Annotated in this window: 58 protein-coding genes, 1 pseudogene and 1 riboswitch (2 of these 60 running past the window's edge); of the genes and pseudogenes, 39 read left to right on the plus strand and 20 right to left on the minus strand. The window is 71.3% G+C overall.

Annotated elements, in window-relative coordinates:
* Nucleotides 1-356, plus strand: partial view of a GAF and ANTAR domain-containing protein gene (locus tag ACT26F_RS14640; protein WP_471671279.1) — the 3' end only. It extends 421 nt beyond the left edge of the window; the window shows 356 of its 777 coding nt (coding positions 422-777); its start codon lies off the left edge, out of view; it ends in the stop codon at nt 354-356.
* A complete protein-coding gene (locus ACT26F_RS14645; RefSeq protein WP_471671280.1) occupies nt 353-1,105 on the plus strand; it encodes a GAF and ANTAR domain-containing protein in 753 nt (250 codons plus the stop codon). Before ACT26F_RS14640 ends, ACT26F_RS14645 begins: the two co-directional genes overlap by 4 nt.
* Here the strand turns inward: ACT26F_RS14645 and ACT26F_RS14650 are convergent, their stop codons facing one another.
* The gene (locus ACT26F_RS14650) at nt 1,106-1,780 is read right to left on the minus strand and encodes a winged helix-turn-helix transcriptional regulator (protein WP_471671281.1); all 675 of its coding nucleotides are present in this window, start codon (nt 1,778-1,780) and stop codon (nt 1,106-1,108) included. It lies immediately after the preceding gene.
* A gap of 131 nt (nt 1,781-1,911) precedes the next feature.
* Between ACT26F_RS14650 and ACT26F_RS14655 the strand changes: the two genes are divergently transcribed.
* On the plus strand, nt 1,912-2,730 hold the full coding sequence (locus ACT26F_RS14655; RefSeq protein ID WP_471671282.1) for a class I SAM-dependent methyltransferase: 819 nt from the start codon (nt 1,912-1,914) through the stop codon (nt 2,728-2,730).
* Between the two features lie 2 nt (nt 2,731-2,732).
* On the opposite strand, the gene ACT26F_RS14660 is transcribed toward ACT26F_RS14655, so the two are convergent.
* The 8 genes from ACT26F_RS14660 to ssd form a co-directional block, all read right to left on the minus strand.
* Nucleotides 2,733-3,086, minus strand: a complete 354-nt coding sequence (locus tag ACT26F_RS14660; protein WP_471671283.1) for an Rv3654c family TadE-like protein — start codon at nt 3,084-3,086, stop codon at nt 2,733-2,735.
* On the minus strand, nt 3,083-3,418 hold the full coding sequence (locus tag ACT26F_RS14665; protein WP_471671284.1) for a TadE family type IV pilus minor pilin: 336 nt from the start codon (nt 3,416-3,418) through the stop codon (nt 3,083-3,085). Before ACT26F_RS14665 ends, ACT26F_RS14660 begins: the two co-directional genes overlap by 4 nt.
* Nucleotides 3,415-3,633, minus strand: a complete 219-nt coding sequence (locus ACT26F_RS14670; protein ID WP_471671285.1) for a DUF4244 domain-containing protein — start codon at nt 3,631-3,633, stop codon at nt 3,415-3,417. Before ACT26F_RS14670 ends, ACT26F_RS14665 begins: the two co-directional genes overlap by 4 nt.
* 66 nt (nt 3,634-3,699) lie before the next feature.
* Nucleotides 3,700-3,894: a DUF4244 domain-containing protein gene (locus tag ACT26F_RS14675; RefSeq protein WP_471671286.1), complete on the minus strand. Its 195-nt coding sequence runs from the start codon at nt 3,892-3,894 to the stop codon at nt 3,700-3,702.
* Nucleotides 3,895-4,015: 121 nt separating this feature from the next.
* Nucleotides 4,016-4,705: a type II secretion system F family protein gene (locus ACT26F_RS14680; protein WP_471671287.1), complete on the minus strand. Its 690-nt coding sequence runs from the start codon at nt 4,703-4,705 to the stop codon at nt 4,016-4,018.
* Nucleotides 4,702-5,490: a type II secretion system F family protein gene (locus ACT26F_RS14685; protein WP_471671288.1), complete on the minus strand. Its 789-nt coding sequence runs from the start codon at nt 5,488-5,490 to the stop codon at nt 4,702-4,704. The genes ACT26F_RS14680 and ACT26F_RS14685 overlap by 4 nt, the downstream gene beginning before the upstream one ends.
* Nucleotides 5,487-6,602 (minus strand): TadA family conjugal transfer-associated ATPase, encoded by a 1,116-nt coding sequence (locus ACT26F_RS14690; RefSeq protein ID WP_471671289.1) that lies wholly within the window; start codon nt 6,600-6,602, stop codon nt 5,487-5,489. The genes ACT26F_RS14685 and ACT26F_RS14690 overlap by 4 nt, the downstream gene beginning before the upstream one ends.
* A complete protein-coding gene (gene ssd, locus ACT26F_RS14695; protein WP_471671290.1) occupies nt 6,599-7,633 on the minus strand; it encodes a septum site-determining protein Ssd in 1,035 nt (344 codons plus the stop codon). The genes ACT26F_RS14690 and ssd overlap by 4 nt, the downstream gene beginning before the upstream one ends.
* 132 nt (nt 7,634-7,765) lie before the next feature.
* Here ssd and ACT26F_RS14700 point away from each other — a divergent pair, with 132 nt between their 5' ends.
* Complete coding sequence (locus tag ACT26F_RS14700; protein ID WP_471671291.1) at nt 7,766-8,575, plus strand: HAD family hydrolase; 810 nt, start codon at nt 7,766-7,768, stop codon at nt 8,573-8,575.
* A 221-nt stretch (nt 8,576-8,796) separates the two neighbouring features.
* Here ACT26F_RS14700 and ACT26F_RS14705 read toward each other — a convergent pair whose 3' ends face one another.
* Nucleotides 8,797-9,516, minus strand: a complete 720-nt coding sequence (locus ACT26F_RS14705; RefSeq protein WP_471671292.1) for an oxidoreductase — start codon at nt 9,514-9,516, stop codon at nt 8,797-8,799.
* Between the two features lie 60 nt (nt 9,517-9,576).
* Between ACT26F_RS14705 and ACT26F_RS14710 the strand changes: the two genes are divergently transcribed.
* The 9 genes from ACT26F_RS14710 (at nt 9,577) to ACT26F_RS14750 (ending at nt 18,654) form a co-directional block, all read left to right on the plus strand.
* Nucleotides 9,577-10,272, plus strand: coding sequence for a class I SAM-dependent methyltransferase (locus ACT26F_RS14710; RefSeq protein WP_471671293.1), 696 nt, complete (start codon nt 9,577-9,579; stop codon nt 10,270-10,272).
* A 5-nt stretch (nt 10,273-10,277) separates the two neighbouring features.
* A complete protein-coding gene (locus tag ACT26F_RS14715) occupies nt 10,278-11,408 on the plus strand; it encodes a sensor histidine kinase (protein ID WP_471671294.1) in 1,131 nt (376 codons plus the stop codon).
* 19 nt (nt 11,409-11,427) lie between these two features.
* On the plus strand, nt 11,428-12,900 hold the full coding sequence (locus ACT26F_RS14720; protein WP_471671295.1) for a GuaB1 family IMP dehydrogenase-related protein: 1,473 nt from the start codon (nt 11,428-11,430) through the stop codon (nt 12,898-12,900).
* Nucleotides 12,901-13,464: 564 nt separating this feature from the next.
* Entirely contained in the window at nt 13,465-14,034 is a 570-nt protein-coding gene (locus ACT26F_RS14725) for a C40 family peptidase (protein WP_471671296.1), read from the plus strand.
* A 31-nt stretch (nt 14,035-14,065) separates the two neighbouring features.
* On the plus strand, nt 14,066-14,971 hold the full coding sequence (locus ACT26F_RS14730; protein WP_471671297.1) for a pseudouridine-5'-phosphate glycosidase: 906 nt from the start codon (nt 14,066-14,068) through the stop codon (nt 14,969-14,971).
* On the plus strand, nt 14,968-15,837 hold the full coding sequence (locus tag ACT26F_RS14735; protein WP_471671298.1) for a carbohydrate kinase family protein: 870 nt from the start codon (nt 14,968-14,970) through the stop codon (nt 15,835-15,837). Before ACT26F_RS14730 ends, ACT26F_RS14735 begins: the two co-directional genes overlap by 4 nt.
* A gap of 82 nt (nt 15,838-15,919) precedes the next feature.
* Entirely contained in the window at nt 15,920-16,837 is a 918-nt protein-coding gene (locus tag ACT26F_RS14740; protein WP_471671299.1) for an ABC transporter ATP-binding protein, read from the plus strand.
* Nucleotides 16,834-17,625: an ABC transporter permease gene (locus ACT26F_RS14745; protein WP_471671300.1), complete on the plus strand. Its 792-nt coding sequence runs from the start codon at nt 16,834-16,836 to the stop codon at nt 17,623-17,625. Before ACT26F_RS14740 ends, ACT26F_RS14745 begins: the two co-directional genes overlap by 4 nt.
* 117 nt (nt 17,626-17,742) lie before the next feature.
* On the plus strand, nt 17,743-18,654 hold the full coding sequence (locus ACT26F_RS14750) for a hypothetical protein (protein WP_471671301.1): 912 nt from the start codon (nt 17,743-17,745) through the stop codon (nt 18,652-18,654).
* Nucleotides 18,655-18,712: 58 nt separating this feature from the next.
* On the opposite strand, the gene ACT26F_RS14755 is transcribed toward ACT26F_RS14750, so the two are convergent.
* The 3 genes from ACT26F_RS14755 to ACT26F_RS14765 form a co-directional block, all read right to left on the minus strand.
* Nucleotides 18,713-21,664, minus strand: coding sequence for a heterodisulfide reductase-related iron-sulfur binding cluster (locus ACT26F_RS14755; protein ID WP_471671302.1), 2,952 nt, complete (start codon nt 21,662-21,664; stop codon nt 18,713-18,715).
* An 89-nt stretch (nt 21,665-21,753) separates the two neighbouring features.
* Nucleotides 21,754-22,932 carry an MFS transporter gene (locus tag ACT26F_RS14760; protein WP_471671303.1) on the minus strand — a complete coding sequence of 393 codons (1,179 nt, stop codon included), beginning with the start codon at nt 22,930-22,932 and terminating at the stop codon, nt 21,754-21,756.
* A gap of 57 nt (nt 22,933-22,989) precedes the next feature.
* On the minus strand, nt 22,990-23,535 hold the full coding sequence (locus ACT26F_RS14765; protein ID WP_471671304.1) for a DUF4916 domain-containing protein: 546 nt from the start codon (nt 23,533-23,535) through the stop codon (nt 22,990-22,992).
* Nucleotides 23,536-23,726: 191 nt separating this feature from the next.
* On the opposite strand from ACT26F_RS14765, the pseudogene ACT26F_RS14770 reads away from it, so the two are divergent.
* Nucleotides 23,727-25,265, plus strand: a pseudogene (locus ACT26F_RS14770) (DUF6801 domain-containing protein); the annotation flags it as partial.
* On the opposite strand, the gene ACT26F_RS14775 reads toward ACT26F_RS14770, so the two are convergent.
* A complete protein-coding gene (locus ACT26F_RS14775) occupies nt 25,208-25,672 on the minus strand; it encodes a glycine zipper domain-containing protein (protein ID WP_471671695.1) in 465 nt (154 codons plus the stop codon). The pseudogene ACT26F_RS14770 and the gene ACT26F_RS14775 overlap by 58 nt on opposite strands.
* Nucleotides 25,673-25,978: 306 nt before the next feature.
* Nucleotides 25,979-26,088: riboswitch (TPP riboswitch) on the plus strand.
* Between ACT26F_RS14775 and ACT26F_RS14780 the strand changes: the two genes are divergently transcribed.
* From ACT26F_RS14780 to ACT26F_RS14850, 15 genes are all read left to right on the plus strand, one after another.
* Entirely contained in the window at nt 26,078-26,671 is a 594-nt protein-coding gene (locus ACT26F_RS14780) for an ECF transporter S component (RefSeq protein WP_471671305.1), read from the plus strand. Its footprint overlaps the riboswitch before it by 11 nt.
* A gap of 4 nt (nt 26,672-26,675) precedes the next feature.
* The gene (locus tag ACT26F_RS14785) at nt 26,676-28,025 is read left to right on the plus strand and encodes an ABC transporter ATP-binding protein (protein ID WP_471671306.1); all 1,350 of its coding nucleotides are present in this window, start codon (nt 26,676-26,678) and stop codon (nt 28,023-28,025) included.
* Nucleotides 28,022-28,696, plus strand: coding sequence for an energy-coupling factor transporter transmembrane component T family protein (locus ACT26F_RS14790; RefSeq protein ID WP_471671307.1), 675 nt, complete (start codon nt 28,022-28,024; stop codon nt 28,694-28,696). The genes ACT26F_RS14785 and ACT26F_RS14790 overlap by 4 nt, the downstream gene beginning before the upstream one ends.
* Nucleotides 28,697-28,864: 168 nt before the next feature.
* The gene (locus ACT26F_RS14795; RefSeq protein WP_471671308.1) at nt 28,865-29,824 is read left to right on the plus strand and encodes a DUF6801 domain-containing protein; all 960 of its coding nucleotides are present in this window, start codon (nt 28,865-28,867) and stop codon (nt 29,822-29,824) included.
* Between the two features lie 61 nt (nt 29,825-29,885).
* On the plus strand, nt 29,886-30,863 hold the full coding sequence (locus ACT26F_RS14800; protein WP_471671309.1) for an ABC transporter ATP-binding protein: 978 nt from the start codon (nt 29,886-29,888) through the stop codon (nt 30,861-30,863).
* Nucleotides 30,863-31,642, plus strand: coding sequence for an MlaE family ABC transporter permease (locus ACT26F_RS14805; protein WP_471671310.1), 780 nt, complete (start codon nt 30,863-30,865; stop codon nt 31,640-31,642). The genes ACT26F_RS14800 and ACT26F_RS14805 overlap by 1 nt, the downstream gene beginning before the upstream one ends.
* Before the next feature lies 1 nt (nt 31,643).
* Nucleotides 31,644-32,471 carry an MlaE family ABC transporter permease gene (locus ACT26F_RS14810; protein WP_471671311.1) on the plus strand — a complete coding sequence of 276 codons (828 nt, stop codon included), beginning with the start codon at nt 31,644-31,646 and terminating at the stop codon, nt 32,469-32,471.
* Entirely contained in the window at nt 32,471-33,781 is a 1,311-nt protein-coding gene (locus ACT26F_RS14815; protein ID WP_471671312.1) for an MCE family protein, read from the plus strand. Before ACT26F_RS14810 ends, ACT26F_RS14815 begins: the two co-directional genes overlap by 1 nt.
* On the plus strand, nt 33,778-34,863 hold the full coding sequence (locus ACT26F_RS14820) for an MCE family protein (RefSeq protein WP_471671313.1): 1,086 nt from the start codon (nt 33,778-33,780) through the stop codon (nt 34,861-34,863). Before ACT26F_RS14815 ends, ACT26F_RS14820 begins: the two co-directional genes overlap by 4 nt.
* On the plus strand, nt 34,860-35,843 hold the full coding sequence (locus ACT26F_RS14825; protein ID WP_471671314.1) for an MCE family protein: 984 nt from the start codon (nt 34,860-34,862) through the stop codon (nt 35,841-35,843). The genes ACT26F_RS14820 and ACT26F_RS14825 overlap by 4 nt, the downstream gene beginning before the upstream one ends.
* A 2-nt stretch (nt 35,844-35,845) precedes the next feature.
* Nucleotides 35,846-37,048, plus strand: a complete 1,203-nt coding sequence (locus tag ACT26F_RS14830; RefSeq protein WP_471671315.1) for an MCE family protein — start codon at nt 35,846-35,848, stop codon at nt 37,046-37,048.
* Nucleotides 37,048-38,154, plus strand: a complete 1,107-nt coding sequence (locus ACT26F_RS14835) for an MCE family protein (protein ID WP_471671316.1) — start codon at nt 37,048-37,050, stop codon at nt 38,152-38,154. The genes ACT26F_RS14830 and ACT26F_RS14835 overlap by 1 nt, the downstream gene beginning before the upstream one ends.
* On the plus strand, nt 38,151-39,428 hold the full coding sequence (locus ACT26F_RS14840; RefSeq protein WP_471671317.1) for an MCE family protein: 1,278 nt from the start codon (nt 38,151-38,153) through the stop codon (nt 39,426-39,428). Before ACT26F_RS14835 ends, ACT26F_RS14840 begins: the two co-directional genes overlap by 4 nt.
* Entirely contained in the window at nt 39,395-39,958 is a 564-nt protein-coding gene (locus tag ACT26F_RS14845) for a hypothetical protein (RefSeq protein ID WP_471671318.1), read from the plus strand. Before ACT26F_RS14840 ends, ACT26F_RS14845 begins: the two co-directional genes overlap by 34 nt.
* On the plus strand, nt 39,955-40,458 hold the full coding sequence (locus tag ACT26F_RS14850; RefSeq protein ID WP_471671319.1) for a hypothetical protein: 504 nt from the start codon (nt 39,955-39,957) through the stop codon (nt 40,456-40,458). Before ACT26F_RS14845 ends, ACT26F_RS14850 begins: the two co-directional genes overlap by 4 nt.
* A 252-nt stretch (nt 40,459-40,710) precedes the next feature.
* On the opposite strand, the gene ACT26F_RS14855 is transcribed toward ACT26F_RS14850, so the two are convergent.
* On the minus strand, nt 40,711-41,424 hold the full coding sequence (locus tag ACT26F_RS14855; protein ID WP_471671320.1) for a class E sortase: 714 nt from the start codon (nt 41,422-41,424) through the stop codon (nt 40,711-40,713).
* A gap of 109 nt (nt 41,425-41,533) precedes the next feature.
* Here ACT26F_RS14855 and ACT26F_RS14860 point away from each other — a divergent pair, with 109 nt between their 5' ends.
* The 5 genes from ACT26F_RS14860 to map all read left to right on the plus strand — a co-directional run bounded on the left by ACT26F_RS14860 (nt 41,534) and on the right by map (nt 46,747).
* On the plus strand, nt 41,534-41,995 hold the full coding sequence (locus tag ACT26F_RS14860) for a MaoC family dehydratase (protein WP_471671321.1): 462 nt from the start codon (nt 41,534-41,536) through the stop codon (nt 41,993-41,995).
* 1 nt (nt 41,996) lies between these two features.
* Nucleotides 41,997-43,217: an acyl-CoA dehydrogenase family protein gene (locus ACT26F_RS14865; RefSeq protein ID WP_471671322.1), complete on the plus strand. Its 1,221-nt coding sequence runs from the start codon at nt 41,997-41,999 to the stop codon at nt 43,215-43,217.
* Nucleotides 43,214-44,011 (plus strand): SDR family oxidoreductase, encoded by a 798-nt coding sequence (locus tag ACT26F_RS14870; RefSeq protein WP_471671323.1) that lies wholly within the window; start codon nt 43,214-43,216, stop codon nt 44,009-44,011. The genes ACT26F_RS14865 and ACT26F_RS14870 overlap by 4 nt, the downstream gene beginning before the upstream one ends.
* 79 nt (nt 44,012-44,090) lie before the next feature.
* Nucleotides 44,091-45,959 (plus strand): hypothetical protein, encoded by a 1,869-nt coding sequence (locus ACT26F_RS14875; protein WP_471671324.1) that lies wholly within the window; start codon nt 44,091-44,093, stop codon nt 45,957-45,959.
* Between the two features lie 17 nt (nt 45,960-45,976).
* Entirely contained in the window at nt 45,977-46,747 is a 771-nt protein-coding gene (gene map, locus ACT26F_RS14880; RefSeq protein ID WP_471671325.1) for a type I methionyl aminopeptidase, read from the plus strand.
* Between the two features lie 2 nt (nt 46,748-46,749).
* Here map and ACT26F_RS14885 read toward each other — a convergent pair whose 3' ends face one another.
* Complete coding sequence (locus tag ACT26F_RS14885; RefSeq protein ID WP_471671326.1) at nt 46,750-48,108, minus strand: amidase; 1,359 nt, start codon at nt 48,106-48,108, stop codon at nt 46,750-46,752.
* A gap of 57 nt (nt 48,109-48,165) precedes the next feature.
* On the opposite strand from ACT26F_RS14885, the gene ACT26F_RS14890 reads away from it, so the two are divergent.
* Genes ACT26F_RS14890 through ACT26F_RS14905 form a run of 4 tightly spaced genes read left to right on the plus strand, consistent with a single transcriptional unit; the run spans nt 48,166 to nt 51,911 of the window.
* On the plus strand, nt 48,166-49,071 hold the full coding sequence (locus ACT26F_RS14890; RefSeq protein WP_471671327.1) for an ABC transporter ATP-binding protein: 906 nt from the start codon (nt 48,166-48,168) through the stop codon (nt 49,069-49,071).
* The gene (locus ACT26F_RS14895) at nt 49,068-50,708 is read left to right on the plus strand and encodes an ABC transporter permease (protein ID WP_471671328.1); all 1,641 of its coding nucleotides are present in this window, start codon (nt 49,068-49,070) and stop codon (nt 50,706-50,708) included. The genes ACT26F_RS14890 and ACT26F_RS14895 overlap by 4 nt, the downstream gene beginning before the upstream one ends.
* A gap of 7 nt (nt 50,709-50,715) precedes the next feature.
* Nucleotides 50,716-51,285, plus strand: a complete 570-nt coding sequence (locus ACT26F_RS14900; protein ID WP_471671329.1) for a TIGR03086 family metal-binding protein — start codon at nt 50,716-50,718, stop codon at nt 51,283-51,285.
* Between the two features lie 20 nt (nt 51,286-51,305).
* Nucleotides 51,306-51,911, plus strand: a complete 606-nt coding sequence (locus ACT26F_RS14905) for a DinB family protein (RefSeq protein ID WP_471671330.1) — start codon at nt 51,306-51,308, stop codon at nt 51,909-51,911.
* Nucleotides 51,912-51,914: 3 nt separating this feature from the next.
* Here the strand turns inward: ACT26F_RS14905 and ACT26F_RS14910 are convergent, their stop codons facing one another.
* Nucleotides 51,915-52,871 (minus strand): FKBP-type peptidyl-prolyl cis-trans isomerase, encoded by a 957-nt coding sequence (locus tag ACT26F_RS14910; RefSeq protein WP_471671331.1) that lies wholly within the window; start codon nt 52,869-52,871, stop codon nt 51,915-51,917.
* Between the two features lie 131 nt (nt 52,872-53,002).
* Here ACT26F_RS14910 and ACT26F_RS14915 point away from each other — a divergent pair, with 131 nt between their 5' ends.
* Complete coding sequence (locus ACT26F_RS14915; RefSeq protein ID WP_471671332.1) at nt 53,003-54,439, plus strand: NCS2 family permease; 1,437 nt, start codon at nt 53,003-53,005, stop codon at nt 54,437-54,439.
* A gap of 16 nt (nt 54,440-54,455) precedes the next feature.
* On the opposite strand, the gene ACT26F_RS14920 is transcribed toward ACT26F_RS14915, so the two are convergent.
* The 3 genes in view from ACT26F_RS14920 to ACT26F_RS14930 are tightly spaced (each overlapping or abutting the next) and all read right to left on the minus strand, a layout consistent with a single transcriptional unit that may run on beyond the window.
* The gene (locus tag ACT26F_RS14920; RefSeq protein ID WP_471671333.1) at nt 54,456-54,899 is read right to left on the minus strand and encodes a DUF3817 domain-containing protein; all 444 of its coding nucleotides are present in this window, start codon (nt 54,897-54,899) and stop codon (nt 54,456-54,458) included.
* Nucleotides 54,896-55,513: an acetoacetate decarboxylase family protein gene (locus tag ACT26F_RS14925; protein WP_471671334.1), complete on the minus strand. Its 618-nt coding sequence runs from the start codon at nt 55,511-55,513 to the stop codon at nt 54,896-54,898. The genes ACT26F_RS14920 and ACT26F_RS14925 overlap by 4 nt, the downstream gene beginning before the upstream one ends.
* Nucleotides 55,504-55,911, minus strand: partial view of a flavin-containing monooxygenase gene (locus tag ACT26F_RS14930; RefSeq protein ID WP_471671335.1) — the final stretch only. 1,005 nt of this gene lie beyond the right edge of the window; the window shows 408 of its 1,413 coding nt (coding positions 1,006-1,413); its start codon lies off the right edge, out of view — the gene reads right to left on this strand; the stop codon is at nt 55,504-55,506. Before ACT26F_RS14930 ends, ACT26F_RS14925 begins: the two co-directional genes overlap by 10 nt.

Here is a 55,911-nt window from a genome sequence, read left to right on the forward strand (position 1 = left end):
CGCTCACCGGGGCGATGATCGCCGCCGAGCTGGCCTCGGCGCCACTGCTCGACCTGATGGCCGGGGCGCGCAGGGCCAACGAGCTCGACGACTCGGCCGGCACGGACGTCGGCACCGGCGAGGACCTCCTGATCGAGATGGACCGCATCGAGGTCTACCAGGCGACCGGGATGCTGATCGCCGCGCTGGACGTCGACGCGACCGAGGCGTTGGTGCGACTGCGGGCCCACGCGATGACCACCAACCAGACCGCCGGCCAGGTCGCCCGGGCCATCATCGAGCGCCGACTGACGCTCGAACGCGACCCGAAGGCCGGGCAGGACGGCACCGGCCGCACACCGGGGGGATCGCGATGATCGACGGCAGGGAGGTCGAGGTCGTCCGCGCGTTCGTGGACCTGTCCAACGAGCTCGTGGGGGACTACGACGTCGTGGAGATGCTGTCGCAGCTCACCACGAACTGCGCGAGTCTGCTCGACATCTCCTCCTCGGGTCTGCTGCTCGCGGATGCGCGTGGCGTGCTGCACCTCGTGGCCTCCTCCTCGGAGCGCACCCACCACCTCGAGATGTTCCAGCTCCAGCGCGACGAGGGCCCCTGCCTGGACTGCTACCGCCGGCAGGCCCCCGTCCTGGTCCCCGACCTCGCCGAGGCGACCGACCGCTGGCCCCAGTTCTGCGCGGCGGCCCGCGACGTGGGGATCAAGTCCGTCCACGCCCTGCCGATGCGACTCAAGGACACCGCGATCGGCGCGATCGGACTGTTCGGAGCCGAGACCGGCGCGCTGGGCCCCGACGACCTCGCCCTGGCCCAGGCCCTCGTGCACGTCGCGAGCGTGGCCATCGTCAACGAGCGGTCCGCCGCGGACCGCGCCACCGTCACCGCACAACTGCAGCACGCGCTGACGAGCCGCATCACGGTGGAGCAGGCCAAGGGCGTGATCGCCTGGGCGGGCGATCTCGAGATGGACTCCGCCTTCACGGTCCTGCGTCGCTACGCCCGCGACCACGGTCGCAAGCTCAGCGACGTCGCGCGCGACGTCGTCGGCAGGCGGTTGCGTCACGAGGCGGTCCTGCAGCACGCGCGCGCCGTGGCCATCCTGCCCTGATCAGGCGACGGCGGGACGTGGCACGCCGGCCAGCTCGGACTGCCCCATCCACTCGGGCAGCCGCCGGACGACGTCGGTCGGCGCCAGCGCCTCGGCGTGGGCGAGCACCTGTTGCCAGGTGACGTCACCGCGCCACACCGCGACCAGCTCGCGCAGCGTCGTGCGGATCGTCGCGACCGGCTCGTGACCGGGATCGAAGTCGCACACGTCGACGTCGTCGCCGTTCACCACGAACCACCAGCGTCCGACCTTCGGCGCCACGTCGGCCAGCTCGAAGGCCACGGTCGTCCGTTCGCGCGGCCAGTTCGCGACCGGGATCTTGCGTCGCATGTCCCAGAACAGCAGGTGCGGGTCGTAGTCCTCCTCGCCGAGGTCGCCGATCCACCTCATGCCCCACGTGCCGAGCGACTCGACGATGCCGTGCAGCTCACGACCGGACTCGGTGAGCGTGTACGCCGCCCGCCCGCCGACCTCCTCGCGTCGCACGACTCCCACGCGCTCGAGCGTCCGGAGTCTCTTCGACAGCAGCGCCGGCGACATCTTGGGCACGCCGCGGCGCAACTCGTTGAACCGGGTGCTGCCGTACAGCAGCTCGCGCACCACGAGCAGGGTCCACCGCTCGTCGAGCACCTCCATCGCCTTCGCCACCGGGCAGAACTGTCCGTATCCAGTCATCTGTCGACCTCCTCGGCCCCACCTCCCAGTAGAAACCCGAGACCGTGACGCTGACCAGTACAGATCGTGAACCGCCGTCGCTTCACATCCGGCACTGGAGGCACCGGCACGTCCGGGCGGATCGTCGAACCATGAACACGACCACCACTTCTGACATCAAGATCCGTCACCGTGCCCTGTGGGCCAGCGGTGACTACGACCGCGTCGCGACGCAGGTCATCCCCGACCTGGGCCAGGCCCTCGTGGACGCGGCCCGCATCCGCCCGGGCGATCGCGTCCTCGACGTCGCCGCCGGTTCGGGAAATGCGGCCATCCCCGCCGCCCTCGCCGGCGGCGAGGTCGTCGCGAGCGACCTGACCCCCGAGCTGCTCGACGTCGGCCGCGACCACGCCACGGCGGCGGGAGCGCGCATTCAGTGGGAGGTCGGCGACGCCGAGTCGCTGCCCTACCCGGACGCCTCGTTCGACGTCACGCTCTCGTGCGTCGGCGTGATGTTCGCCCCCGACCACGCCGCATCCGCGGCCGAGCTCGTGCGGGTGACCCGTCCGGGCGGGACCATCGCGCTGGCGAGCTGGACGCCCGAGGGCTTCATCGGCCGCATGTTCGCCACGATGAAGCCGTTCGCGCCCGCACCGCCTCCCGGTGCGCAGCCCCCGCCGCTGTGGGGCAACGAGGAGCACGTGCGGTCGCTCCTCGGCACGGGAGTCGACGGGTTCCACGCCGACCGACGCCGACTGCCGGTGGACCTCTTCGACGACGGCGCCGCGTTCCGCGACTTCTTCAAGGCCCACTACGGTCCGACGATCGCGGTCTATCGCGCCCTCGCGCAGGATCCCGATCGCGCTGCCGAGCTCGACCGGGCCCTGGCGGCCCTCGGGGACGAGGCGATCGACGGCGGGACGATGGACTGGGAGTACCTGCTCGTCACCGCGCGCCGAGCCGCGGCCTGACCTCATTCGAGGTACCACGCCGGCGCCGCCCGGGCCCGGCGCTCCGCAGCCCACCGACCGAGCCACCAGCGCGGACCGGTGACCCGGACCGTCACCGTGGCGACGTCGGCGTCCATCCGGCAGTCACGCAGCCGGCCGCCGTTGTCGGCGACGACGTCGTGGGCGACCCCGCAGGGATCACCGCCCTCGACGCTCGTCCGCGACGCGGCGAGGGCAGCCAGGTCGGCGGCCGAGGCGGCGCGCTGGCGCAGCCCGATGACGAGCGCGACCTGCAGACAGCCGACCGCGACGAGGACGAGTGCCGCGGTGACGGCGAGCGCCTGCACCGTCGCCGACCCTGCCTCACGGCGGCTCACTCGACCACCGCGACCGACGAGGCCGACAGGTCGAGATGAACTCGCGGCACGAGGGGCAGGGTCGCGCGGTGCCGGATCCGTACCGCTGCTCGGCCGTCAGCGATGCGGATCCTGACGGTCGCGCCCGGGACGAGGGCTCGCGCCGCCTCGCGAGCCTCGGCCCGGGTCTCGCCCCGCGCGACCGCGCGCGCGGCGTCGCGCGCGGCATCGACGAGCCGCACCTGGACGACCCCGAGCGAGACGACCCACACGAGCACGAGTGCGACCAGCACCACGAACGGCAGCACGACCGCGGTCTCGGCGGTCACCATCCCCGGATCGCGTCGCCTCACCAGGGCCACCGGAACAGGTCGGGCAGGTTGAGCTCGAACGAGCGGACGATGGTCCGGGAGACGAACCCGGCGAGCCATCGGGGCAGCAGCGCCTCGGGCCCCCACATCACTCCCGCGCCCAGGGTCACGGCGCCGAGCGCTCCGACGGCGTACTCCGCCGTGACCTGCCCGCGCTCGTCCCGGCCCCGCTCACGGACCGTTGCCTTCCGGATCATGGTTCTCCTCTCCACGTTGGGGTCCTCCGCGGCACCCGGGCGGACGGGTGCCGCGGAGGAGTCGGATCAGAACGGCAGCAGGTCCGGGATCTTGCCGAGCAGACCCTGCACGAGGTCGCCGAACCAGTCGGACTGGCCGATCTTGACGAGGACCCCGCCGACGGTGCACGCGCCGAGCGTGCCGACCGTGTACTCGGCGGTGGTCATGCCCCGCTCCGCGGCGCGGCGGACGCGGGAGGGAAGGAACTTCAGGACCGACATGGACTGTCCTTTCGAGAGGGAATCTGACGCCCGAACATGGCGGCGAGCGGCCCGGATCTGCGGAACTCGTCACGGCCTGGGGACAACCGGGCGGCCGCGCCACGGCTTGGGGACGGAGCCCTCAGCGGCCCAGCGAGGCCAGGACGGCCAGCACCGTCGGCGCGATGCCGACGAGGACGAACGCCGGCAGGAGGCACAGTCCCATCGGCAGCGTCGTCCGCACCCCCACGCGGGCGACCTCGGCCCTCCGCGCGGCCCGCGCCCGTCGTCGCAGGTCGTCGGCGGCGTCCACGACGAGCGGCACGACGGACGCCCCCGATCCCTCGGACCGGGCGAAGGCGCGGCCGACGGGTTCGAGCACCGTGCCGTCGAGGCTGCGCCACACGGGCACCGGATCGGTCGCCACGCGGAGCCGGCGGGCCACCGCCGTCAGTTCCGTGCCCAGCGGTGCGGGCGTGTGGGCCGCGACCACGCGCAGCGACTCCTCGGGCGATCGCCCCGCCGCGAGGACGGCGCCGACGAGGTCGAGGGCGAGCGGTGCCTGCCGCACCAGGGCCTCCTCGCGCCGACGCTCGGCGATGCTGCGCATCGCCGCCACCTGCCGCATGGCGAGGGGTGCGAGTGCCGCGCCGACGACGAGTCCGACCCGGTCCATGAGGAGGAACCCGAGGACGGGCACGAGAGCCGCCGCGGCGAGACCCGGGTCGAGCCGCAGCGTCGTCGGACGTCCCGCGAGGCGACGCCAGCGCCGTCGGGGCCGACCCGGGACGGCGACCAGGACCGCCGAGGCGGCGAGCAGGGCCGCGATCACGCGCGCTCCTCGACCTGGTCGGCCACGCGGTCGATCCACACCACGCCCACGATCGCGGAGGCCGTCCCGGCAGCCACGCATGCGGCGCCGACGACCGTGGACGTGACGACCGAGACGGGGTCGACGCCCAGGCCCGAGCCGAGGGCCAGGCCCAGGGGAGGCATCGCGATCAGCAGCGTGGCCGTGGCGCGAGCGGGCCCCACCCCGGCGACGACCTCGCGGTCGAGCTCGCGGTCCTCACGTGCGGCGTCCCGCACCCGTTCGAGCACCGCGGCGAGTGCGGCGCCGGTCGCCTCGGAGACCGCCCACGCGCGACCGACGGTCGTGAGCACCTCGTCGCCCGGGTGCCGACCCGCCGCGACGAGGGCCGCCGCGACGTCGCCACCGTGCGCGGCCACCGTCGCGACCGGGCCGAGCGCGGACTCCTCCACGGCGAGCCGCGCCACGGCCGTGGACGGCGGCGCCCCCGCGCGCAACTCGGTGACCAGCCCGTCGAGGACCGCGTGGCACCGCTCGCGTCGCCGCGCGACGTGCCGTCGTCGGTGCTCGCGACCCCGACGCCGCCATCCCGTCGCGACGACGGCGGCGGCGGTCCACGCCAGGATCGTCGGTGCGGGCGGCAGGCACACGAGGCTGGCGACGACCGCGAGGACGATCGCCACCCGCACCACCGCGCGCACTCCGGTGATCGGCGGCAGCCCGTCGACGCGCACGCGCCGCCAGCCCCACGGAGGTCGCAGCGCCAGCATCGCCGCGGCCGCGAGGACGGCACTGATGACAGTCACGGGTCGACGACCACGCCCGCGCGCACCGTCAGCCGGGGCCGGACCACGAGGTGCCCGTCCGCGTTCGTGCCGATCGCGGCGATCTCGCCGACCTCCCGTCGCCCGTCGGGCCCTCGGGTGACGTGGACGAGGGTGTCGAGGGCCGCCCCCGCCTGGGCGTGCACGGCGTCCCGCGTGAGCCCCGCGGCGATGCCGAGTGCCTCCAACCGCGCGGGGACGTCGGCCGGCGCGTTCGCGTGGACCGTGCCACAGCCGCCCTCGTGACCCGTGTTCAGCGCCGCCAGGAGGTCGACGACCTCCGCACCGCGGACCTCGCCCACGACGAGTCGGTCCGGCCGCATCCGCAGCGCCTGCCGCACGAGGTCGCGCATGCCGATCGCGCCGACCCCCTCGACGTTCGGCGGCCGCGCCACGAGACCGAGCACGTGCGGGTGCGCGGGACGCAGTTCGTCGGAGTCCTCGACCACCACGATCCGCTCTGAGGGCGGGACGAGCTGGAGCAACGCCGCCAGCACCGTGGTCTTGCCCGAGCCCGTGCCGCCCGTGACCAGGAAGCTGCGTCGCTCCGACACCAGGTCGCGCAATGCCTCACCCATCGGCGCGCACACCGAGCCGAGTCGCTCGAGCTCGGTCAACGGCAGCGCTCGGCGTGGCGGGACCCGCAGGGAGATCGCGGTCCCGGTGCGGGCGACGGGCGCGAGCACCGCGTGCAGACGGGTCCCGTCGGGGAGTCGGCCGTCCACGAACGGGGCGGCGTCGTCGAGGCGGCGTCCGGCGCTCGCCGCGAGTCGCTGGGCCAGCCGACGCACGCTCGACTCGTCGCGAAGCACGACCTCCGGCCGATGCTCCAGGCCCCGGCCGGCGTCGACGAAGACGCCCTCGGCGCCGTTGACCAGCACGTCGGTGACCCCGGGCAGGTCGAGCAGGGGCTGGAGCATCCCCGCGCCGATCGCCTCGCCCCGCAACTGGTCGACGATCGCCAGCACGGTCGTCGTGCCCCACAGCTGGTCCTCGGCGCGCAGGGCCTCCGCGACGCTGTGGGCCGTGGCCTCGGCACCCGTGCCGGCCAGCCGCCGCCGCACCCGGTCGACGACCTCCGCGGGCGCGCTCACCGCAGACCCACCGTGTCGAGGATCCGTCGAGCCGCCCGCACGACGGGTCGGGCCCGCAGGGGTCCGATGCCGTGCTCGAGATCGGCGGCCACGCGTCGGGACGTCCCGACGTCGGCGAGTACCGGGAGGCCGACCTCTCGTCCGACCGCGACCGACGGGACCCCGCCCCGGCACGCACGGGTGACGAGGGCGATGCTGCCCGCACCCTCCAGCCGGTCCGCGAGCGCGCGCGTCGCGACCACCCCACCGATCCGGCGCGGGACCACGATCACCGTGAGGAGGGAGCGGGTGACGAGCTCGAGGCCGAGATCGTCGAGGTGCCGGGGCACGTCCGCGACCACGAGGTCGAACCCCCGCACCGCCGCCGAGACCACCGGACCCGCCGACCGGACCGGGGCGCCGTCCCGACCGAAGGAGACGAGCGCCAGTCCCCGGTGGACCGGCAGCGTTGCCGCCAGCTCGTGCGCGGCGACCTGACCGACGGCGCCGTCGAGATCGCCCCAGCGCGGGCCGGTCGCGTCCTCCGCACCCGTGACGAGGTCGACCCCGCCACCGGCCGCGTCGCCGTCCACGAGGACCGCGCGCAGGCTCCGCTCGGCCGCGAGCTGCGCCGTCGCGACGGCGAGTGTCGACGCTCCGACACCGCCACACGCGCCGACGACCGAGACGACGCACGCCTCGCCCGTGCCATCGAGGGCACGTACGAGCGCCTCGACGATCGCGGCGTCGTCCCCGACCGCGAGGACGTCGCCGGCGCCCGCGTCGAGCGCCGCGCGCCACACCTCCTGCGGATCGGGCGCCACGACGACGATGCCGTCGCGGCGGGGCAGGTCTGCCAGCGCGACGAGGTCGAGCCGGCGGGAGTCGACGACGACGGCCGGCGCCGTACGCCAGGCCCGGCGCAGCCGTTCGGGCCGATCCAGCGGCTCGGCATCACCGCCGGCCGCGGCGCACCAGCGGCGCGCGCTCTCGGCGAAGTCCTCGTCGGAGGTGACCACCAGCGGCCGGCCCGGGGCGTCTGACGCACTCATGGTCACCACCGTCGCGGTGCGGACCGCCGTGACGCGAGGGGGCGGCGTGGGCCTGTGGACACGTGGGGTCCGCCTCGCGCGGGTGTGGAGGAACACCGGGTCCACGCGGGGCGACCGCCTACGCTGGAAGGCATGGCGACCGCTGCAGGACGTCCCGCCGCCTTCTTCGACCTGGACAAGACGATCATCGCCAAGTCGAGCACGCTGGCCTTCAGTCGGTCCCTCTTCGCCGAGGGACTGCTGAGTCGACGCGCCGTCCTGCGCAGCGCCTACGCGCAGATGGTGTTCAGCCTCGGCGGCGCCGACCACGACATGCTCGAGAAGATGCGCGACGAGATCGGCCGCATGATCGTGGGCTGGAACGTCGACACCGTGCGCCAGATCGTGGGCGAGGCGCTGCACGATGTGATCGATCCGCTCGTCTACTCCGAGGCGCTCGAGCTCATCGAGCAGCACCGCGCGGCCGGTCACGACATCGTCATCGTGTCCGCCTCGGGCGCGGAGATGGTCGAGCCGATCGCCGCCATGCTGGGCGCCACCCACGCGATCGCGACGCAGGTCGAGGTCGTCGACGGGCGCTACTCCGGCAAGATCCTGCACTACTCGTACGGGCCCAACAAGGTCGTCGCGATGGAGGAGCTCGCCGCGCGCGAGGGCTACGACTTGGCGGCCAGCTTCGGGTACTCCGACTCCGAGACCGACGTGCCGATGCTGCAGGCCGTCGGGCACCCGTTCGCCGTCAACCCGGACAAGGGGATGCGGCGACGCGCGACCGAGGAGGGCTGGCCGATCCTCACGTTCGAGCGGCCCACCGCACTGCGGCCGCGCCTCGTGCCCGAGACCACGAGCGGCAAGGCGATGGCGCTCGCCGGGCTGGCCGCGTCGGCCTCGATCCTGGCCTTCGGGATCGGGATGGCCCTGCGCCGCCGCGTGCGCACCTGAGCCGCGCCCGATTCGGTGAGCGGGTTGTGATCCGGGTCACAGTGAGGCAGGGTGGGGGCAGAATTCCAGAGCAGCCCGGACCTTGGTACCCACGCGGCGATCTCCCGTCCCACAGGGCAGTCGCACTCGGGACAACCGCATCGATTCGACACCCGCGGCCCCGGGGCGACGTTTGACGAAGGCACGCTTGGTAGCCGAGGTCCGGGCCACCATCTGATCGCTCAGCGAGCAGCGAGCGGGGACGCCTCCGCGCCCCGCGTGAACGCCTCCGCCGCGTACAGCAGCCACCGGTGCACGCCGTTGGACCCGTCGTCCGCGTACGCCTCGAGCGCCGCGAAGTAGTCCGGCGCCGCGGCGACGTGGCCCGCCTCGGGCACCGTCACCGACGCGGGATCGACGCCCCGCGCCACGAGCACGAGTCTCTCGGCCGCGCGGGCCACCACGGTGTTGTGCGAGGCGAAGGCGCCGGCCGCCGCGATCTCGGCATGCGTGAGCGCGGCGATCACGAGCGCCGGCGCCTCGGACTTCGCACCGAGCATCGTCGCGAGCCCCGTCAGTCGTCGGCCGCCCTCCGGGTTCACGGGCCGCCCGAGGGCGTCGTCCGGCACGGATCCGGCCGCGGCCAGCGCATGGATCCGCGCGAGGGCCTGGACGGGCGAGCGCTGCCACGTCGGCAGCAACCCGAGCAGCTCGGTCGAGAGCCGGACGGCCGCGCGGGCGGTGGCGTCGCCGCCGCCGGCGGCGAGCTCGTCGAGGTCGCACTCGCTGCCCTCGAGCGTCGCGGTGGCCCACGCGCCGATCAGCAGCGAGCGGGCCGTGTCGTCGGGGGTGCTGCGGCGCAGTCCACGGTCGCGCAGGACCGCGTCGATGCCGTCGCGTGCCGCCCGGTACGCCGACGGAACGCCCTCGAGCGAGGCAGCGGGCAGGAACGGATCGGACACGCACGCAGCGTACCCAGCGAGCGCCACGGCCCCGGCCGTGCCCGGCGGTAGCCTCGGGACGTGGACACCGACGCCGTCACCCGGAGCCCGGCCTCACGGGCCGCGAAGTGGCTCGTCGGCGACCGGTTGTCCACGGTCCTGCACCTGGGCGACGGCCCGCTGGCCTACGAGCTGGCCGAACAGGGTCACGAGGTCACGATCCTGGGCGACGACGTGACCGCCGTGCGTCGTCGCGAACTGATGTACATCCGCTCGCGCGGCGATCGGCTGCCGCTGCGCTCCGCCTCGTTCGACGTCGTCATCACGCCGTTCCTCGAGGAGTCGCCCGCGACGCTCTCGGAGTACGCGCGCGTCCTCGTTCCCGGCGGCCTCCTGTCGACCATGAGCCGCCGCTACGACGACTCGATCCCGTGGATGCGCCGTCTCCGCGCGATCACCGGCGATCGTGACTCGCCCGAGCCGGCCGTCGACACGTTCTCGGCGTCGGGCCTGTTCGGCAGCCCCGAGGTCGAGGTGTTCAACGCGTGGGAGGAGCTCGACCTGGCGCGCCTGCTGCGGTTCGCCGAGCAGACCCGACGCGCCTCGGTGCCCGACTCGGCACTCGGATCGGTCCACGAGCTGTGGCGTGAGTACTCGACCGGCTCGGGATCGTTGCGGCTGCGCCACGAGACGCGCTGCCTGCGCGCGAGGGTCGACAAGTCGGCGCTCGCCTCCGAACCCGATCCGCCGGACGCCGTCCTGCTGTCACTGGACTGAGTCACGTGGACGCGTGGCTGGGCCTCGGCGTCGCCGCGGTGCTCGTGGCGCTCGCGGCGCTGACCCGATGGGTGCTGCTCAGCCGGCGGCGCAGCCTGGGCACGGCCGAGGACCGGGCGACCTACGAGACCCTGCACACCGCAGCCCTCGCGGCGCCGGCGCTGCGGGCGGGCCTCGACGCCGAGAGCGTCTCCCGCGCCCTGCCCCACCTGCGCGAGCTGATCGGCGCGCGCACCGTGGGGATCACGGACACCCACGGGCCGCTGGGTTGGATCGGCGGCGACGAGACCGAGCAGACCGCCGACCTCGTCGCCTCGGCGCTCAAGCACGGCCGCTCGCAGGCGTCCCACCGCGTGATCGTCGCGCCGCTGTCGGTGGAGGACCGCGTCGTCGGCAGCATCGTGGTGGTCGACGACAGCGCCTCGGCCGGACTCGCCCGCACCACCACGGAGGTGGCCGACTGGGTGTCCAGCCAGCTCGAGCTCGCCGAACTGTCCGCGTCCCGTACGGCACTCATGGAGGCCGAGCTGCGCGCCCTGCGCGCCCAGATCTCACCGCACTTCATCTACAACTCGCTCGGCGCGATCGCCTCTTTCGTGCGCACCGACCCCGAGCGCGCCCGCGAGCTGCTGCTCGAGTTCGCCGACTTCACGCGCTACTCGTTCCGCCAGCACGGTGATTACACGACGCTCGCCGAGGAACTGCGGTCGATCGAGCGGTACCTCGTGCTGGAGAAGGCGCGGTTCGGCGATCGACTCAAGGTGACGACGCGGATCGCGCCCGAGGTGCTCAGCCTTACGGTGCCGTTCCTGACGGTGCAACCGCTCGTCGAGAACGCCGTGCGGCACGGTCTCGAGCGCAAGCCCGGGCCCGGGACGCTCACGGTGATCGCCGAGGACGCGGGCACCGAGTGCCGCATCACGATCGAGGACGACGGCGTCGGCTCCGACCCCGAGACCGTGCGCGCCGCGCTGGCCGGCCGCACGAGCTCTCCCTCGGTCGGCCTCGCGAACGTCGACGAGCGACTGCGGACGGTCTACGGGAACGATCACGGCCTCGTCGTCGAGACCGCGCCGGGCCTGGGCACGAAGGTGACGCTGCGGATCCCGAAGTTCACGCCCACCACCGTCGACTGACCCCACGTAGAATCGTGCGGTGAGGTTCCTCAACGATCTGCAGCCCAGTCACGACCTGACGTACAACGACGTCTTCATGGTGCCCGGACGCTCCGACGTCCTGTCCCGCTTCGACGTGGACCTGAGCACGACCGACGGCACCGGCGCGACGCTGCCGCTCGTCGTCGCGAACATGACGGCCGTGGCCGGGCGCCGGATGGCCGAGACGGTCGCGCGCCGCGGCGGCATCGTGATCCTGCCGCAGGACATCCCCGTCGACGTCGTCGCCGAGACCGTGGGGCGCGTCAAGGCGGCCCACACCGTCTACGACACCCCGGTCGTCCTGACCCCGACGATGACGGTCGGCGAGGCGCTGAGCCTCGTCCCGAAGCGCTCCCACGGCGGTGCCGTCGTCGTCGAGTCGCTGCACGGCCCGGAGCTGAAGGTCGTCGGCATCTTCACCCCGCGTGAGGCCACCGAGATCGACCGCTTCGCGCAGGTCCGCGAGGTCATGCTGACCGACCCGTTCGTCCTGCCGGCCGGCGGCGAACCCCGCGAGCTCTTCAACCTGTTGTCCGAGCAGCACGTCCCGTTCGCGCCCGTCGTCGACGGTGGCGCGCTCGCGGGCGTGCTGACCCGCAAGGGCGCGCTGCGCTCCTCGATCTACACCCCGGCCACCGACCCGGACGGCCGGCTCGTCGTCGGTGCCGCCGTCGGGATCAACGGTGACGTGCGCGGCAAGACGCAGGCCCTCGTCGAGCTGGGCATCGACGTCCTCGTCGTCGACACGGCCCACGGCCACCAGGACAAGATGCTCGACGCGCTGCCGATCGTGCGCGAGGTCCGCGATGCGCACGAGGCGGCCACGGGTCGCCGGCTGCCGATCGCTGCGGGCAACGTCGTCTCGGCCGCGGGCGTGCGCGACCTGGTCGCCGCCGGCGCGGACATCGCGAAGGTGGGCGTGGGCCCGGGTGCGATGTGCACGACGCGGATGATGACCGGCGTCGGCCGTCCGCAGTTCTCGGCGGTGCTCGAGTGCGCCGACGCGGCCCGTGAGTCCGGGGCGCAGGTGTGGGCCGACGGTGGCGTGCGCTGGCCGCGCGATGTCGCGCTCGCCCTCGCCGCGGGGGCCGGCAGCGTCATGATCGGCTCGTGGTTCGCCGGCACGCACGAGAGCCCCGGCGACCTCATGTCGTCCTCCGACGGCCGGTTCTACAAGGAGTCGTTCGGCATGGCGTCGTCGCGCGCGGTGGCCAATCGCACGCGCGACGCGGCGGGCTTCGAGAAGGCCCGCATGGCGTTGTTCGAGGAGGGCATCTCGACGTCGCGCATGTTCCTGGACCCCGACCGCCCGGGCGTCGAGGACCTCATCGACGAGATCACGGCGGGCGTCCGCTCGTCCTTCACGTACGCCGGCGCCCGCTCGCTCGCCGAGTTCGCCGACCGGGCCGTCGTCGGCCTGCAGTCCAGCGCCGGCTACGACGAGGGCCGGCCGCTGCACGCCTCCTGGTGAGTCCCGCGGGGCGCGCCGCGCGGTGACCGTCGGCGCGAACAGGGCACACCATCGCGGACAGCAGGGTTGACGTTCGAGGGCAGAAACTCCGTCGGAGGCCGACCTGGCCATCTCGGGAGGACGGTGCCAGAGATCTGCCGCGGGTTCAGAACGGAACGTGGTCATACACGTTTTCGCTGCCGGCCGGCCGATTGACGGGTGTGATTCCTGACACGTGCGCGACGGCGCCGGCGGTGCCGTCGAAACCCGCCGGGACGGCAGGACGAACTCCCAGTTGCTTCGGCGCTCCTGCCCGGCTCCAGACGTCGTGGATCCCGTCATTCCGGCCCTTTTCGGCCAGCGGGCTTAGGTTCGATGGCCCATAGTGGATGGTCGTGGCTCCTGCCGGAGCCGCTTGTGGATGCGTCGAGCCCGCTGACATCCGCAGGACTCGAACTCCAATCAGCGGGACGGGAAACCCAGGTTGTACGCCTCTCCTCGGGGGGGCTTGGGGCGAATCGCATGCCGAGGCACACCTTCAGTGCCAGCCCGACAGGTCATTTCTCGCAGACGCCGAGGGAAGACATGAAGTTCACACTGCTGCTCGCCGCCATGTTGACGGGCACGCTGCTCGTCGCGGCTCCCGCCGAGGCGACCACCACCGCCCCCGCACCGTCCGCCAGCACCACCGCGCCGACGACCGCCCCCGCCGCACCGACCGCGGCGCAGATCAAGGCCGCCAAGGCCAAGGCGAAGGCCAAGGCCAAGGCCGCCGCGAAGAAGAAGGCCAAGAAGAAGGCCAAGGCTCGGGCCGCCAAGATCGTTCGGACCGCCGCGAAGTACAAGGGCACCCCGTACCGCTGGGGCGGCACGAGCCCGAAGGGCTTCGACTGCTCGGGCTACACCCAGTACGTCTACCGCAAGGCCATCGGCAAGAAGCTGCCGCGGATCGCCGGCGACCAGATGCACAAGGGCCACTCGGTCAAGAAGTCCGCGAAGAAGAAGGGCGACCTGATCGGCTTCTACAGCGGCAACTACGTCTACCACGTCGCGATCTACGCCGGCGGCGGGAAGATCTGGCACTCCCCGCGCACGGGCGAGACCGTCAAGAAGGTCAAGATCTGGACGTCGGCCTACAAGGTCCGCCGCCTCTGATCGCCGGACTCCCGCCGGTTAGGGTCGAGGAGTGAAGGTCCAGCCGTCCCCCGAAGTCGCCGCAGCCCTCGATGAGGGGCGACCCGTCGTCGCTCTGGAGTCGACGATCATCAGCCACGGGCTGCCGCGACCGGACAACCTCGCCGCCGCGCAGGAGTTCGAGGAGATCCTGCGCTCGCAGGGCGTCACGCCGGCCACGGTCGCCGTTCTCGACGGCGAGCTCAAGGCCGGACTGACTGCCGACGAGCTCAGGCGGATCGCCGACGAGGACATCCCGAAGCTGACGGTCCGCGACCTGCCGGTGATCCTCGCGCAGGCTGGCAGCGGCGCCACGACCGTCGCCGCCACGTCGTGGATCGCCGACCGCGCGGGCATCCGCGTGTTCGCGACGGGCGGCCTCGGCGGCGTGCACCGCGGCGCCGCGCACTCGTTCGACGAGTCGGCCGACCTCACCGTCCTGGCCGAGGTCCCGATCGCCGTGGTCTCGGCGGGCGTGAAGTCGATCCTCGACATCCCCGCGACGCTCGAGCGGCTCGAGACCCTGGGCGTCATCGTGCTGGGATTCGGCACGACCGACTTCCCGAGCTTCTGGCTCACCTCGTCGGGCCATGAGCTCGACTGGCGGGCCGAGGACGCCTTCGCCGTCGCCGCCGTCATGAAGAGCCGGGACGACCTCGGCCTGCGGTCGGGCATCGTCGTGGCGAACCCCCTCCCGCCGGACAGGCAGCTGGACCCCGCGGTCCACGACGAGGCGCTCGGGCAGGCGCTCGCCGAGGCCGAGGAGCAGGGCCTCTCGGGCAAGGAGGTCACCCCGTTCCTGTTGCAGCGGATCGTCGAGCTGACCGGCGGCGAGAGCCTCGCGGTCAACCTCGACATCGCGCGCAACAACATCGAGGTCGCGGCCCGGATCGCCAAGGCGGCGGTGGAGCTCTCGTGATCCTCGTCGTCGGGGACGTCGTCGACGACATCGGCGTCCTGCCGCTCGAGCCGGTCACGCCGCGCAGCGACACCCGCGCGCAGATCCGGATGACCCCGGGCGGCTCGGCGGCCAACACCGCCGCGTGGCTCGGCCTGCTCGGCACCGAGACGCGTTTCTTCGGCAAGACCGGCGCGGACGGGACCGTGCGGCACGCCGCGGTGCTGCGCGACCACGGGGTCGACCCACGACTCGTCGCCGACCCGGTGCTGCCGACCGCGACGATCGTGCTGACCCTCGACGACGACGCCGACCGCACGATGTACGTCGACCGGGCGGCGAACGCCACTCTGACCTTGGACGACGTGCCCGACGACCTGTTCGACGGCGTCGACTGGCTGCACCTCACGGGCTACACGTTCTTCGACCCGGGCACGCGTGAGGTCGCCGTCGAGCTGATCGCCGAGGCCAAGCAGCGCGGCGCCGGCGTCAGTGTGGATCCCAGCACGGTCGCGTTCCTGCGCGAGGTCACGCCCGAGGCGTTCCTCGACTGGACCAGCGGTGCCGACGTGGTGTTCCCGAACCTCGACGAGGCCCGCGTGCTCGTCGGTGCGACGGGGCCCTTCGTCGACTTCGACGCGCTCACCCGGATGTACCCGCACGTCGTCGTGACGCTCGGCTCGATGGGCGCGGCGTACGTCTCGGGTGGTACCCGCGAGCAGGTCGCCGCGCCGCGCGTCCAGGTCGTCGACACGACCGGCGCGGGCGACGCCTTCGCCGCGGGCTTCCTCGCGGCCTGGGCCGAGCGCCACGATCCGCACGCCGCTCTCAACGGCGGAATCGGCGCCGCGAGCCGCTGCGTGCAGCAGCGCGGCGCCCGTCCCTGAGCCTGAGCCGGGGTCGCGTCAGGGTCGATCCGGGGGAGACGCCCGATGTGCGCGCAGGTCCGCGCGGGCGAGGCTGGGCCCCATGATCGAAGCACTCCACCTCACGAAGCACTACGGCGAGACGGTCGCCGTGGGCGGGATCGACTTTCGTGTCGAACCCGGCCGCGTCACCGGATTCCTCGGGCCGAACGGTGCAGGAAAGTCCACCACGATGCGGATGGTCCTGGGCCTTGACCGGCCGACCTCCGGCAGCGTCACCGTCAACGGCCACGCCTACGTCGACTCGCCCGCGCCCCTGCGCGAGGTCGGAGCGCTGCTCGAGGCCCACGCCATCCACCCCGGTCGCTCGGCCCGCCAGCACCTGCGGCAGTTGGCGGTCAGCAACCGGATCGACGGTGCGCGCGTCGACGAGGTGCTCGACCTCGTCGGCCTCACCGAGGTCGCCGACAAGCGCGCCGGCAAGTTCAGCCTCGGCATGGGGCAGCGGCTCGGCATCGCCGCGGCGCTGCTCGGCGATCCGGGCATCGTGATCCTCGACGAGCCGGTCAACGGCCTCGATCCCGAGGGGATCCGCTGGGTGCGCGCGCTCGCGCGTCGCCTCGCGGACGAGGGACGGACGGTGTTCGTCTCCAGCCACCTGATGAGCGAGATGGCCCTCATGGCCGACCACCTCATCGTGATCGGGCGCGGCACGATCCTCGCCGACTGCTCCGTGACCGACTTCATGGCCGAGCACGCCGCCTCGTCGGTGCTCGTCCGCACGCCGGACCTCGCGCGGGCCTCGGCCGTCCTCGACGGCCCCGACGTCACGACCGAGCGGGTCGACGATGCGTTGATCGTCCGCGGTCTCGACGCCGCCCAGGTGGGCGAGGCGCTGTTCGCGGCCGGGCTGCGCCTGCACGAGCTGAGCCCGCACCGGTCCTCGCTCGAGGACGCCTTCATGACCATCACCGCCGACGCGGTGCAGTTCCACGCCCAACTGGAAGGAGCGGCGCGATGAGCACCCTCACCGACGTGCCCGCGCAGGCCAATCTCACCCACACGATCGCCGCGGAGCGGATCAAGCTCGCGAGCGTCCGCTCGACCTGGTGGACGCTCGCCTCGATCGTCGCCCTCGGCGCGGGACTCACCGCCCTCATCTGCGGCCTGAACGCCGAGTGGCTGGCCAGCAGCGAGGCCGACGAGTCCGTCGGCTCCTTCATCACGTGGGGCATGATGATCGCCCAGGTCGGCGCGGTCGTGCTGGGCACCCTCGTCGCCACGAGCGAGTACGGCACCGGGCTGATCGCCTCGACCTTCGCCGCCACGCCGAGCCGGGGGCGCGTCATGGCCGCCAAGGCGATCCTCGTGACCGTCGTCCTGTTCGTCGTGGGCACGGGCACCGCCCTGCTCGGGTACGTCACGGGCAACTGGTTCCTCGACCGTGAGGGCATCGGCCTGGCACTCGAGGGTGATGTGCTCCGCGCGATGTACGGCAGTGGGCTCTACCTCGCCGGGCTGGGTCTGATGAGCCTCGGCGTCGGCTTCATCGTGCGGCACACCGCGGGAGCGATCTCGGGGATGCTGGCGTTCGTCTTCGTCGTCTCGAACATGGTGTTCCTCATCCCGGGCGAGACCGGCGAGTGGATCGGCAAGCTCATGCCGGGCAACGCCGGCTCCGCGATCGCGAGCCCGGTCCCGTTCAACCCGATCCTGCTCGACGCCTGGCCGGGCTTCGGTGTCTTCATGGTCGAGACGGCCGCGGTCCTGGCGTTCGCCTGGCTCCTCGTCCGCCGCCGCGACGCCTGACGAACGACGGAGGATTCTGCATTCGGCCCCGATGGGGTACCCGAATGCAGAATCCTCCGTTCATCCCGGATGCCGGAACCACATGTGTCACCGGCGCCCCACGGGCATCATGATCCGGTGCGCAGATGGTGGGACCGTGTTTCGGGGCGGGAGCGGCGCCGAGCCGACTGGAGTCGGCAGGCGTTCGAGCAGATCGAGGCCCTCGATCGCGCGTCGACCGGACCGCGCGACTGGCCCGCGGCGATCGAGCCGGAGCGGAGGCGCCCGCTCATGCTCGCCGCGATACTGGCACTGATTGTCACGATCGCCGCGTCGATGCTTCTACGCATGATTGCGCCCTCGCCTTCACCGGCGGGTGTGGAGGCGGAAGGTGGCGCGTGGCGCCCAGGCATCTCATCCGCCGCCGTGTCGCGCCCCGATGACGCCCGCGATGACCGTCTCCATCCGGCACCGGTCGTCGACCCGGACGGCTCGTACGCGTTCGTGCAAACCCAGCCCGGTGGCGACGCGCCGGTGACCTACGACCCGTGTGTGCCGATCCACGTGGTGATCAACCCCCGAACCGGCGGCGCCGATGCGGTCCCGCTCGTCGAGCGCGCGCTCGATCACGTCGAGGAGGCCACAGGTCTCGAGTTCGTCGTCGACCGAATCAGCGACCACGTACCGGACTTCGAGTCCGACATCGCCAGCGAGGACTTGCGACGACCCGTCCTCGTCGGTTGGTCGGACGAGGCCGAGGTACCCGGTCTCGCCGGGAACGTCGCCGGCCTAGGCGGAAGCGTCGCGACCTCCGACGGCGACACGCTCCGGTACTTCACCGGGCAGGTCGCGCTCGACGGCCCGAACATGGCCGGCCTCTCGACGGCCGACCGCGAGGCGATCATCCTTCACGAACTGGGTCACCTCGTCGGGCTCGATCACGTCGACGATGTCGATGAACTCATGCACGCCAGCAATCTGGGGCAGGTCGACCTGGGGCCCGGCGACCGATACGGCTTGTCGTTGCTCGGATCGAGCGACTGCGCGTGAAACGCGATGGGTCCCGAGTGCCTCAGCACTAGGGACCCATCGCGATCATTGCAAGCGGTCAGGCCTTCTCGTCGTCCTTGGCGGCCTCGGTGGCGGACTCGCTCAGCTCGGCACCCGAGGGGTTGGCGTCGCTGAGCGGCGCGGCGTCCTCGGAGACCGGGTCGGGCGCCGGGGCGTCCTCCACGGGGGTGATCGCGGCGAGCTCCTCCTGCTCCGAGCTGATCTCGGTGTGCTGCTCCGCGGGGAGGGCGGGCTCGGACTCGTCGTAGACCACCGAGTCGACCTCCGGATCGGTGGCGTCGCCCTCCTCGGGGTGCGGCTCGGGCTTCGGCTCGTCCTCGGCCGAGGTGTGACCCTTCGGCTCGTCGAGGGAGTCCAGCAGCGACGGCTGGTGCGGCTCCTCGGCGGCAGCCTCGGGCTCCTCGTCAGCAGCCTCGGGCTCCTCAGCGGCAGCCTCGGGCTCCTCGGCGGGCTCGGGGTCGGTCTGCGCCGGCTCGTCCTCGTCCTGCGTCGCGACGGCGACCGGCTTGGTCGGCTCGGGATCCGCGGCCGCCTCAGGTGTGGCGTCCTCGGCCTCGAGCGGACCGCCCGCAACGCCCTTGTCGTCCACGTGCACGTTGCTCTGCGCCGCGATCGCGGCGTCCTCGACGGGCCCCGAGCCGTCCGGCGCGTCGAGGTCGCCGGTGTCGGTGGGCGTGGCGTCCTCGTGGGCCTCGGCGGCGGCGCCGACCTCGGCCGTGTCCGTCAGGGTGCCCGGGTCGGCCTCCGCCTCGGGACCGGGCTCGGCATCGGTGGGCTCGTCACCGGCAGCAGCGGCCACGACGGCCTCCGCCTCGGCGACGACGTCCTCCTCGGACCGCTTGACCGCCTGCAGCAGCAGCTGCGCCACGTCGAGGACCTCGATGTTCACGAGCGACTCGTCCTCGGCCTGCTTCGCGGTCAGGCCGTCGGACAGCATGACGCGGCAGAAGGGGCAGCCCACGGCGATCTTCTCCGCGCCGGTGCCGATGGCCTCCTCGGTGCGGTTGATGTTGATCCGCGAGCCGATCTTCTCCTCCATCCACATGCGTGCGCCGCCGGCGCCGCAGCAGAAGGACCGCTCGTTGCTGCGCTCCATCTCGACGTAGTCCGCGCCGGTCGCGCCGATCAGCTCGCGCGGGGGCGAGTAGACCTGGTTGTGGCGGCCCAGGAAGCACGGGTCGTGGTACGTGACCTTGGCGGCCGGGGCGGCAGGCGCCACGGGACGCAGCTTCTTCTCCCGCACGAGCCGGTTGAGCAGCTGCGTGTGGTGCACGACCTCGAGCTCGACGCCGAGCTCCTTGTACTCGTTCTTGAGCGTGTTGAAGCAGTGCGCGCAGGTCGAGACGACCTTCTTGACCCGGGTCTCCTCGAAGACCGCGACGTTCTCCATCGCGAGCTGCTTGAAGACGATCTCGTTGCCCGCGCGGCGGGCCGAGTCACCCGTGCAGGTCTCACCGTCGCCCAGCACCGCAAACGTCACGCCCGCGATGTTGAGCAGCTCGGCGACCGCCTGCGTGGTCTTCTTCGCGCGGTCCTCGAACGCGCCGGCGCAACCGACCCAGAACAGCCACTCGACCTCGTCGAGGCTCTCGACGTCGACGCCGACCTGCTTGACCTCGAAGTCCAGGTCATCGGCCCACTTCATGCGGTCGCGCGGGTTCATGCCCCACGGGTTCCCCTTGCGCTCCAGGCCCTTGAAGATGTTGTTCAGCTCGGCCGGGAAGTTCGACTCGACGAGCACCTGGTAGCGGCGCATGTTGTCGATGTGGTCGACGTGCTCGATGTCGACGGGGCACTGCTGGACGCACGCGCCGCAGTTCGTGCAGGACCACAGGACGTCGGGGTCGATCACGCCGAACAGGTCCTCGGTGCCGATGAGGGGGCGCTCCAGCTCGCGCTGCTGCTCCTCGGAGAGGGTCTCCGGATCGGCGCCGAGCAGCGGGATCTTGGCGTATGCGTGCTCGCGCAGGCCCATCATCAGCAGCTTGGGCGACAGCGGCTTCTCGGTGTTCCACGCGGGGCACTGGCTCTGGCAGCGACCGCACTCGGTGCAGGTCGTGAAGTCGAGGATGCCCTTCCAACTGAAGTCCTCGACCTTGCCGACGCCGAGCTTCTCGAACTCCTCCTCCTCGAGGTCCTCCATCTTCTCGAGGTCGAGGGGCTCACCGGCGACGTAGAGCGGGACGAGCGCGCCGAGGGCGGTGCCGCCGTCGACCTCGCGCTTGAAGTAGATGTTGAACCACGCGGTGAAGCGGTGCCACGCGACGCCCATCGTCAGGTTCTTGCCGATGACCATCAGCCAGATCGTGGCCGACAGGACCTTGACCAGGGCGATCAGCGTGATCGCGACCTCGAGCCCGTGCTCGGACAGCCCCGACCACAGCGTCGAGCCGATCCACGCGGTCGTGGGGAAGTGGAACGTGGTGGCGTGCTCGTCACCCTGCAGGTGCAGGAGCTGGTACTCCGCGCCGCGGATCAGGATGCCGGCGCCGCACTCGAGCGCCACCATCGCCTCGACGAAGTAGGCCTGGCCGAAGCGGGAGCCGAAGAAGCGGCTCTGGCGGCCCTGCGCGCGCGGATGGTTGCGCTGGCGGACGACGATGAGGACGGCGATGCCGATCAGGCCGAGCCACGCGATCAGCTCGCTGACCCACTCGAAGAGGACGAAGTGGCCCAGGATCGGCAGCACGAGGTGCGGGTTCCACACCTGCAGGTAGGCCGTGGCGACGGCCGAGCTGAGGATGATGAAGCTGAAGAACACGGCCCAGTGCATGATGCCGATCCAGTGCCACTGGAGCATGCGGGTGTGACCGAGCGTCTCCTTGAGCATGTTCGCGGTGCGACGCTTGGGGTCGTCCGTACGGCCATAGGCTGGAGTGCCGGTGCGGACGACGCCGAGCATCCGCTTGATGCCGGGTGCCAGGTAGTACACCGCCATCGCCGTGGACACGAGCGTGATCACGCCGGCGATGATGTTGATCGGGTGCATGCTGATCCTCTCGCGGTCGAGCGATAGTGCTGACCCTAATGCGCTGCAATCACGGCTTCTCGGTAAGGCAAGCCAAAGATGCGGTCATGTTACCTGCCAGTAGCCACGCGCTGCGAGACGGGCACGATCATGACCGCGGCGATCGGGAAGACCGCGACGAGGGCGAAGGCCCAGCCGTAGCCCGCCTGCTCGACGGTCAGGCCGAGGAGCGGAGGCACGGCCGCCCCCGTCAGGTACTGGCCCGTGTTCTGGATCCCGAAGGAGCGGCCGGCCCAGTACGGCCCGGCGATCTCGGCCACCGCGGTGAAGGCCAGGCCGTTGTCGGCGACCGTGATCATCGTCGCCAGCACCATGACCACGACGGCGACGGGTGAGCCGTCGAGCACGGCGAGCGCGAGCATGACGACACTCGCCGCGATCGCGACCTGCCGCATGGGCCCGAGTCGGTCGCCGACCCGGTCGGACCACCAGCCGGCCCCGATCCGGCCGCCGGCGCCCAGCACCTGCGAGACGGCGTACAGGGCACCGGCCGCACCGGCCGACCAGCCGTGGACGTCGATGAGCCACAGCAGCATGAGGGTCCAGACGGCGTACTGCGGGATGACGAGCAGTGCCGACGCCGCGTGGATCCGCACGAGCCGCCGGTCGTCGAGATAGGGGTTCAGCTCCGCGCCGCCCGACGGGCCACCGTGACGGGGCGGGTCGACCACGACGAGTCCGACGAAGGCGACGGCGCACACCGCGACCGCCAGGCCCAGCGCGACGGTCGCCGCGACGCCGTGCGCCTCGACCCAGACCGGCACCACGAGTGCAGCCAGTCCGACGCCGAGCGGCAGTCCCGTCTGGCGGATGCCCATCGCGAGTCCGCGCCGATGGGCGGGGAACCAGCCGACGACGAGGCGTCCGCTCGCGGTGTTCGTGCTGGCGGCCGACGCGCCGCACAGGAAGAAGCCGAGTGCCAGCCAGCGGGTGTCCTCGCTGCGTGCCCCGGACAGTGCGACCGTCGTGCCTGCGACGAGGGTGAGCAGTCCGGCGGTCAACGAGACACGTTCCCCGACCCGGTCGACGATCGCGCCCCACGCGATGAGCGTCAGCAGGGTGCCGACCATCGGCGCTGCCGCGAGGGCGCCGCTCTCGACGAGCGAGTAGCCCTCCGAGAGGTGCAGGTGGGGGATGAGCAGGAGCGGTGTGCTGACGACGGCGGTGGCGGAGACCTGCGCGACCATGGCCGCGGTCAGCATGAGCCACGGGTTCGGTCGGCGGTTCACGTGCTCAGTCTCGTCCTCTGCCGCCCAAATGCCGAGACGCGGGTCCGTCTGATGAGATCAGGCGAGGGCGCCGAGATGTGCGAGCGCCTGCTGCAGCAGGACTCCGCGGCCGCCCTCCATCTCCTCGAGGATCGCCGGGCTCAGGGCCTCCTGCGGCGCCAGCCACGTCAGCTCGAGGGCGTCCTGCCGGGGCGCGCACTCGCCCGTGACCGCGACGACGTAGGCCAGGGCCACGGCGTGCTGGCGCGGGTCATAGAGAGGAGTGATGCCCGGGAGCGGGAAGTACTCGGCCACGGTGAACGGCACGATGTCGGCGGGCAGCTGGGGAAAGGCCGTCGGACCCAGGTCCTTCTCCAGATTGCGCATGAGCGCCGTGCGGATCGGCTCTCCGTGCAGGACCCGGCCGGACACGAACGAGCGTGCCAGGGTGCCGGTCGTCGGGGACCCGCGCAGCAGCAGGCCGACCTGCTCGACCTGGCCGAGACTGTCCAGTCGGACGGGGATCGCCTCGACGTAGAGGATCGGGACGCGCGAGCGCGTCTCCTCGAGCTGGAACTCCGAGAGCCAGCCGGGATTCGGGTCGGGGGTGCGCACGGAGGGCATGGGCCCATTGTGGTGGAACGGTGGTCGCCAGACCCACCATCGCTGCGACACGGCTCGCGCGCCGCGACGTGACCGTCGGTTGAACTTGGGGTTGTGACTCCCAGTTACAGCGCTTAGTGTGAAGTGGTTCACGTCGGCTGTGGCCCTGGGGATGGGGTGCGCAGCGAAGTAATCATCGAGGGGAATGACCTGTGAGCCAGTCTCGGATTCGTCCAATCCATCGCGCCGCCGCCGGAGTCGCCGCCACGTCCATCGCCGCGGCGGGAGCCGTCGGGATCATCGGCGCCACGAGTGCGAACGCCGCTGATGTCGAGATCACGAAGAGCTTCGACTACAGCTGCGCGACCGTGGCCAGCGGCCTCGATCTCGGCCCGCAGGACGTGGGGGTGACAGCCCGGACCACGATTCCGGAGTCGGTGACCCCCGGCGAGGTGCTGCCGGCGCGCACCGTCGACATCACCCTGGCGCTGCCCGAGGCGCTGCGCGCCTCCACCTACGGCCTGCTCCAGGGCCGGGAGGCCGAGGGTGCCTCGACCGACTCGGCGGTCACGTTGACCACCGGCGGCCAGACCACCTCCGTCGCGATCCCGAACCTGTCGGCGGCGCGTACCGCGATCCCGGCCACGTCCGCCAGCCCGTGGACCATCCCGGCCAGCGGCCAGGTTCCCGAGATCACCACCCCGGACTACGCCGTCGGCAGCGTCGTGATGGGCATGCCGGGCGAGTTCAACATCGTCGCCACGGTCTACAAGGCGAACGGCACCTCGTTCCAGGCCACGATGGACTGCACCGCGGTGAGCACCGACATCAGCCTCGGCTCCGTCCCGGTCAACGTCCCGACGACCGAGCCGACCACGGAGCCGACGACTGAGCCGACGACGGAGCCGACGACTGAGCCGACGACTGAGCCGACGACTGAGCCGACCACGGAGCCGACGACCGAGCCGACGACCGAGCCGACCACGGAGCCGACGACCGAGCCGACGACCGAGCCGACGACGGAGCCGACCACGGAGCCGACCACGGAGCCGACCACGGAGCCGACCACGGAGCCGACGACCGAGCCGACGAGTGAGCCGACCACGGAGCCGACGACTGAGCCGACGAGTGAGCCGACCACGGAGCCGACGACCGAGCCGACGACTGAGCCGACGACTGAGCCGACGACTGAGCCGACCACGGAGCCGACCACGGAGCCGACGACTGAGCCGACGGAGCCGACGCCCTCGGAGCCGGTGGACCTGTCGAAGAGCTTCGACTACGTGTGCTCCGTCGACGCCGGCGGACTGGATCTCGGCGAGCACACGATCGGCGTGAAGGCCGAGACGACCATTCCGGGCTCCGTCTCGCCCGGCAAGGTGATCGAGCCGACTCCGGTGAGCATCACGCTGACGATGCCCGAGATGCTCCGCCAGGCGACGGCCGCGGTGCTCGGCGGCACGTCCGCCGACGGATCGTCGAAGGACTCGGCGATCACGCTGACGACCGGCGGCCAGACGACGACGATCGCGATCCCGAACCTCGCCGCTCCGAAGACGGCGGTTCCGCAGGTCGCGAACGAGCCGTGGCTGATCCCGGCCGCCGGCACGGTGCCGGCGATCACGACTCCGGCCTACGCGGCCGGCACGGTCGACCTCGGAATGCCGGCCAAGTTCTCGATCACCGCGACGATCTACACGAAGAACAACACGACGGTGCCGTCGACCTTGAAGTGCACGGGCCCGTCGGACCTCTCGCTCGGCAGCATCCCCGTGACGGCCGGCTCGACCGAGCCGACCACGGCCCCGACGTCGGAGCCCACGTCGGAGCCGACTTCGGAGCCGACGACGGAACCCACGTCGGAGCCCACGAGTGAGCCGACCACGGAGCCCACCACCGAGCCGACGACGGAGCCCACCACTGAGCCGACCACGGAGCCGACCACGGAGCCGGGCCTCGCCGAGATCCGCATCCCGGACTCGGTCCAGGCCGGTGGCAGCTTCACGGTGCGCTTCCCGCACGGATGGGCCGGCCAGGAGGTCGACGTGATCCTGCACTCCGAACCCGTCTCCCTCGGCACGAAGACGATCTCCGCGAGCAACACGCTCACGGCGACCGTCCCCTCCGACACGGCGGCCGGGACGCACACGCTCGTCATCGAGCAGAACGGCGAGACGGTGGCCTCGGCGGAGTTCGAGGTCACGGCGGCCGACACGTCGGTCGACACGGACTCCGACACGACGACCGACGACTCGGACGAGGTGCTGGCCTCGACGGGTGGTCCGACGCTGCTCGTCGGCGGCCTCGGGCTGCTGGCCGTGCTCGCCGGCGGCGCGCTGCTGATCGCCCGGCGCCGCACGCAGCAGTGACGTGACACGGCGCTCCTGACGAGAGCGTCACGAGTGGGGACGGGCCGCGAGGTCCGTCCCCACGCACGTCCCGCGTCGGCGGTGGGTAGGGTGGAGTCACACGACAGGGGAGCGCCATGCAGAGGGCGCTGAGAGTGCGGAGAAGCCGCAGACCCTCGAACCTGCTCCGGTTAGCACCGGCGAAGGGAGTCACGATGACATCTGCCGTTCCGTCCATCACCACCCGCTACCGCACGATCGACCTCGTCACGATCGCGATGCTCGGCGTCGCCTTCGGCGTCGTCTTCTGGGGCTGGGGGAAGTTCTACGACGTCGTCGACCTCGGCGCGACCGTCGGCTTCAAGCCCGCTGCCGCCCTGCTCGGCGGCATGTGGCTCATCGCGGGCGTCGTCGGCGGGCTGATCGTCCGCCGGCCGGGCGCAGCGTTCGCCACCGAGTTCATCGCCGCGCTCGTGTCGATGCTCGTCCTCGGCGGCACGTCGTGGGGCAGCAGCGTGCTGATCTCCGGCGCGGTCCAGGGCCTCGGCGCCGAGTTGGTGTTCGCGCTGTTCCTGTACCGCCGCTTCGACCTGCTGACCGCCATCCTCGGCGGAGCGCTGTCGGGCGTGCTCGAGGCGTTCTACGAGTGGAAGTACTACTTCGCCGACTGGGACCTGACCTGGAAGCTCGTGCACCTGGTGTTCCTCACCACCTCCGGCGTCGTGATCGCGGGCATCGGTGGCTGGTTGCTCGTGCGCTCGCTCGCCCGGGCCGGAGCGCTCGACTCCTTCCCCGCCGGGCGTCCCTGACCGCGTGACGATCGCGTTCCGGGACTACTCCTGGACGCCGCTGCACGCGCGACGTCCCGCGCTCGATCGGCTCGACCTGCGGATCGACGCGGGCGAGCGGGTCCTGCTGGTCGGTCCGAGCGGGAGTGGCAAGTCGACGACCCTGCACGCGATCGCCGGTGCCCTCGGCGCCACGCTCGTGGGCGAAGCCTCGGGCCACGTCGAGGTCACGGGTCGCATCGGCATGGTCACGCAGAGCCCGTCGGCCTCGATCGTCGCCGACCGGGTCGGTCGCGACGTCGCGTTCGGGCCGGAGAACCTCGGTCTGCCCCGCGACGAGATCTGGCGCCGCGTCGACGCGGCACTCGAGGCGGTCGACCTGCGGCACGGTCGTGAGCGATTCACGAGCGCGCTCTCCGGCGGCGAGCGGCACCGCCTGGCGCTCGCGGGCGCGTTGGCGACCGACCCCGACGTGCTGCTGCTCGACGAGCCGACCTCGATGCTCGACGCGGCGCTGGCGTCCACGGTGCGCGACGCGGTGCTCCGGGTCGCCGGCGGGCGCACCCTCGTGGTGGTCGAGCACCGCTTCAAGGGCTGGCTCGAGCACGTCGACCGGGTGATCGTGCTCGACCGTGGCCGTCTCGTCTTCGACGGCTCGGTGGCGGACTTCTCCGATGCCGCGGTGCCCGACGCCCTGTGGATGCCCGGTCGGCCGGCGCCCGCTCCCGTCGCGGTGCCGGAGGAGCTCGTTCGACCGACCGAGGCCGCCCGGGTCTCGGCTCGCGACGTCGCGGTGGACCAGGTCACGCGGACGCTGCGGGGGACCGAGCGCACGCGGGCGCTGTCCGGGCTGGACGTCGACCTGGAGCCCGGGTCGACCACGGCCTTCGTCGGCCCGAGCGGGTCGGGCAAGTCCACGGCCCTGCTCGCCCTGTCGGGTCTGGTCGTCCCGGTCCGCGGGCAGGTCGTCGGGCCCTCCGAGATCGGCTGGTGCCCTCAGGATCCCGAGCTCGGCTTCGTCGCGACCTCGGCGCGGCGCGAGCTCGAGGCCACCCCGCATGCGCTCGGACGGGACGTGGACGTCGAGGCGCTGCTCGCGGCGGTCGGCCTGGCCGGCCGCGGCGACGACCACCCCTATCGACTGTCCGGTGGTGAGCAGCGCCGACTCGCGCTCGCGGCGGCCGTGGCCCATCGGCCCGGTCTGCTGCTCGCGGACGAGCCGTCGGTCGGCCAGGACCGGGACACGTGGGCGGTGGTGGCCGGCTGGATCGACTCGGCCGCCCGGGCCGGGGCCACCGTCGCGCTGGCGACGCACGACCCTGACCTGCCGCGTGACCGCGACGTCGTCCTGGACCGGGGGGAGGTCCGGTCGTGACGGGAGTCGTGCGACGGCTCAACCCTCTGGTCCTGCTCACCGTCGGGATCGCGGCGGCGCTCGGCTCGCCGGCCATCCGCTCGCTGCCGATCGCCTTGGCGTCGATCGCCGTGTACGTGGTCGCCGTCGTGCTGACGGTGCCCTCGTGGCGCTATCCGCTCGCGTGCCTCGCGCTCGTCGCGCTGCCCGTCGCGAGCGTCACGTGGTCGACGTGGCTGCTCGGCGGCCACGACGCGGAGGTCGCGGTGGTCGCGGGCCTGCGCACGTTCGTCCTCGCGTGGCCGGGAGCCGTCGCCGTCGGCTACGTCGACGTGGCGCGCCTGGGCGACTACCTCGGCCAGACCCTGCGGGTTCCCGCCCGGTTCGCGGCGGCGCTCTCCGCGGCCCTGCAGCGGGTCGGCGGTGCGTGGCGGACCTGGCTCGACCTCGAACGGACCCGACGGGCGCGCGCCCTGCCCCGCCGCCCGTGGTCGATGGCCTTCGCCCTGCTCGTCCATACGATCCGGGACGCGACTCGCACCTCGATCGCGATGGACGCCCGCGGATTCGCCACCGCCCGGCACCGCACGTGGGCCGAGGCCGCGACGTGGAGCAGGCTCGATCTGGCCGCGCTCGTCGCCGCCGTCGCGATGGGTCTGCTCCCGATCGTGCTGCGCTCCATCGGCTGGTAGGAGCCTGAAACTGGGGTTACAGTGGCTTGCATCACAATGCAACTACAGGTTACAGTCGTCGACATTGTCCACATGGGTGTTGGGGCACCCGGATGAGTCGCAAGCCTGCTTCGAGGGGAGAGCTGAATGCGCACGAGCGCTGTCGCAGTACGTCGGGGAGTTCGTCTGGTGGTCGCTGCCGGGGTGGTGGCCGCCGGGGCGGCACACGTCGGGCTGGCGCCTGCGGCGAGTGCGGCGGACGCCAGCATCACGCGCGTCGGCTACACGTGCAAGGCCACCAACGCCGTCATCAACCAGTCGCTGCAGGGCCCGCAGCAGTTCTACGTCACGGCGAGGACGACGCTCCCGGAGCAGCTGTCCGCCGGTGACACGGTGCCCTCGACGGCCGCGACGCTCACGCTGTTCCTGCCGCCCAAGCTCGTCAACCGGCTGATCGACCCGATGCTCGTGGAGCAGGTCAAGGGCTCGGCCACGTCCGACGTGCTCCTGCAGGCCGTCGACACGAACGGCGACCTGGTCAAGGAGCAGGGCGAGGCGGTCGAGAACCTCAAGGTCGACAACTGGGTCGACCTCCACAAGGACACCGAGGTCGCGATCGAGGCCAACGGCACGGTCGGCTCCGTCCCGGTCCCCGAGACGGCCAACGGCGACGGGCTCATCTACGTCCAGATGCCCAAGACGTTCGTCCTGCACTCGCAGATGAACCCGCCCGTGCTCGGCACGATCTCCGATGCCGACCTCAACTGCACGCGCGACGAGGACACGGCTGCCGCCCGCGTGATCGGCACGATCGCGATCGGCGCCGGCTGCTCGCAGGCGCAGTGCCCGCTGCCGGCCCAGGGCGGTTCGGACGACGACGATGACGACGATCCCTCGACGGGCGACGGCACCGATCCGGAGGTGATCGATCCCGTCACGCCGGTCGCGACGAGCACCGTCGACAACGACTACGACTACGGGGTCAGCGACACCTCGACCGACGGGGACGACACGACCGCCGCCGCCGAGACCACCGAGCTGCCGGCCACGGGATCGCCGCTCGGACCGGTGCTGCTCGGCGCCTTCGGCGTGGCCGTCGTGGCCCGGATCGCGCTCGCCGTGCGGACCCGGCGCAAAACCGCCGCCTGACCGCACGTGACCGCGACGACCCGGTGCTGCGCCGGGCCGGACCCCCTGTGAAGGAGATCTGATGGGAGTCGAAGTACGCGTCGAGGGACTGACGAAGGCTTTCGGCAGGCAGACGATCTGGAAGGACGTCTCGCTGACACTGCCCTCGGGGCAGATCAGCGTCATGCTCGGGCCCTCCGGCACCGGCAAGTCCGTCTTCCTCAAGGCGCTCATCGGTCTGATCAAGCCCGACGAGGGCCACATCATCATCGAGGACACCGACATCGCGACGTGCAGCGAGCGCGACCTCTACGAGATCCGCAAGCTGTTCGGCGTGCTGTTCCAGGACGGCGCGATGTTCGGCTCGATGTCGCTGTTCGACAACGTCGCGTTCCCGCTGCGCGAGCACACGCGCAAGACAGAGACGCAGATCCGCGAGATCGTCATGGAGAAGATGTCCATGGTCGGTCTCGTGGGCGCCGAGGAGAAGCTGCCCGGTGAGATCTCCGGCGGCATGCGCAAGCGAGCCGGTCTCGCCCGCGCGCTCGTGCTCGAACCGGAGATCATCCTGTTCGACGAGCCGGACTCCGGTCTCGACCCGGTCCGCACGGCCTTCATTAACCAGCTCATCGTCGACCTCAACCAGCAGACCGAGGCGACCTTCCTCATCGTCACGCACGACATCGGCACGGCGCGCACCGTGCCGGACAACATCGGACTGCTCTACCACCGGCACCTGTCGATGTTCGGCCCGCGCGAGATGCTGCTGTCCAGCGAGGAGCCCGCGGTCCGCCAGTTCCTCAACGCCCAGACGGTCGGCCCGATCGGGATGAGCGAGGAGAAGGACGCCGACGAGCTCGCCGCCGAGGACCACAGCACGCTGCCGCCGCTGCCGCCGATCGCCCTGCAGCTGCTGCCCTCCGACGGCCGGTCGCGCTCGACCCAGGCCGCCCCGGGTGAGTGGTGCGCGGCCAACGGCATCGTCCCGCCGCCGGGTTCCTTCCTCGGCGACGGCTCGGGCTTCCACACGCCGGCCCCCGTGTCGGGCGGGGCCCTCTGATGAGCGCCGTCAGCGCCGTCCTGGCTCCGGTCGCGACCGCCGGCAAGCTGTTCGCCTTCGCGCTCGACGTGTTCTTCGCGATGTTCCGTCGCCCGTTCCAGCTCCGCGAGTTCATCCAGCAGGCGTGGTTCATCGCCTCGGTGACGATCATCCCGATCGCGCTCGTCGCGATCCCGTTCGGTGCCGTCGTCGCGCTGCAGACCGGCAGCCTGATCCAGCAGTTCGGAGCCCAGTCGTTCGTCGGATCCGCGTCGGTGCTCGCGGTGCTGCGCGAGGCGGCGCCGATCGCCACGGCGCTGCTGGTCGCCGGCGCCGGCGGCTCGGCGATCGCGGCCGATCTCGGTGCCCGCAAGATCCGCGAGGAGCTCGACGCCATGATGGTGCTCGGCATCGACCCGATCCATCGGCTCGTGGTCCCGCGCGTCCTGGCCTGCATGCTCGTCGCGGTCGCCCTCAACGGTCTCGTCAGCGTCGTAGGCGTGCTCGGCGGCTACTTCTTCAACGTCGTCCTGCAGGGCGGCACGCCGGGCGCGTACCTCGCGTCGTTCACCGCCCTGGCCCAGACCCCCGACCTCTGGCAGGGGATGGCCAAGGCCCTCGTGTTCGGCGTGATCGCCGCGGTCGTGGCCACCTACAAGGGGATGAACGCCGACGGTGGCCCCCAGGGTGTCGGTCAGGCCGTCATGGAGTCGGTCGTCATCACGTTCCTGCTGCTGTTCATGGCGAACTTCGTGATGAGCGCGCTGTACTTCCAGTTGGTTCCGGCGAAGGCGTTGTGACGTGACGGATCTCAAGAGCGCCGTGGAGCGCCCGCTCGGTGCACTCGACAGCCTGGGCCTGCAGCTGGCCTTCTACATCCGCACGATCGCGTGGATCCCGCGTGTCATCACCCACTACCCGCGCGAGATCCTGCGCCTGCTGTCGGAGGTGACGTTCGGCCGCGGGGCCCTGGCCATGATCGGCGGCACCGTCGGGGTCATCACCGCGATGTCGTTCTTCACGGGCCTCGAAGTGGGCATGCAGGCCAACAGCGCGCTCGAGCAGCTCGGCACGAGCGCGTTCGCGGGCTTCTTCTCGGCCTACTTCAACACCCGTGAGATCGCGCCGCTCGTGGCCGGCATCGCGATGGCGGCGACCGTCGGCTGCGGGTTCACCGCCCAGCTCGGCGCGATGCGGATCTCCGAGGAGGTCGACGCGCTCGAGGTGATGGCGATCCCGTCGCTGCCGTACCTCGTCACGACGCGCGTCATCGCGGGCATGATCGCGATCATCCCGCTCTACATGATCGGCCTGCTCGCCTCGTACTTCGCGACGCGCTTCGCGATCACGTGGGTCTACGGACAGAGCGCGGGCACGTACGAGCACTACTTCAGCCTGTTCCTGCCACCCAACGACGTCCTGTGGTCCTTCTTCAAGGTCCTGGTGTTCGCGGTCCTGGTGATCCTGATCCACTGCTACTACGGGTACTACGCCAGCGGCGGACCCGTCGGCGTGGGCATCGCGGTCGGCCGTGCCGTGCGCACCTCGATCGTCGTCATCAACGTCGCCGACCTCATGATGTCGATGGCGATCTGGGGGACCACGACGACGGTGAGGCTGGCCGGCTGATGCCCCGTACCGCCGCACTGGACCGCCCCGGGACCGTCCGGGCCCTCGGCGTCGTGATGCTCGCGATGATCGTCGGCACGGTGTTCTTCACGTACGCCACGTTCACCAAGGCCTTCTCCGGCGACGTCCCCGTCACGATCCGCAGCAACGGCGTTGGCCTGCAGTTGAACCGCAACGCCGACGTCAAGCTGCGCGGCGTGATCGTCGGCCGCGTCGAGGACATCACCTCCCAGCAGGGCGAGGCCGTGATCCACCTCAGGATCGATCCCGACCAGGCGCCACTGATCCCGTCCGACGCCCAGGCGTTCATCGTCCCCAAGACGCTGTTCGGCGAGAAGTTCATCGACCTTCAGCCGATCTCGCAGTCGGCCGGCACGCCGCTCGAGGCCGGCGACGAGATCGTCCAGGCCGCCCTGCCGACCGACGTCGAGAACCTGCTCGTCGACCTCGATCCGCTGCTCAAGGCGCTCAACCCCGCCGACCTGTCCTACACCCTGACGGCGCTGTCCGACGCGTTGTCCGGCGAGGGCGAGACCGTCGGCGACAGCCTCACGACGCTGTCGGCGTACCTGCAGAAGGTCACGCCGCTCGCCGACGACATCGTCAAGGACGTCACGCTGCTCGGCGACACCGCCGAGACGTACGCCGACGTGATGCCCGAGCTCGGCGCCACGCTGCGCAACGCGGTCGTCACGGGCAACACCCTCACCGCGAAGCGGGCGCAACTGCAGGCGCTGTTCACCGAGACCGCGGCCTTCGCCACGACCGCCGAGCAGTTCGTCGATGCCACCGGCGAGGACTTCATCACGCTGTCCGCGCAGTCGCAGCCCACGCTCGAGCTGATCTCGGACTACTCGCCGACGATCGGCTGCGTCCTCAAGGGCATCGACGAGCTCGTCCCGGCCCTCGACAGCACGTTCCGCAACCATCGGGCGCACGTCTCGATCGAGTTCGCGGCCCGGTCGTCGCGCGACTACGACGGCGGCGACAGTCCCGAGCTGCCGTCGGGCTCCGGCGGCACGAACGCACCGTCGTGCGCGACGCTGCCGAACACCCCGTACACCGGCGCGCGCCCCTCCCCGGGCCTGAGCGACTCGCTGCTGCGCGAGCTCGGCATCAGCGGTGACCTCGGCAAGAAGGCGCCGCTGGCGTCGTCGGCGACGGTCAGCCGGGCCGGCAGCGATGCCGAGGCCCAGCAGATCGACGCGATCGTGGCCGCCGGACTCGGCGTGGAGCCCGAGGACGTCCCCGACATCGCCCAGCCGCTGTTCGCCCCCGTCCTGCGCGGAGCGGAGGTGAGCCTCGGATGAACGTGCCCCATCTGGACCGTCAGACCACCGTCTCGCTCGTGAAGCTGCTGACGTTCCTGCTCATCACGGGCCTGCTGACCGCCCTGCTCGCCGTGCTGATCGGCAACGTCTCGCTCAACCGCACGCAGGAGTACAAGGCCGTCTTCAGTGACGTGACGAGCCTCGTGAAGGGCGATGACGTCCGGATCGCCGGCGTGCGTGTGGGCAACGTCGCCGACGTGCAGGCGCACTCGGCGACGACCGCCCTCGTCACCTTCCAGGTCGACTCCGACATCACGCTCACCCACGCGACGATGGCGAACCTGCGCTATCGCAACATGATCGGCCAGCGCTACGTCGCGCTCAGCGAGGGCACGGACGGATCGTCGTCGCGGCTGGAGCCGGGCGAGACCATCGGCCTCGAGCACACCGCGCCCGCCCTCGACCTGACCGACCTGTTCGGCGGGTTCCAGCCGCTCTTCGAGGCGCTGTCGCCCGACGACACGAACCAGCTGGCGTACGAACTCATCCAGGTGTTCCAGGGCGAGAGCGGCACCGTCGAGTCGCTCGTGTCGCACACGGCCTCCCTGACGCAGACCCTTGCCGACCGCGACGAGCTGATCGGCTCGGTCATCACCAACCTCACGACGGTCCTCACGTCGTTCAATGAGCGTGACGACGAGCTGTCGTCGGCCATCTCGACGCTGCAGCAGCTCATCACCGGACTGAAGGACGACCGCGACGTGCTCACCGGATCACTCGACGACATCGCGACCCTGACCGGCGAGACCGCCGGACTCCTGCAGGACACCCGGCCAGCGTTGACCGCCGACATCAAGGAACTGCGCCGGTGGACGGCCAAGGTCGGCACGAAGCAGGCGCGCAAGCGGCTCGACACCACGCTGCAGATCCTGCCGGTCAAGATCGACAAGATCGGGCGCACGGGTCAGTACGGCTCCTTCTTCAGCTTCTTCATCTGCGACATCGGGGTCAACGGCAAGGTGCCGTCGCTCAGCGGGGTCGAGGGCTACGAGAAGGCCCAGCCGTTCAAGACGACCTCGCGGGTCACCGTCACGGGCTCGGGGGTGAGTCGATGCAAATGAAGAGCCTGAAGAACTTCACGCCGTTCCGCGACCGCAACCCGGTCATCGTCGGCGCCGTGAGCCTCGCGCTCATCGCCCTCATGCTGCTCGTGGCCAGTCAGGCCGCCAGCCTGCCGGTCATCGGCGGCGGCCCGAAGTACGCCGCGGAGTTCACCGAGGTCGGTGGTCTCAAGAAGGGCGACGACGTCCGGCTCGCGGGCGTGCTGGTGGGCGAGGTCGACGACCTCGAGCTGCACGGCGACACCGTGCGCGTCACGTTCCGGGTCAAGAAGAACCGCGACCTGCTTGGCAGCCAGACGGGCGCGTCGGTGCGCATCAAGTCGCTGCTCGGCACGATGTACGTGAGCCTCGAGCCCGAGGGCAGCGGCACGCTGGCCAAGGGTGCGGTCATCCCGTCGTCGCGCACGACCCCGCCGTACGACATCGTCCAGGCCTTCGGCGGCCTCACCGAGACGACGCAGCAGATCGACACCGATCAGCTGGCGCACTCGCTCGACACCATCAACGACATCGCCGAGAAGACGCCCAAGGACTTCCGCAAGGCCGTCACGAGCGTCACGGCGCTGTCGAACACGATCTCGTCGCGCGACGAGGAGATCAAGACGCTGCTCAAGAACGTCGACGACGTGTCCGGAGTGCTGGCCGACCGGAACACCGAGTTCGTCAAGCTGTTCCAGGACGGCGGTGTGCTCTTCCAGGCGCTGTCGGACCGCCGTGACGCGATCCACGACGTACTCGTCAACGTCACCGCGATGTCCGAGGAGATCGACGGCCTCATCACCGACACCGACGACGACCTCAAGCCGGCGCTGGACCACCTCGCCGGCGTGGTCGAAGTGCTCCGGAAGAACCAGTCGAACATCACCGCCGCGCTCGAGCAGCTGCCCGACTACTACGCGATGGTGTCCAACAACTCCGGAAGCGGTCCGTGGCTCGACGGCTACATGTCCAACCTGCTCGCGATCCTGGGATTGGAGTGACGATGACCGACACCACCCGGACCAGCCGAGTCCCCAGCCGTGCGCTCGCGATCGGCGCCGCCATCCTGGCCGCCGCCCTCGTCGCGGTGCTCGCGACGGTCGCGATCAACCGCTCCCACGAGAACACGCTGACCGTCGACTTCGACCGGACCGTCTCGCTCTACGAGGGCTCCAAGGTCCGCATCCTGGGCGTCAACGTCGGCACGGTCGAGAAGATCACGCCGCGCGGCACGAACGTCCGCGTCCAGTTGTCCTGGGACGCGAAGTACGACGTGCCCGAGGACGTCCGTGCGGTCGTCGTCTCGCCCTCCGTCGTCGGCGACCGCTTCGTGCAGCTGACCCCCGCCTACACCGGCGGTGCGACGCTCGACGACGGTGCGCACCTCGACCAGTCGCGCACGGCGACCCCGACCGAGCTCGACGAGACGTTCGCCGCGCTCGACAAGGTCGCCACGACGCTCGGCCCGGACGGCGTCAACAAGGACGGCACGCTCAACACCCTGCTGGAGAACTCGGCCGACAACCTCGACGGCAAGGGCGCCGAGATCCGCGCGAGCATCGCGGCGCTGGCGAAGCTGAGCACGACCGCCGACGGCTCGAAGGACGAGCTCTTCGCCTCGATGGAGAAGATCAACACCTTCGTGTCCGCGCTCGAGGCCAACGATGCGAGCGTCCGCTCCTTCAACTCGAGCCTGGCCGGCGTGTCCGACGTGCTCGCCGACGAGGGCGACGACCTGCAGGCGGCGGTCCGCGAGCTCGCCTCGGCGCTCAGCCAGATCCAGACGTACGTCTCGGAGAACCGCACGTCCCTGCGCAAGAACGTCGACGGGCTCACCGACGTCACCAGGACGCTCGCGAAGCAGCGCAAGAACCTCGACGCGATCCTGCGCAAGGGACCGACGGCGCTCGCGAACCTCGGCACCGCCTACAACCCCACGACGGGCACGCTGGACACCCGGGCGACCCTCAAGGGCAAGGACGGCAGGTTCTTCACGCTGACCGACGGCGCGTACGTCAGCGCCTACTGCGCGCTCACGACGGAGCAGAACCCCAAGTACGAGGACGCCTGCTCCGCGGTCGGCGACATCGTCGCGTTCCTGTCCGACACCGCGAAGTCCTCGACCTCGTCGTCGTCGGCCGCCCGGTCGGCTCCGCCCACGACGTCCGGCGGCGATTCGCTGGCCAGCCTGATGGGGGTGGCGTGATGCGCACCGGACGAACCAGGCTCGCCCTCGTGGCGATGCTCGGGGCCGTGACGCTCGCCTCGGGCTGTGTCTCCAGCATCGGCGACGTCCCGCTGCCCGGCGGCGCCGACCTCGGCGACGATCCCTACTCGGTCACGATCGAGTTCGCCGACGTGCTGGACCTCGTCCCGCAGAGCGCGGTCAAGGTCAACGACGTCTCCGTCGGCCGCGTCACCGACATCGCGCTCGACGGCTGGAAGGCGAAGGTCACCGTCGCGCTGAACCGCGACGTCGACCTGCCCGACACCGCCGTCGCGTCGATCCGGCAGACCTCGATCCTGGGCGAGAAGTTCGTCTCCCTCGCGCCTCCGCAGGAGGGCGGCGGCCAGGAGGGCCGGCTCGGCGACGGCGACCTGATCCCGCTCGAGCGGGCCGGCAACGCCCCCGAGATCGAGCAGGTGCTCGCCTCGCTGTCGCTCGTGCTCAACGGCGGCGCCCTCGCGAAGGCCCAGGTGATCAGCCGTGAGCTGAACACCGCGCTCTCGGGCAACGAGGCCGACATGCGCACGCTCGTGCGACGGCTCGACGAGTTCGTCGGCACGGCCGAGGACAGCAAGGACGACATCGTCGCGGCGATCGAGCAGATCGATCGGCTCGCGCAGAACACGAACGACCAGAAGGCCGCGATCGACGCAGCGCTCGACGACCTGCCGGGCGCGTTGACGACCGTCAACCAGCAGCGGGCCAACCTCGTCAAGATGCTCGACTCACTGTCCAAGCTCGGCACCGTCGGCACGGACGTGATCGTCAAGAGCAAGCAGGCCGTGCTGGCCGACCTCACGGCGCTCACCCCGGTGCTCGACAACCTCGCGTCGGCCGGCGATGCGCTGGTCACCTCGCTCGAGGTGCTGCCGACGTTCCCGTTCCCCGACTCGCTCCTGGGGGACTCCTTCCAGGAGGCCAACGCGTACCAGATGGGCAACTACACGAACGTCTCCGTCGACTTCAACACCGACTTCTCGACGACGATCGGGCTGATGACCACCGCCGAGCGCGCCGCCCTGAAGAAGGCGCTGCAGGGCGATGACGTCTCCTCGGTCCTGGCCCAGTCGGTGGTGGCGCCATGATCACGAGGCGAGTGCGCGTCCAGCTGGTGATCTTCCTCATCGGCACGCTGATCGCGACAACCTACATCGGCGCCAAGTACGCCCGCGTCGACCGGCTCTTCGGCAGCGGGTACGACGTCACGGTGCAGATGGCCGAGTCGGGCGGCATCTTCACGACCGCCGACGTCACCTACCGCGGCGTGAGCGTCGGACGGGTCACGGACATGTGGCTCGACGGAGACGGCGTCAAGGTCGAGGTCCACGTCGAGTCGAGCGCTCCGCAGATCCCCGCTGACACCGACGTCGTGGTGGCCAACCGCTCCGCCGTCGGCGAGCAGTTCCTGGACTTCCAGCCGAAGACCCCTGACGGCCCCTACCTCGAGGACGGTGCGGTGATCGCCCGCGAGCGGACGCAGGTGCCCGTCGACACGCGGGCGCTGCTCACGGACGTCAGCTCGTTCCTGGGTTCGATCAACCCCGACGACCTGAGCACCGTCGTCACCGAGCTGGGCGCCGCCTTCCAGGGCTCGTCCGACGACCTGCGCACGATCATCGACTCGTCGCACTCGCTCATCACGACGGCCGACGAGAAGTACGAGCTGACCGCCGACCTGATCCGCAACTCGTCCACCGTGCTGCAGACCCAGGTCGACTCGCAGGACGACATCCGCACGTTCGCGCGCAATCTGAAGGTGCTGTCGACGTCGGTGCGCGCCTCCGACTCGGACCTGCGCCAGGTCATCGACGTCGGCGCGCCCACCGCGAGGACGATGCGCTCGGTGCTCGCCGAGAACTCCGACGACATCGCCTCGCTGCTCGACGACGCGATCAAGCTCAACACGGTCGTGACCGCCAACCTCGACGGCGTGCGCGGCGTCCTCGTGATCGCTCCGTACGGCGTGGAGAGCGCCTTCTCGATCATCGCGAAGGACTCGCGGACGGGGCAGTACGCGGCGCGCATGAGCCTGTCACTGCAGCCGGCCAGCTCGCCGTGCCTGCAGGGATACCAGGCCAGCGCCAAGCAGCGGACGCCCTACGACCGGACGGTCGAGAAGTGGAACCGGGCGTTCTCGTGCTCGAAGGCCCTGCCGCGTGGCGGCGCATCGAGTGGCTCGTCGACCTCATCCTCGTCGTCCACGACGGACGGCGAGGGCGACGCGGTCGTGCTGGGCACGTACGATGTGGCGACGCAACACCTTGAGATGGACGACGAGCCCTCGACGATCTCTCAGGCACCCGATCTGGGGAAGGAGTCGTGGAAGTGGCTGATGCTCGGACCCGCGGTCGCGCGTTGAATCGCAGCCGCCTGTTCGTCGTCGCACTCGTCCTCGTCACCTTCGTCTCGCTGGCGATCGGTGTCACGGTGCTCGTGCGGGGACCCCAGGTCCAGCCGGCGGCCGACACCGCCGTCCGGCAGGACGTGCGTGCGGCGACGGAGCGCTTCGCCGCGGCCGTCAACACGTACGACGTGAAGGACCTCGACCCCTACGTCGAGAAGGTCACCCCGATGCTCACCGACGACCTCGCCGAGCAGTTCGAGGCCTCGACGCAGGACCTGCTGTCGAAGTTCGCCGACACCGGCATCGTCTCGAAGGGGACGGTCGACCAGGTCGCGATCGACAGCGTCGACGGCGACAGCGCCGAGGCCCTCGCCGCGATCACCGTCACGACCAAGCCCGACAACGTCCAGTACGGCCAGCCGCGGCTGCGCTGGAAGGTCTCGCTCGTGCGCCAGGGCGACACGTGGCTCGTCGACAACTTCGCGAACATCACGATCCAGGCCGAGACGACCGGCGACGGCCAGGACGAGGACGGTGGCCAGTGAAGCTCAGCCGGCCCACGGGGCGATCGCTGCTGATCGCCGTCGCCGTCGTCTCCGTGCTGTTCGCGACCGTCGCGTACCTCGGGGTCCTGCGCGCGGAGTCGTCCGCGCGGGCCCAGCTCGACGCGCAGGACGCGGCCACGGGCGCCGCGTCGGACGCGCTGCCGAAGATCCTGGGATACCGGTACGCGTCGATCGAGGACGACCTCGACGACGCGACGGACTTCATGACCAAGGACTTCGCGAAGCAGTACTCCGAGCTCATCCCGCAGCTGACCTCGACGGCGGAGCAGCGCAAGATCGACGTGAAGGCCCTCGTGCGCGAGATCGCGGCGCTCGAGTGCGGCCAGGAGTGCTCCACCTCGTCGGTCAGGCTGCTCGCCTTCGTCGACCAGCACCGCACGATCGCCGGCGAGACCGGATCGCCGGCCGCCCTGTCGGTCGTCGTGAAGATGAAGAAGGTCGACGGGCAGTGGCTCGTCGCCGACCTCACCACCAGCTGACCGCGGCGCGCGTCAGGTCCAGGCGAAGGGGTCGATGACGCTCGCGACGCCGGCCGCCTCGAAGGGTGTCGTGTCCCTGCTGGCGACGCCGAATCGGTGTGCCCTGGCGATGCTCGCCATCAGGGCGTCGAAGTCCCCGATCGCCTGGCCGGCAGCGCGGGCCCGGGCGCGAAGGCAGCCATGCCACCACTCGGGAGTTCGGGGTGGGACGCAGGGGCTCGGACAGCACGTTGGTGTCGAGGCCCTTGCGCGTCAGACGTGCTTCGCGTCGACCAGGGTGCCGAAGACGACGGACCGGTGGTCGGTGTGGAAGAGCTCGGAGCACGTCGTCAGGGTCAGCAGTGCCTTGGTCGGCGTGGCCGAGGTCTTCTGGTCCTTCGTGTGCTCGGCCTTCTCGGGGACGGGCTGGACGACCCAGATGTCGGTGAAGTCGACGATGGTGTCCGTCCCGGAGTTCTGCAGCTCGTACGTGTAGACGTGCGTGCGCGTCTCGACCTCGACCGTGTCGCCCGCGCGCAGCTCGGGGAAGTCCATGAACGGCTGGCCGTTCGTGATCCGGTGCCCGGCGACGGCGAAGTTGCCCTTCTGGCCCGGGCGCTGCGTGTCGGTGAACCAGCCGACGCCGGAGGTGAGCGCCGAGTCGTCGATCCCGGCGACGATCGGGACCTCGAAGTCCTTGCCGAAGCGCGGGACGCGCAGCACGGCGAACACCTCGCCCCGGCGGATCGCGTCCTTCGTGGCGTCGCCGGCGCGGTTGTTGCGCCACTCGTCGGCCAGGGCGGTCGCCATCTGACCCTGCCGGTGCTTGGCCACGATGTTCGTGCCGACGTAGTTCCAGCCGGCCCAGCCGAGCCCCGCCACGATCACGAGCGTCAGGAACGCCGCGACGAGCCGGCCCGGGCGCAACTGCGGGGTCGGCTTCAGCTCGGGACGCTCGCGGCGCGGCGGTCCGGCATTGACGGTCACGTCAACGAGTGTCACACCTGGTTGCGCCCGGGACAATCGGCGCATTGCCCGTGATGCGCCTCACGCGGTACGGTGCTGGCTAAGCAAGCGCTTAGTCACAGGAGCAGACATGACTCGAGAGTTCGAGACCCTCGCCGACTTCAAGGCCAACGTCGGCCAGGAGATCGGTGCCAGCGACTGGATCACCGTCACGCAGGAGCAGATCAATCTGTTCGCCGACGCGACCGGTGACCACCAGTGGATCCACGTCGATCCCGAGCTCGCGGCGAAGGGACCGTTCGGCAAGCCGATCGCCCACGGCTACCTCACGCTGAGCCTGCTGCCCGTCCTCGTCGGCCAGGTCTACTCGATCAAGAGCGTCGTGATGGGTGTCAACTATGGCGCCAACAAGGTGCGCTTCCCGCACCCGGTGCCCGTCGACTCGCGTCTGCGCGCCACCGTCACGCTCAAGGAGACCGTCGACATCGCGATCGGCACGCAGATCATCAACACGGTCGTCGTCGAGATCGAGGGCGTCGAGAAGCCGGCGTGCATCGCCGAGGTCGTCTACGTCATGGCCGAGGCGTCCTGACGTGGACTTCGCATTCGACGACACGACCCGGGGACTCATCGACCGGATGCAGGCCTTCATGGACGAGGTCGTCCATCCGGCCGAGCCGCTCGCCCACGAGCAGATCGAGGCCAACTACGCGCAGGACTCCTGGACGCCCCCGGCGGTCATCGAGGACCTCAAGGTCGAGGCGAAGCAGCGCGGCCTGTGGAACCTCTTCCTGCCCGGCGAGCAGGGCGCCGGCCTGACCAACCTGCAGTACGCGCCGCTCGCCGAGATCCAGGGCCGGAGCATCCAGCTGGCCCCGCCGGCCACGAACTGCGCGGCCCCGGACACCGGCAACATGGAGGTGCTCAGCCAGTTCGGCACCGACGCGCAGAAGAAGCAGTGGCTCGAGCCGCTGCTGGCCGGCGAGATCCGGTCCGCGTTCGCGATGACCGAGCCCGACGTGGCATCGAGCGACGCGACGAACATCGAGACCTCGATCGTCCGCGACGGCGACGACTACGTGATCAACGGCCGCAAGTGGTGGATCACGGGAGCGATGAACCCGAACTGCCGGGTCTTCATCGTCATGGGCAAGACGGATCCGTCCGCCGCGCGCCACCGCCAGCAGTCGCAGATCCTCGTGCCCCGGGACACCCCGGGCCTGGAGATCGTGCGTGGCATGCACGTGTTCGGCTACCACGACCGCGACCACGGCGGCCATGCCGAGCTGCGGTTCACGGACGTCCGCGTCCCGGCGAGCAACCTCATCGCCGGTGAGGGCGAGGGCTTCGCGATCGCGCAGGCGCGACTCGGGCCGGGCCGCATCCACCACTGCATGCGCTCGATCGGCATCGCGGAGCGGGCGATCGAGCTGATGTGCCAGCGCGCGTCGAGCCGGGTCGCGTTCGGCCGGCCGCTGGCCGACCAGGGTGTCGTCCGCGACTGGATCGCCGAGTCGCGGGTGCGGCTCGAGCAGCTGCGGCTGCTCGTCCTGAAGACCGCGTGGCTCATGGACACGGTCGGCAACAAGGGCGCGCACAGCGAGATCCAGGCCATCAAGATCGCGACGCCGCGCACCGTCCAGTGGATTCTCGACAAGGCCATCCAGGTGCACGGCGGTGGCGGCCTGAGCCAGGACTTCCCGCTCGCCGAGATGTACGCCGGGATCCGCACGCTGCGGTTCGCCGACGGCCCGGACGAGGTCCACAAGAACTCGCTCGCGAAGGCCGAGCTCAAGCGCCAGGCGGCGCGATGACCACCGCACGTCGGGCGGTCGTCACCGGCGCCGCCGGTGGCATCGGTCTGGCCGTCGCCGAGGCGCTCGTCGCCCGGGGCGACCGGGTCCTGCTCGCCGACCTCGACGAGCAGCGGCTCACCGAGGCGGGCGAGCGACTCGGGGTGCCGTGGTTCGCCGGCGACGTCGCCTCCGAGCCCGGTCTGGCCGACCTGATCGCCCGGGCCGACGACGAGCTCGGTGGCATCGACCTCTACGTCGCCAATGCCGGCGTCTTCCGCGGCTTCGGCCTCGACGCGGACGAGTTCGACTGGGCCCTGTCCTGGGACGTCAACGTCATGGCGCACGTCCGCGCGGCGCGCGCCCTCGTGCCCCGGTGGAGCCCGGAGAGCCCGGGCGTCTTCGCGGTCACCGCATCGGCGGCCGGCCTGCTGACGCAGCTCGGCTCGCCGACCTACTCGGTGTCGAAGCGCGCCGCGGTCGGCTTCGCCGAATGGCTCGCCGCGACGTACGGCGACCGCGGCGTCCAGGTGTGCGCGCTGTGCCCGATGGGCGTCGCGACGCCGATGATCGAGGCGGGCGGAGCCCACGCCGATCCGCAGGCCCGGCTGGCGCATGACTCCGTGGCGACCGCGGGAGACGTCCTGACGCCCGAGGTCGTGGCGACCGTGCTGCTCGACGCGATCGACGACGGCCGGTTCCTCGCGCTCCCGCACGAGGCCGTCGGCACGATGTACGCCCAGAAGGCCGCGGACCCCGACCGGTGGCTCGCGGGGATGCAGCGGTTCCGTGAGGGGCTTGCGTCGGAACGGTGAAGGTCTGGGGTATCACCGCTTGAGGTCTCGTCTCACCGGGTACGCTCAGCCCGTCTCGTCACCTCCCGGGGGGAATCCCATGGCTCTCACATCCATTCGCGGCGTCGTCGGCGTCGCTGCAGGAGCGCTCGTGGCCACGAGCCTCGGCGTCCTCGGATCGCCCGCGCAGGCGGCCGATCCCGACGCCGCCTTCTGCGCCGACGGCAGCCAGCCGATGATCACGCAGGAGCAGGTCGAGGAGACGTTCGACGAGACGACCCACGTCACCGGCCTCACCGTCGTCAAGGGCACGGAGCCCGTCGCGTTCACGGGCACCTACATCGCGAGCCTGAAGAACGGCCTCGGCAAGGGCACCGACATGCTGCTGTTCGAGCTGAGCGGGCCCGGCATCGACTCCGGCTCGCCGAAGGCGGCTGGCATCTGGGCCGGCATGTCCGGCTCCCCGGTCTACACCGAGGACGGCCGGCTCATCGGCGCGGTCGCCTACAGCCTCAACTCCGACAACCTGCCGATCGCCGGCGTCACGCCCGCGTCCTACATGAAGAAGGTCGGCACCGACCGGCTCGCCACCCCGGCCAAGGTCCGGATCACGAAGCACAACCTCGAGGCGGCCGCCTCGGGCGCGTCCGCGCTCGTCGACCAGTCGCCGACGCTGATCAAGGCGCACAAGGTCGTCTCCGGCGGGGCGCGGGTCAACGCGTTCGCCAACCGCACGCTCGCCCGCACCCGCGGGAACTCCCCGGTCGCGAAGTCGCTGCGCGCCCGCGACTTCGGCGTCGCCCCCGCGGCGACCGAGGTCGACCAGCCGCTGGTCGCCGGCGGCAACATTGCGGTCGGCTACGCGACGGGTGACGCCTTCGCCGGTTCGATCGGCACCGTCACGGCGATCTGCGGCACCACCGTGTGGGCGTTCGGTCACCCGATGGACTTCTCCGGTCACACGAAGCTCTCGATGCACAACGCCGCGTCGGGCCTCATCGTGCCCGACGCGACCGGCTGGGTCGGTTCGTACAAGCAGGTGACCCGGATCGGCCAGCAGGTCGGGACGATCACCGAGGACGGCTGGGGCGCCGTCCGTGGCGAGATCGGACAGTTCTCCGGCGTGCCGGTCTCGGTCGCCGTGCGCAACGCGTCCGGGAAGCTGCTGGACACGTACCGCTCCACCGTCGTCCACCCCGACATGGTCGCGGCCGTCGCCGCCTACCTGCCGACGGCCGCCGCGGTCGACCTCCTGGACAACTCCGGAACCGGGCAGGCCCGACTGAACTGGACCGTCGCGTACCGGCTCCCGGGCGGGCGGACGGGCCAGCTCTCCAACTCGCAGGCGTACTCCGAGACCGGCGGTCTCTACGACGCGATGGCCACGGACATCGGCAACGACGTCAGCACGATCGCCGGGACCGACCTGACCGACGCGACGATCACCGGCGTCACCGCGACGTTGACGCTCGTCTCCGACACCTCGGTGCGCTACCGCCTCAGCGGTGCCCAGGTGTGGACCGGGACGAAGTGGGCCTCGGTCGCCGGTCGCGCGCTCAAGGCGAAGGGCAGGTACACGGTCCGCCCGGTCTACACGAAGCTCGTCAACCTGCGGAACAAGGGCACGGTCACCGGCACGGCCTCGTCGTTCCGGCTCGGCCGCCTCGCGAAGGGCTTCGGCACCGTCGAGTACTCGCCGCGCACCGCCGTGCGCGCCGAGTGCTTCGAGGAGGACGGCGAGATCTTCTGCGCCGGCTTCGACGAGGACGACGCGGAGGCGACGACCTTCGAGGAGCTGATCGCCCGGCTCGACGCGCTGACCCGCAGCGACAAGGCGGTCCTCACGGTCGAGAACACGTGGCGGGCGAAGCGCGCCCGGGGCACGAAGCGTCAGAAGTCCTCCTTCTACGCGCCCGGTGTCGTCGAGGGCTCGTACACGGCCCCCTTCCTCGTCCGCGCCGCGAAGTAGGTCCGTACGCTGGCCGCATGGCGATCGAGCTGCTGAACCCCACCCAACTCGACGAGATGCGGCCGGCGGGCCGGTTCGTCGCCGACGTCCTCACCTCGCTGCTGGAGGTGGCGGACGTCGGCGTCGACCTGATCGAGCTCGATGCCCACGCAGCGCGGATGATCGAGGAGCGCGGTGCCGAGTCCTGCTACGTCGACTACGCGCCGTCGTTCGGGCGCGGACCGTTCGGCAAGGTGCTGTGCACGAGCGTCAACGACGCGGTCCTGCACGGACTGCCGCACCCGTACACGCTCAAGGACGGCGACCTCGTCAGCTTCGACTTCGCCGTGAGCGTCGACGGGTGGGTGTGCGACTCGGCGGTCAGCACGATCGTCGGCACGCCGCGGGACGAGGACGTGCGGCTGATCGAGGCCACCGAGGTCGCCCTCGCCCGCGCGATCGAGGTCGCCCGCCCGGGCAGCAAGGTCGGCGACATCAGCGCGACGATCGGCGAGACGGCGCGCGAGTTCGGCTACTCGGTCAACACGCAGTTCGGCGGCCACGGGGTCGGCCGCACGATGCACGGCGATCCGCACATCGCCAACGACGGTCGCGCCGGGCGGGGCTTCCCGCTCAAGCCGGGCCTCGTGATCGCGATCGAGCCGTGGCTGCTGGCCAGCACCGACGAGATCCGGATGGACGACGACGGCTGGACGATCCGCAGCGGCGACGGCTCACGCGGGGCGCACAGCGAGCACACGATCGCGGTCACCGAGGGCGACCCGATCGTCATGACCACGCGGGCCTAGGGTCAGGCCGCCAGCACCTGGTCGGCCACCTGCAGCAGCAGGGCGTCGGCACCGACGTGGGCCGCGAGCATCACCCCGACGGGGAGGCCCTCGTGCTCGTGCAGCGGCAGGCTCATCGCAGGCTGACCGCTCATGTTCATGAGCGCCGTGTAGGGCGTGAAGAGCAGCTCGCGTCGGTGCGCCTCGGCGGGGTCCCCGGTCTCGGTGAACCAGCCGTGCGGCTGCGGCGGCAGCGCCAGGGTGGGCGTGAGGAACAGGTCGAAGTCCGCGAGGGAGGCGTTGACGGCGCTCGTCGTCAGCTCCAGGAAGCCCAGCGCCGCCGCCAGCTCGGGTGCCGAGGCCCGGCCGCCGCGCTCGAACCAGTAGCGCGTCGTGGGGCGCAGGGACGTCAGCGCCTCCGGCGGCAGGGGGAGCGACGCCATGCCGGCGGACCACACGACGTTGAACTGCGGCTCGAGCTCGGCCGGCCACGGATTCGCGATCTCGACCACCTCGTGCCCCAGCCCGGCGAGGGTGTCGCGGGCCGCCGCGACGGCGGCCACGGAGCCGGGGGAGGCGGTCGCGAGGTCGAGGTACGGCGTCGTCCACGTCGCGATGCGCAGTGGGCCGGGATCGCGCCCGAGTCGCGCCGTGAACGAGGTCGACGGCGCCGGCCACACGCGCGACGAGCCCGCGACGGGACGCGCGAGCACGTCGAGCACCGACGCCACGTCGCGCACGCTGCGTGCGAGCACGCCGTCGGTGGCCAGCCCGCTCCACATCGGGACGTCGGGTCCGGCGCTCACGCGGCCGCGTGACGGCTTGAGGCCGATCACGCCACAGCACGACGCCGGGATGCGGATCGACCCGCCGCCGTCGCTGCCCGGTGCGAGGGGGAGCAGCCGGGCGCCGACCGCCGCGGCGGCACCGCCGCTCGAGCCGCCTGCGTTCAACGTCGGGTCGGCGGGGCAGCGGGCCGGTCCGACGACGTCGTTGTCGGTGTACGAGCTCAGTCCGAACTCGGGGGTGTTCGTCTTGCCCAGGCTCACGAATCCCGCGGCCTCGACGAGGTCCACGACGTGCGCGTTGTGGTCGGGCACGTTCTCGGCCAGCAGCACCGAGCCCATCGTGGTGCGCACGCCGGCCGTCGCGGTGAGGTCCTTGAACGCCGTGGGCACGCCGGCGAACGGCGGCCGCTCGTCGAGGGCGTCCAGTGCCGCCGCCCGCGCGAGGGCTGACTCGGGCGTCACGGTCACGAAGGCACCGAGCCGCTCGCCGTCGACGCGATCCAGGAAGTGCCGCGTCACCTCGACGCAGGACGCCTCCCCTCGGGCGATCGTGGCGGCCAGGTCATGGGCGTCGAGGTCGTGCAGCTCCGTCACCGTGCCACCGTCTCACGGAGCCCCGGGATCGCGCCCCGCGCGCGGCAGTATGGGCACATGGACACCGTCATCGACATCTCGTCGCTCGTGAAGCGGTTCGGTTCGTTCGCCGCGCTCGACGGCCTCGACCTCTCGGTCGGGGCGGGTCGGATCCACGGGTTCCTCGGCCCCAACGGTGCGGGCAAGTCCACGACGATCCGGGTGCTGCTGGGCCTGTACCGCGCGAACGGCGGCCGGGTCACGGTACTCGGCCGCGATCCCTTCGCGGACGCCGTCGACCTGCACGCGCGGCTGGCCTACGTGCCCGGGGACGTCGCGCTGTGGCCGCGGCTGACCGGCGGCGAGACCATCGACCTACTGCTGTCGATGCGCGGTGTGCGCGACCGGGCCACCCATCGCGACGCGCTGCTCGAGCGGTTCGACCTCGACCCGACGAAGCGGGCCTCGGCCTACTCGAAGGGCAACCGGCAGAAGGTCGCGCTCGTGGCCGCCTTCGCGGCGGACGCCGAACTGATGATCCTCGACGAGCCGACCTCGGGACTCGACCCGCTCATGGAGGAGCAGTTCCGCGAGTGCGTCCGCGAGGCCACCGATCGCGGTGCGACGGTCCTGCTGTCGAGCCACATCCTCGGCGAGGTCCAGGCGCTGTGCGACGACGTCACGATCGTGCGGGAGGGCCGCACGGTGCTCACGGGGTCGCTCGACGCGCTGCGCAGCGTAACCCGGTCGACCGTCTCGGCGGAGCTCGCCGGCGACCCTGCCGCCCTCGCGGCGCTGCCCGGGGTGCACGACGTGCGCACCGACGGCGCGCGCACGTCGTTCCATGTCGACGACGCGGCGGTCGGCCCGGTGCTCGCCGCCCTCGCGGCGCTGTCGCCGATCGGCCTGACCGTCGAGCCGCCGTCGCTCGAGGAGCTCTTCCTGAGCCAGTACGCCGGCGGGGGCTCGGAGCGGCTCGGATGAGGCCCTTCGCCGGCTCGGGCGGGATGCTGCGTCTCGCGCTGCGGCGCGAGCGGTGGTGGATCGTGTGGACCGTGCTGGCCTTCGCCGGCACGTACCTCGCCACGGCGAGCCAGATGCAGAACGTCGCGCCGGACCTGGCCGACCGGCAGGCGCTGCAGGAGTCGATGGCCGCGACGCCCGCGTTCGAGCTGCTGCTCGGCGAGTTCACCCACCCGGAGACGATCGCCTCGACGGTGTCGTGGCGCGTCGGACTGTTCATGGCCGGCACGCTGGCCGTGCTCGCGGCCATGACCGTCGTGCGCCACACCCGCGCCGAGGAGGAGACCGGTCGGCAGGAGCTGCTCGCCGCCGGTCGCGTGGGCCGACTCGCGACCATGACCGCCGCCGTGGTGGTGGCGCTGCTGCTCGTCGTCGCGACGTCGGCCGCGTCGGCGCTGTCCCTCGTCGGCCGCGGCGGTACGGCCGGCCAGCTCGGCGCCTACGCCGTCCAGGTCGGGCTCCCGTCGCTCGCGGGGATCGGATTGGCCGTGGTCGCCGCCGAGATCGCGACGACGGCTCGTACGGCGAAGGGCCTGGCGATCGGCGTGGTCCTGCTCGCGTACGTCGTCCGCGGAGTCACGGAGCTGCGCGACCGGTCCACGCTGACCGATCTCAATCCCTTCGGCTGGTCGACCGCAGTCGACGCCTTCGGCGAGGTGACGTGGTGGCTGGTCCTCGCGGGTGTGGCCACCCTCGGGGTGCTGCTCGCGATCGGGGCGACCAGTGCACTCCGCCGCGACCTCGGGGCCGGTCTGCTGCGCGTGGGGGCCGGCCGGGCCTCGGCGCGTGCCTTGCGCGGGCCGGGCACGCTCGCGGTGCGGCTCGCGTGGCGGAACCTGCTCGGCTGGGCCGTCGTCGTGTGCCTCTTCGCGGTGTTCATCGGATCGGTGAAGCCCGACCTCGCGAACTTCGCGGACGCGACGCCCCAGATCAAGCAGGTGCTGGAGTCCCTCGGTGGCTCGGGCGCGATCCTCGACTCCTTCGAAGCCGTCATGGCGCAGCTGTTCGGCATCGCCGCGGCCTGTTGGGCGATCGCCCACGTGGGAGCGACCCGCGCGGAGGAGACCTCGGGCCGGCTGGAGTCGACGCTCTCGACCTCGGTCGCCCGGCCACGGCTGCTGCTGACGACGGCCGCCCTGGCGTTCGCCGGCGTCGTCGCGCTGCAGCTGGTCGCTGCGCTGGGCGACGGTCTCGTCGGCGGTGGACTCGCCGACGCCCTCGCGGCGAACCTCGTGCGGGTGCCCGCGGCCTGGGTCCTCGCGGCGTTGGCCCTTGCGCTGTTCGCGTGGCGCCCCGCCCTGCTCGGCTGGGCGTGGGTGGTGGCGGTGTTCTCCGTGCTCGTCGGGCCCTACGGGGACCTGCTCGGCGTCCCCGACTGGCTGCGCCGGCTGTCGGTCTTCCAGCACGTGCCCAACGTGCCCGTGGACCCGATCGCGTGGGCTCCCCTCGGCGTCATGACCGCGGCCGCCCTCGCCCTCGTCGCCGTGGCCGTCGCGCTCTTCCGCCGCCGCGACATCCCCTCGTCGGCATCCGCGCCGCGGTTCCGGCTCCGCCGTCACGCGCCGACGGTTGACACGGGAGGGCACGTCCGGGCCTGATGGGTCCATGACGAGCCACGCAGACCGCCACCGACGGATCGCCGACACCCTCGAGGACGTGGTCGGGCAGGTCGACGACTGGGACGCGCCGGCGCCGGTGCCCGGCTGGGCGGCGCGCGACGTCGTGCTGCACCTCGTGACGTGGTCGGCCGGGTTCCTCGAGCACGGCGGGGTCGCGTTGGCCCGCGAGGTCGACGAGACGGACCCCGCGGCGACGTGGGCGGCGCACGCGAGCGAGATCCAGGCGCTGCTGGAGTCGCCGGCCGCGGCCGAGGACTTCACTCACGATCACGTCGGGACCCGCCCGCTCGGCGAGATGATCGACCAGATCTACGTGACGGACGTCCTCATGCACACGTGGGACCTGGCGGAGGCCGCCGGCGTGCCCTCGGGCCTCGACCCGGACGAGTGCGCCGCGCTGCTCGAGGCGATGCGACCCATGGAGCAGGTGCTGCGCGACTCGGGCCAGTACGGTCCCGCCGTGGCCGTCGCGGACGACGCCGATGGCGTCACGCGCCTCATGGGGTTCATCGGCCGCGACCCAATGTGGCGTACGTCACACCCCTCGGGCGACTGACGCTTGGCACGATAGGGGCGATGAGCGACCGGGCCGTGACACTGCACTACCTCCGTCGCGTCCGGCGCGACGTCGCCCGGGCGCTCCACGGGGTCGACGAGTACGACGCCCGGAGGCCGTTGACGCCGTCGGGATCGAACCTGCTAGGCCTGGTCAAGCACCTGGCCAGCGTCGAGCACGAGTACGTCACGACGTGCTCCGGATTCCCGAGCGACCTGAGGTTGTCGTGGGTCGAGGACGGCTCGATGGAGGACAACGCCGACCTGTGGCTCACCGAGGACGAGTCCGCGGCGTGGGTCCTGGACCTCTACGCGATCGTGGCGAAGCAGACCGAGCGGGCCGCCGCGGCACTGCCGCCCGACTCACCCGCACGCGTGCCGTGGTGGGCCACCTCGGCGACGACGTTCGACACGCTGCTGCTGCACATCACCGCCGAGACCGCGCAGCACGCCGGGCACCTGGAGATCCTGCGCGAGCTGCTCGACGGTCAGGGCGACCGCGGCGACGCGCAGGCCGCCGAGCGTGACCCGGCCTGGTGGACCTCGTACCGGCAGGGGATCTTCCGTGCGGCGCAGCCGTTCAAGGGACGCGGACGCACGATCCGCGTCCCCTCCGAACTGCTGTGACGATCAGGGCGCAGCGTCGATGGACTTGATCTCGACGACGAAGACCAGGGTCTTGCCGCCGAGCTCGTTGCCCTCGCTCTCCTCGGCCCCGTAGCCGTACTCCGGCGGGATGTTGATCAGGACCGTCGAGCCGACCTTCTGGCCCACGACGCCGGCCTTGAAGCCCGGGACGACCTGGTCGGTCGAGAGCTGGGCGGGCTGGCCGTCCTTGCCGAACGTCTGCTGGAAGACCTTGCCGCCGGACTCCCACGTGCTGCCCTGGTAGTTCACGGTGATGGTGTCGCCGTCCTCGACGGTGTCGCCGTCGCCCTCCTTGAGGACCTTGACCAGCACGTCGGTCGGCGGGTCGGTGTCGGGCAGCGTGACCTTCGGCGTGCCGTCCTTCGCGAACGTCACCTCGGGCACGTCCTCCGTCCAGGCCTCGGCCTTGACGGGCTTGCGGATGTCGACGACGTCGGTGACGATCACGAGGGCGTCGGTGGCCTTGATGTCGAGGTCGGGGTAGCCCTCCTCGCCGTAGACGTCCGTCGCCGACACGGTCGTGACGACGCGCGAGCCCACCGGCACGCACTCGATCCCGGCGCGGAACGCCTCGAAGGTCTGGTCGTCACCGGCGGTGAGGGTCGCGTTCTCGCTGACCGCCTGCTTGCCCGTCCGGCCGTTGAAGATCGAGATGACGGACTCGACGTCGTCGCCCTTCGCGGTGTCGTCGCCGTCGCCCTCGTCGAGCACCGTGCGCTGCAGGTCGTCGGCCTTCGCCGCGAGCGGGGTCGTGAAGGTGGCCTTCGGCCCGGTCTTGCCGAAGTCGCCGGTGACCTTCACCGCCTCGCTCGTCGAGCCGGACTCGTAGCTGGTGCACGCGTCGGCCTTGGCCTTGTCGTCCTTGGACGAGTCGCCGCACGCCGCCAGCGTGGCCGCCGAGAGCAGCAGGACGATGGGCAGGGTCTTGAGATGCCGCATGGGAGGGAGTCTCGATTCGCAGGAGTGGTGGTCCGGATCAGTCTTGCGAGCCTACCTGTACCGGACCTGTGCCCGGCGCAGGAGGTCGCCATGGATTCGCCCTGCCACCTCTGGCAGGATCGTGCCTCGTGGTGACTTCGATCGACCGGTACTTCAAGATCAGTGCACGTGACTCCTCGATCGGCCGGGAGGTCCGTGGCGGCATCGTCACCTTCCTGACGATGGCGTACATCATCGTGCTCAATCCGATCATCCTCAGCGGGGTCGCCGACGCCGACGGGAAGTTCCTCGGTGGCGGCACGGAGCCGGGATCGGGCTTCGCGACGATCGCGGCGTGCACCGCCCTGGTCGCGGGCGTCCTCACGATCCTGATGGGCGCGGTCGCCAACTTCCCGCTCGCCCTCGCGACGGGCCTGGGCCTCAACGCGTTCGTCGCCTTCTCGGTCGCGACGCAGATGACGTGGGCCGACGCGATGGGCCTCGTGGTGCTCGAGGGCATCGTGATCCTCGTCCTCGTGCTGACCGGCTTCCGCAAGGCCGTCTTCGACGCCGTGCCGGGTCAGCTCAAGACCGCGATCGCCGTCGGCATCGGCCTGTTCCTGACCCTGATCGGCCTCATCGACGCCGGCTTCGTCCGCGCGACCGGCAACGCCGCACCCCCGATCGGCATGGGCATCGGCGGCGAGCTGGCCGGCTGGCCCGTCGTGGTGTTCTGCATCGGCCTGCTGCTCATGATCAGCCTGTACGTGCGCCGCGTTCCCGGGGCGATCCTCATCGGCATCGTCGCCACGACGATCCTCGCGATCATCGTGCAGGCGATCACCGACACCCCCGGGGCGAACGGCGACCCGACCTCCAAGGGCTGGAACCTGAACGTGCCGGCTGTGCCGGACTCGGTCTTCTCCAAGCCCGACTTCTCGCTGCTGGGCTCGTTCAACCTGCTGGGCTCGTTCGACCGCATCGGCGTCGTCGCGGCCTGCCTGCTCGTCTTCACGCTGATGCTGGCCGACTTCTTCGACACGATGGGCACGATGACCGCCGTCGGCGCCGAGGCTGGTCTCAACGACGAGAACGGTGCCCCCGAGGGCGCCCAGCGCATCCTGGTCGTCGACTCCGTCGCCGCGGCGGTCGGCGGTGTCGCCGGCATCTCGAGCAACACGTCGTACGTCGAGTCGACGGCCGGCGTCGCCGACGGTGCCCGCACCGGACTCGCGAGCGTCGTCACGGGCGTGTGCTTCCTGCTCGCGACGGTCTTCACGCCGCTCGTCGAGGTCATCCCGAACGAGGCCGCGGTGGCCGCGCTCGTGCTCGTCGGCTTCCTGATGATGACGCAGGTCACCGAGATCGACTGGAACGACCTCGAGATCGCGATCCCGGCCTTCCTCACGATCGCGCTCATGCCGTTCACGTACTCGATCACCGCCGGCATCGGCGCGGGCTTCCTGACCTACGTCGTGATCAAGGTCGTGATGGGCAAGGCGCGCGAGGTGCACGCCCTGCTGTGGCTGATCGCCGCGCTCTTCGTCGTGTACTTCGCGATCGACCCGATCACCCGCTGGCTCAGCTGACCGCCTCGGCGGTACCTCAGGCCGGCGGGCCCGCGACGAGCGCCAGCCCGGTGAGGGCGGCCACGGCGACGAGGCCGACGGCGGCACCCTGGACGGGCTTGGCGATGAGCCAGCCGACGAGGCGCTCGCGCAGACCGGACGGCGCCTCGCGGGAGAGGCGCCACGCCTCCGGCAGGGCCTGACGACGCTCCATCGCGACGTCGAACCAGATCGTGAAGAACGGCGGGATCGCGGCGAGCAGGCCGACCAGGGTCCGGCGCGTGCTCCAGCGGGCGTCCGTCGCGACGACGAGCGTCGTCAACAGGTAGGCGATGAACACGATCCCGTGCAGCATGCCGCCGATCCGCACCCCCAGCTCGGTCGTCTCGGTGACGTACTTGAGGAACATCCCGCCGAGCAGCAGGGCCCACGTGATGGCCTCGGCGACGGCGACGGTACGGAACAGGCGACGGGGGGTCATGCCTCCATTGTCCGGGTGGCCGGTTGACGCTCTTCACCGAAGGTGAGCCGGAAGCGCCGGATCAGCACGTGCAGCAGCGGACGGAAGCCGATCGCGGCGGCGAGCGGGCCCGTCGGGTCGAACTCCCACGAGGCGCGCGCCGGCGAGACGGTGGCCCGCCCGCGGACGCGGGTCTCGAGGGCCCCGCCCGCGCGGTCCTGCACGACCCGGAAACCCGAGGGCACCCGCAGCGAACCGCGGATCCGGTGGATCGTGGCCGCGGCGATCCCGGTCGCGCACCGTCCGCGGTCCTCGAACCGGGCCAGTTCCTTCGGGATGGCCCACAGCGCCCGGCCACCGTCGCGCGACGCCTCGCTGTCCACCCAGATGTACGGGATGTGGACGAAGCAGCGCAGCCCCCGCCGGACGAGGACGGCCAGCATGACCTCGTGGTACGTCAGGGGGCTCGGCTCGGCGTACGTCAGCAGCACCGCACCGGCGACGGGTCGCCCCGCGATCCGCACGACGCGCGTGCCCGGGGGCGTCTCGACCTCGAACTCGCGGGGCAGCAGGCCCGCGCTGACGAGGCCGTGGCCGTGCAGGTGCCACGGCTCGGGAGGGTAGGTCAGGTCCATGCGAAGTCCGCCTCGTCCACATCGGCGACCACGCGCTCGTAGGCGTGCGTGCCACCCGGCCAGTTGGAGGTGATGCGTCCCGACACGGGGTGCCGGTACCAGCTGGAGCAGCCCGCCCACGCGGAGTGCTCGAGTTCGCCCTGGACACGGTCGTCCCAGCCCTGCTCGGCCTCGGGCCGGGCCTGCACCGTGCGGGCATCGCGCCGGGCGAGGGTGTCCAGCACGAGCCGGATGTGGCGCGCCTGCGCCTCCAGCATCGCGATGATGGATCCGCCGCCGAGGTTCGTGTTCGGGCCGTAGGCCAGGAAGAGGTTCGGGAAGCCCGGCACGTGGATGCCCAGGTGCGCGCGGGCGCCGGTGCGCCACCGCTCGTGCAGGTCGCCGCCGGGTCCCGAGAC

The sequence above is a fragment of the Aeromicrobium sp. SP1 genome (assembly GCF_055663785.1).

What these genes read in the sequence shown, in the direction of transcription:
- ACT26F_RS14645 (WP_471671280.1), top strand. Translation starts at nt 353, where the DNA reads ATGATCGACGGCAGGGAGGTCGAGGTCGTCCGCGCGTTCGTGGACCTG.
- ACT26F_RS14650 (WP_471671281.1), bottom strand. Translation starts at nt 1,780, where the DNA reads ATGACTGGATACGGACAGTTCTGCCCGGTGGCGAAGGCGATGGAGGTG.
- ACT26F_RS14655 (WP_471671282.1), top strand. Translation starts at nt 1,912, where the DNA reads ATGAACACGACCACCACTTCTGACATCAAGATCCGTCACCGTGCCCTG.
- ACT26F_RS14670 (WP_471671285.1), bottom strand. Translation starts at nt 3,633, where the DNA reads ATGATCCGGAAGGCAACGGTCCGTGAGCGGGGCCGGGACGAGCGCGGG.
- ACT26F_RS14675 (WP_471671286.1), bottom strand. Translation starts at nt 3,894, where the DNA reads ATGTCGGTCCTGAAGTTCCTTCCCTCCCGCGTCCGCCGCGCCGCGGAG.
- ssd (WP_471671290.1), bottom strand. Translation starts at nt 7,633, where the DNA reads ATGAGTGCGTCAGACGCCCCGGGCCGGCCGCTGGTGGTCACCTCCGAC.
- ACT26F_RS14700 (WP_471671291.1), top strand. Translation starts at nt 7,766, where the DNA reads ATGGCGACCGCTGCAGGACGTCCCGCCGCCTTCTTCGACCTGGACAAG.
- ACT26F_RS14725 (WP_471671296.1), top strand. Translation starts at nt 13,465, where the DNA reads ATGAAGTTCACACTGCTGCTCGCCGCCATGTTGACGGGCACGCTGCTC.
- ACT26F_RS14740 (WP_471671299.1), top strand. Translation starts at nt 15,920, where the DNA reads ATGATCGAAGCACTCCACCTCACGAAGCACTACGGCGAGACGGTCGCC.
- ACT26F_RS14745 (WP_471671300.1), top strand. Translation starts at nt 16,834, where the DNA reads ATGAGCACCCTCACCGACGTGCCCGCGCAGGCCAATCTCACCCACACG.
- ACT26F_RS14755 (WP_471671302.1), bottom strand. Translation starts at nt 21,664, where the DNA reads ATGCACCCGATCAACATCATCGCCGGCGTGATCACGCTCGTGTCCACG.
- ACT26F_RS14765 (WP_471671304.1), bottom strand. Translation starts at nt 23,535, where the DNA reads ATGCCCTCCGTGCGCACCCCCGACCCGAATCCCGGCTGGCTCTCGGAG.
- ACT26F_RS14775 (WP_471671695.1), bottom strand. Translation starts at nt 25,672, where the DNA reads ATGACGAGCGTGTGCGTCCCGGCCGCCGTGTCGGAGGGGACGGTCGCC.
- ACT26F_RS14780 (WP_471671305.1), top strand. Translation starts at nt 26,078, where the DNA reads ATGACATCTGCCGTTCCGTCCATCACCACCCGCTACCGCACGATCGAC.
- ACT26F_RS14800 (WP_471671309.1), top strand. Translation starts at nt 29,886, where the DNA reads ATGGGAGTCGAAGTACGCGTCGAGGGACTGACGAAGGCTTTCGGCAGG.
- ACT26F_RS14805 (WP_471671310.1), top strand. Translation starts at nt 30,863, where the DNA reads ATGAGCGCCGTCAGCGCCGTCCTGGCTCCGGTCGCGACCGCCGGCAAG.
- ACT26F_RS14815 (WP_471671312.1), top strand. Translation starts at nt 32,471, where the DNA reads ATGCCCCGTACCGCCGCACTGGACCGCCCCGGGACCGTCCGGGCCCTC.
- ACT26F_RS14820 (WP_471671313.1), top strand. Translation starts at nt 33,778, where the DNA reads ATGAACGTGCCCCATCTGGACCGTCAGACCACCGTCTCGCTCGTGAAG.
- ACT26F_RS14825 (WP_471671314.1), top strand. Translation starts at nt 34,860, where the DNA reads ATGAAGAGCCTGAAGAACTTCACGCCGTTCCGCGACCGCAACCCGGTC.
- ACT26F_RS14830 (WP_471671315.1), top strand. Translation starts at nt 35,846, where the DNA reads ATGACCGACACCACCCGGACCAGCCGAGTCCCCAGCCGTGCGCTCGCG.
- ACT26F_RS14835 (WP_471671316.1), top strand. Translation starts at nt 37,048, where the DNA reads ATGCGCACCGGACGAACCAGGCTCGCCCTCGTGGCGATGCTCGGGGCC.
- ACT26F_RS14840 (WP_471671317.1), top strand. Translation starts at nt 38,151, where the DNA reads ATGATCACGAGGCGAGTGCGCGTCCAGCTGGTGATCTTCCTCATCGGC.
- ACT26F_RS14860 (WP_471671321.1), top strand. Translation starts at nt 41,534, where the DNA reads ATGACTCGAGAGTTCGAGACCCTCGCCGACTTCAAGGCCAACGTCGGC.
- ACT26F_RS14870 (WP_471671323.1), top strand. Translation starts at nt 43,214, where the DNA reads ATGACCACCGCACGTCGGGCGGTCGTCACCGGCGCCGCCGGTGGCATC.
- ACT26F_RS14875 (WP_471671324.1), top strand. Translation starts at nt 44,091, where the DNA reads ATGGCTCTCACATCCATTCGCGGCGTCGTCGGCGTCGCTGCAGGAGCG.
- map (WP_471671325.1), top strand. Translation starts at nt 45,977, where the DNA reads ATGGCGATCGAGCTGCTGAACCCCACCCAACTCGACGAGATGCGGCCG.
- ACT26F_RS14890 (WP_471671327.1), top strand. Translation starts at nt 48,166, where the DNA reads ATGGACACCGTCATCGACATCTCGTCGCTCGTGAAGCGGTTCGGTTCG.
- ACT26F_RS14895 (WP_471671328.1), top strand. Translation starts at nt 49,068, where the DNA reads ATGAGGCCCTTCGCCGGCTCGGGCGGGATGCTGCGTCTCGCGCTGCGG.
- ACT26F_RS14900 (WP_471671329.1), top strand. Translation starts at nt 50,716, where the DNA reads ATGACGAGCCACGCAGACCGCCACCGACGGATCGCCGACACCCTCGAG.
- ACT26F_RS14905 (WP_471671330.1), top strand. Translation starts at nt 51,306, where the DNA reads ATGAGCGACCGGGCCGTGACACTGCACTACCTCCGTCGCGTCCGGCGC.
- ACT26F_RS14910 (WP_471671331.1), bottom strand. Translation starts at nt 52,871, where the DNA reads ATGCGGCATCTCAAGACCCTGCCCATCGTCCTGCTGCTCTCGGCGGCC.
- ACT26F_RS14920 (WP_471671333.1), bottom strand. Translation starts at nt 54,899, where the DNA reads ATGACCCCCCGTCGCCTGTTCCGTACCGTCGCCGTCGCCGAGGCCATC.
- ACT26F_RS14925 (WP_471671334.1), bottom strand. Translation starts at nt 55,513, where the DNA reads ATGGACCTGACCTACCCTCCCGAGCCGTGGCACCTGCACGGCCACGGC.